The following is a 56,061-nucleotide window of genomic DNA, read 5'->3' as shown; positions in this document are numbered from 1 at the left end:
CGGGCCGCGCTGGCGGCCGTCCTGGAGGGCGCGCACGGCCCGTTCACCGTGGTGGCCGCGCACCTGTCGTTCGTGCCGGGCTGGAACATGGCGCAGCTGGCGGCGATCCGTCGGTGGATCGCCGACCTGCCGCAGCCGTACCTGGTGCTGGGGGACTTCAATCTGGTGGGCGCGGTGCCGCGCACGGTGCTGGGCGGGGCGAGCGCGCTGGAGCGTTCGGCGCCGCGGGTGCGGGTGCGGGAGCTGCGGGCGGCCCGCCGGGCCCGGCCGGCGCTGGTGGAGCCGCGCCGGCGGCGGGTGCGGGAGCCGCGGGCGCGGCTGCAGGGCTGGTCGGACCTGGTGCGCACGCCGACCTACCCCTCGCACCGGCCGGCGGTGCAGTTCGACCACGTTCTGGCGGTGGGGGTGCCGCGCTCCGCGGTGGGGGCGACGTCCGCGCCGCGCACGGGGGTCTCGGACCACCGGCCGCTGCTGGTGCGGGTGTCCCTCTAGGCCTCCGCCCCGGTCACTGCCGGGACAGGTGCCCGTTCTGCTGGGGGACCATCGGCAGGGGCGGGGCGGGCGGGGTGAGCGGGCGGTCGGGGTCGGCGGGGGCGTGCGCGGCGGTGACGGCGGCGACCGGGGCTCCGGCGGCCGGCGGGGGCTCGTACTGGAGGAGCAGCATGGCGGCGTCGTCGCCGAGCTGGCGCCCGACGTGGCGCACCACGTCCTCGTGCAGGCGGCGCAGCACGTCGACGGGGCCGCCGCCATGGGCGCAGCGCGGGAGGCGTTCGGCGAGCGGGTAGAAGGCGCCGGCCCGGTCGCGGGCCTCGATGACGCCGTCGGTGAAGAGCAGGACCCGGTCGCCGTGGTGCAGCGGGACGCGGTGGACCGGGGGGCGGACGTCGGCGGGGTCGAGGACGCCGAGCGGGGGCACCGTCTCGGCGAGTTCGAGCGGGCGGGCGGCCTCGGTGCCGCGCAGCAGCAGCGGGGCGGGGTGGCCGCAGTTGACGATCTCGGCGGTGCCGTCGGGGCGCACGCCGATGAGGACCAGGGTGACGAACTCCTCCTCGACACCGGGGTGGTCGTTCTCGTGCAGGGCGCGGTCGAGGCTGTCGGCGAGCCAGCCGGCGACCCGGTCGAGGGCGGCCTCCTGGTGGGCGGCCTCGCGGAAGGCGCCGAGCACGGCGGCGGCGGTCTCGACGGCGCCCAGGCCCTTGCCGCGCACGTCGCCGACGACGGCGCGCACGCCGTGCCGGGTGTTGACGACCTCGTAGAGGTCGCCGCCGATGCGGGCGTGGGCGGCGGCGGCCGCGTAGTGGACGGCGGCGCGCACGGTGCCGATCCGGTCGGGGACGGGGCGCAGCAGGACGCGGCGGGCGATCGAGGCGACGAGCTGGGCGTCGGCGAGCAACTGCTCCTGGCGCAGCCTCAAGGTGGCGCTGACCCAGCCGATCGCGGCGACGAGGACGATGGCGAAGACGGTGGCGCTGTGCACGGACTCGCCGAGCACGCCGTTGCGGAAGGCCATCAGGAACGCGGCGGCCTCGGTGAGGGCGCCGATGGCGAGGGGGTACCAGGTGCGGCGGCTGACCACGGCGGCCAGCGCGGGGACGGCGGTGAGCGCCGGTTCGACGGTCACCGCGGCGTCGGTGAAGTAGTCGAGGACGACGACCAGCACCATGCCGATGAACGGCAGCGACAGTGCCGTCCTCGGCCAGGTGCCGGTCGCGCCGGGTGCGGCCCCCGGGGCCGGCCCGGCGAACCGTTCTCTGATCCATCCGGTCGCGCTCAACTTCGGTTTCTCCAGCAGAAGACGCCGATGCCCTGGGGCACCTGCGGTGATGACTGAGGGTTAGGGAATGCGGGCGTCGCTGGCGGCCGGAGTTCGGGGGTTGACCGGTTACCGACCCCACAATATGCGCGAAACGTGCACTACGCACAGGTTTCGCCCGATGCCGTGATGACTTGAATGCTCTCCGTGACTCATTCTTCACTGTTCCCGATCAGGAGCCGTTCCAACTCTTTTCGGCCGGGAAGTCCTGCGGGTTGTTCGATTCGGCCGCTGCGGACGTACAGGAACGAGGCCGTGACCTGCTCCAGGGGAACGCCCGCCTGTTCGGCCCAGGCCAGCCGGTAGACGGCGAGTTGGAGCGGGTCGGCGGTCTCCTCCCGGTGCGTCTTCCAGTCCACCACTTCGTAGCGTGACGCGCCGCCGATTTCTGACCCGTCGTCACCGTCACGATAGACCGCGTCGATCCGGCCGCGCACCACCCGGCCCGCCAGTACCAGGTGGAAGGGCGCCTCGACCCGCAGCGGCTCGCGGTGCGCGTACGGGGTGCGCAGGAACGCCTCCTTGAGGCGCTCCAGGTCCTGCTCGTCCTCGATGCCGTCGTCGTCGGCACCGGGCAGCGCACCCGGGCCGATCAGCATCAGCGGTTCGATCCGGGACTGCACCCAGGCGTGGAAGCGGGTGCCGCGCCGGGCGGCGGGCTGCGGCGGGCGGGGCATCGGGCGGGCGAGGTCGTGCGCGAAGCCGTCCGGGTCGGCGGCCAGCCGCATCAGCTGGGTGGCGGAGAGCGAGGCGGGCAGCGGCACCTGCCGCACCCGGGTGCGGGAGCGCTCCAACTCGCCGAGCAGCGCGGTCAGGTCGCGGTCCCAGGACTCCACCAGCCGGCGGTCCTCGGGGGCCATCGGCTCGGGCTCGGGGGCGGGCTCCCCGGCCAGCCGGCGGTGCACCACCCCGGCGACCCGGCGGCGGGCGTGCTGGGCGGCCGGGTCCAGCGGCAGCGGCCAGGGGCGTTCGACGGGCGCGGCGAGCGCCGGGTTCTCCTCGCCGTCGGCGGGCGGCTCGGCCCAGGCCGTGATCTCGCCGTTGCCGGGCCGCTCGGCGTGCTCGCGCACCTGCTCCAGGAAGGCGGACGGGCCGCGCGGGGACTTCTGGCTGGGCCCCCACCAGTGGCCGGAGGCGAGCAGCAGGGCGCGCGGGCGGGTGAAGGCCACATAGCCCAGGCGCAGTTCCTCGACGGCGGAGTGCTCGGCGAGAGCGGCCCTGAACTCCTTCACGGACTTGGCGTTCCAGCCGCCGCGCACGTCGGGCAGGGTGGCGGCGTCGCCGCGCAGGCCGTGCGGCAGGACGCGCTTGGTACTGGTCCAGCGCTCGCGCGCGGACGAGGACGGGAAGGCGCCCTTGACCAGGCCGGGGACGGCGACGACGTCCCACTCCAGGCCCTTGGACCTGTGCGCGGTGAGCACCTTGACGGTGTCCTCGCCGCCGGGCAGGCCGGCGTCCAGGCCGCGGTCGTGCTCCTGGGCGGCGCGCAGGAAGCCCAGGAAGGCGGCCAGGCCGGGGTCGCCGTCGAGGTCGGCGAAGGAGGCGGCGACGTCCAGGAAGGCGTGCAGGGTCTCCCGGCGGCGGGCGGCCAGCGCCTGCGGGGAGGCGGCGAGTTCGACCTCCAGGCCGGTGACGGCGAGGACCCGGTGCAGCACGTCCATCAGCGGCTCGGCGAGCGAGCGGCGCAGCTCGCGCAGTTCGCGGGCGAGCCGGGCGAAACGGACCCGGGCCTCGGCGGAGAAGGGCAGCTCGTCGGCCTCCCGCGCGTCCAGGAAGGTCTCCAGGGCGTCGGCGAGCGAGACGACCTCGGTGGGGTCGGTCTCGGCGACGGCGGCGGCGAGCGCCTCGACGCCCTCGGGGCGCTCGGTGCGCACGAGTTCGGCGGCGCGCCGGCCGAGCAGGGCGAGGTCGCGCGGGCCGATCCGCCAGCGCGGGCCGATCAGCAGCCGCACCAGCGCGGCGTTGGCGGTCGGGTCCTGGAGCACCTCGCAGACCGCGACCAGGTCGGCGACCTCGGGCAGGTGGAGCAGCCCGCCGAGGCCGACCACCTCGACCGGCACCTCCCGGGCGACCAGTGCGGCGTGCACGTCGGGGAAGGCGGCGCCGCCCCGGCACAGCACGGCGATCCGGCCGGGGGCGGTACCGGTGCGCACCAGGTGGGCGATCTCGTCGGCCAGCCAGTCGATCTCCTCGGCGTGGGTGGGCAGCAGCGCGGCCCGCACCCGGCCGTCGGTCTCGGCGCCGGGGGCGGGGCGCAGCGCCTCGACGCCCTCGTGCATGGCGCGCAGCGGCGCCGCGAGTTCGTTGGCGAAGGCGAGCAGCCGTCCGCCGCTGCGGCGGTTCTCGCTGAGCGCGTACCGGTCGGCGAGGGTCCCGTCGGCGTTCGGGAAGTGGCGGGGGAAGTCGTCGAGGTTGGCGACGGAGGCGCCGCGCCAGCCGTAGATGGCCTGGCAGGGGTCGCCGACGGCGGTGACGGGGTGGCCGGGGGCGGTGCCGTCGGGGCCGGCGCCGAACAGTCCGGCGAGCATCAGGCGCTGGGCGACGGAGGTGTCCTGGTACTCGTCGAGCAGCACGACCCGGTACTGGTCGCGCAGCAGGGCGCCGACCTCGGGGCGCTGCTGGGCGAGGCGGGCGGCGGCGGCGATCTGGTCGCCGAAGTCCATCAGGCCGGCGGCGGTCTTGCGGCGCCGGTAGTCCTCGACCAGGCGCAGCAGTTCCAGCCGGGCGCGGGCGGTGGCGGGCACGGCCCGCAGGTCCTCGTTGCCGAGCCTGACGCCGGCGAGGGTGTCGAGCAGGTCCTCGTCGAAGGCGCGCAGGGCGGCGGGCTCGACGAGGTGCTCGGCGAGTTCGCCGTCGAGGGCGGTGAGGTCGGCGACCAGGTTGGTGAAGGTGCCGGTGAGCGCGGGGAAGGGGCCGCGGGCGGTGCGCAGCACCTTGGCGGCGAGCTGGAAGCGGGTGGCGTCGGCGAGCAGCCGGACGTCGGGTTCGATGCCGATGCGCAGGCCGTGTTCCTTGAGCAGGCGGCCGGCGAAGGCGTGGTAGGTGGAGATCTCGGGTTCGCCGAGCGCCTCGCCGTCCTCGGGATCGGTGACCTCGGCACGGTGCAGGGCGGCGCGGACGCGTTCGGCGAGTTCGCCGGCGGCCTTGTTGGTGAAGGTGAGACCGAGGACCTGTTCGGGGCGCACCGCGCCGGAGCCGACCAGCCAGACGACCCGGGCGGCCATCACGGTGGTCTTGCCGGAGCCGGCGCCGGCGACGATGACGGCCGGCCGCAGCGGGGCGCCGATGGCCGCCATCTGCTCCCGGTTGAAGGGGATGCCCAGCAGCTCCTTGAGCTGGTCGGGATGGCTGAGCACGGCGGTCACCACGCAACGGTAGCCGGGGTCGCCGACAGCCGGGGGTCCGCTGTGGCGACGGCCACGTGCCGCGTCCGCCACATCCGGTGTCCACCGGCCGTTGCGCTACTCGACGAGCTGGGCGCCGTCGCGCTGGGCGGAGCAGCTGCGGCGGAAGGCGCAGCGGTCGCAGCCGCCGCCGGTCTGCGGGACGAACCGCTCGGCGAGGATCCGCCCGGCGGCGTCGGCGAGCAGGTTCTCGATCCACGGCTCGCCCTCGGGCGGGTCCTGGCGCTGCACCTTGGGCGCGTCGGCGGCGGCCTTGTCGGGCTTGCGCAGCTGGACGAGTTCGGCGCCGCCGGACTCGGGGGAGGCGGCGTCGAAGCCGGGCAGCCCGTTGAGGGCGCCGGAGCGCACGGCGAGCTGGTAGACGGCGAGCTGCTTGTGCTCGGGCAGGGACTTGTCGGTGGGCGTCTGCTTGCCGGTCTTGAAGTCGACGACGTAGGCGCGGCCGGCCTCGTCCTTCTCGACGCGGTCCATCGAGCCGCGGATGCGCACCTGGACGCCGCCGGCGTCGAGGGTGACGTCGAAGCCGTGCTCGGTGGCGACGACATCGCGGCCGCGGGCCATCACGTGCCAGGCGAGGAAGCGCTCCAGGGCGGCGCGGGCCTCGGTCTTCTCCTGCTGGGACTTCCAGGGGGCGTCGAAGGCCAGCGCGTCCCAGACGGTGTCCAGGCGTTCCATCAGCACGGCGAGGTCGGCGGGGGTGCGGCCGGAGCCGACCTCGTCGGCGAGGGCGTGCACGACGTTGCCGAAGCCCTGCGCGGCGGACGAGGTGCCGCGGGCCTTGACCTCCTTGTCGAGGAACCACTGCAGCGAGCAGTTCTCCAGCTGTTCCAGGCCGCTGCCGGACAGCCGCACCGGCAGGTCGGCGGAGCGCAGCGGGTCGGGGGCCGCGGTCGGGTCCTCCAGGCCCCACCAGCTCTCGGGGCGGGCGGCGGGCACCAGCGGGCGGTCCTCGTCGTCGGTGGCGAGGGCGAGGACGGCGAGCCGTTCGGCGGCGGCGCGGCGCAGTTCGGGCGAGCGGGCGGGGTCGACGGTGACCGCGCGCAGCTCGGCGACCAGCGCGGGCACGGCGAGCGGGCGGCGCGGGCGGTGGGTGACGTCCTCGACGGTGACCGGCGGGGTGCGCCGCAGGACGCGGCCGGTGCGCGGGTCGACGTCCTCGCGGTAGAGCTCGCGCAGGAAGCGGGACGGCTGGTCGCCGTCGTCGGCGGGGGCCTTGACGGCGGTGACGACGAGCCGGTCCTTGGCGCGGGTGGCGGCGACGTAGAAGAGGCGGCGCTCCTCGGCGAGCAGCGCGGCGGGGGTGAGCGGTTCGGCGAGGCCGTCGCGGCCGATCCGGTCGGCCTCCAGCAGGGAGCCGCGGCGGCGCAGGTCGGGCCAGAGGCCGTCCTGGACGCCGGCGACGACGACCAGGCGCCATTCCAGGCCCTTGGCGCGGTGAGCGGTCATCAGCCGGACGGCCTCGGGGCGCACGGTGCGCACGGTGAGGGTGTCGGCGGCGATGTCCTGGGCCTCCAGTTCGGCGAGCAGGTCGAGGGCGCCGCGGTGGCCGGTGACCTGCTCCTCGGCGCGGGCGGCGGTCTCGAACAGGGCGCAGACCGCGTCGAGGTCGCGGTCGGCGTTGCGGCCGGCGGCGCCGCCGCGCAGGGCGGCCCGCTCCAGGCGCTCGCGCCAGCGGCGGGAGCCGTCCCACAGCTGCCAGAGGGCGTCCTCGGCGGTGCAGCCGCCGGCCAGGGACTCGCGGACCTTGCGCAGCAGGGTGCCGAGGTCGTGGGCGCGGCGGGCGTACGGGGCATCGATGACGGCGAGGCGCTCGGGTTCGGCGAGGGCCTCGCGCAGGAGTTCGCCGGCCGGGCGGGGCACGGCGGCGGGCGCGCTTCCGGCGCCGTCGGCGGACCCGTCCGCGGACCCGGCGCGCAGGGCGGCGCGCTCCTCCTCGCGCAGGGTGCGGCCGAGGCGGCGCAGGTCGGCGCCGTCGAGGCCGCCGAGCGGGCCGGTGAGCAGGGCGTGGGCGAGGTCGGTGGTGAGCGGGTCGGGCGTGCCCGGGCCGCCGCCGTCCGCGGCCTCGCCGTCCTCGCCGTCCTCGCCGTCCTCGCCCTCCTCGCCGTCCCCGCGGTCCTCTCCGCCGTCCTGCCGGTTCCGGACGGCCTGCTCGGCGCAGACCCGCAGCGCGAGCAGCAGCTGGGCGACGGCCGGCTCCTCGCGCAGCGGCAGGTCGTCGCCGTCGATCTCCAGCGGGACGCCGGCCGCGCCGAGCGCCCGCCGCACCCCGGGGATGGACCGGGCGCCGGCCCGGACCAGGACGGCCATCTCGCCCCACGGCACGCCGTCCTCCAGGTGGGCGCGGCGCAGCAGGTCGGCGACGGAGTCCAGTTCGGCGCCGGGGGTCGGGTAGGTGGAGACCTCGACCCGGCCGCCCTCGCGGGCGGGCAGCGGGGCGCGGTGCTGGGCGAGCTTGTCGGCGGGCAGCCGGCCCATCGGCATCCGGCGGGTGAGTTCGCGGGCGGCGGCGAGCAGCACGGCGCCCGAGCGGCGCGAGACCCGCAGCACCTTGACGTCGGCGGGGCGGCCGTCGGCGTGCCGGAAGGTCTGCGGGAACTCCAGGATGCCGTTGATGTCGGCACCGCGGAACGCGTAGATCGACTGGTCGGGGTCGCCGACGGCGACCAGTTCGCGCCCGCCGCCGGCGAGCCGGCTCAGCAGCCGGACCTGGGCGGGGTCGGTGTCCTGGTACTCGTCGACGAAGACCGCGTCGTAGCGCTCGCGCAGGTCCCGTTCGACCTCGGGGCGTTCGGCGAGCAGCACGGCCCGGTGCACCAGCTCCGCGTAGTCGAGGACGCCGCGCAGGTCCAGCACGTCGAGGTAGTCGGCGAGGAAGTGCGCGGCGGCGGCCCAGTCGGGGCGCCGCACGCCCTCGGCGAAGCGGGCCAGCTCGGCCTCGCCGAGGCCGAGCTCGCGGCTGCGGGCGAGCACGGCGCGGACCTCGTCGGCGAAGCCGCGGGTGGTGAGGCAGGCGCGCAGGTCGAGCGGCCAGGCGATCCGGGACCGGCCGCGCCGGGCGTCCTCGGCGCCGCCGGCGAGCAGCTCGCGGACCATGACGTCCTGCTCGGGGCCGGAGAGCAGGCGCAGCGGCTCGGCGTAGTCGGCCGGGTCCTGGTGGGCGCGGAGCAGGGCGTAGCAGAAGGAGTGGAAGGTGGTGGCCTGCGGGGCGGCGGCGCGGGCGCCGGCGGCGGTGGCGGAGAGCCGCCCGGCCATCCGGTCGCGCAGCTCCATGGCGGCCTTGCGGCTGAAGGTGAGGACGAGGATCCGCTCGGGGTCCGCGCCGTTCTCGATCCGCCGGGCGACGGCCTCGACGAGGGTGGTGGTCTTGCCGGTCCCCGGCCCGGCGAGCACCAGCAGCGGGCCGCCCGCGTGCTCGACCACGGCGCGCTGGTAGGCGTCGAGCTCGGGCGGGGCGGGCGGCACGAGGGGGCTGCGCACCAGACGGTAGGGGGAGGTCACGGACGTCCTGGGGGTCGTGCTCGGGCAACTGCGGGCGGGCCCGCCGAGGGGCCCGCCGTATCGAGCCTACGGTCCTGCTCCGTCATTCCCGTCCGCGCACGGGATTCCGCCGGTCCCGGCGCCGGTCACCCCTCGACGGGCCCGCCGTCCCAGCGGGCGCGCCGCAGGTCGACCCGGGGCGGGTCGGCGAGCTCGCGCAGCGGGGTGCCCTCGTCGCCGTAGTGGGCGAGGGCGCGGTGCTCGTGGCCGGGCAGCAGCCGGCCGTCGGCACGGATCACCCGCCACCAGGGCACGGCGCCGCCGTACAGGGCCATCACCCGGCCGACCTGCCGGGGGCCGCCCTGGCCGAGGTACTCGGCGACGTCTCCGTAGGTCATCACCCGGCCGGGTGGAATCCGCTCGGTCAGGTCGAGCACCAGTTCGGCGAAGGGCGGCAGCTCGCCGGGGCCGGCGTCGTGGGTGTCGTCCGTCACCTGCGGCATTCTTCCGCATCCGGCCGCTCCGCGGGCCCGGTGGGCAGGATCCGCCGCGCCCGATCCGGCCCCTGTCCAGCGCGGGGAGCCGAGGCATGCCACCATCTTCGGGGCGGTGAGTGGTGATACGAGGACAAGACCAGATGACCGGGACGGCTGACGTGGGTGTGGACGAGGGCTCCGACGAGTCCTCCGACGGCATGCCCGCAGGTGGCGGCGGTGACGCCGCCGAGGCGCCACCGGAAGTCTCCCTGATCAAGGACCGGACGATCAAGAGCCCGCAGCCAGCCCGCCCCGCGACCGGGGCCCCCGCCGTCGTACCGAACCAGCCGACCGCGCCCGAGGCGGCGGGGCCCGCGCCGTCCGCGCCCGTGCCGTCCGCGACCGCCCCGTCCGCGTCGGTCCCGCCGGACGACCCCGGCCCGCGTCCCGGCCACGACCCGCTGGACGACGCCCCGCACCTGGACGTCGACGAACCGCTGCTCGCCGCCCGCGCGCACCGGCCCTCCGACCTCATCCGCTTCCTGGCCGGCGTCTTCGGCATCGTCGCGGTCTTCGTGCTGGCCGGGGTGGCGACCTCCACCACCACCGGCATCGAGATCGACATCGCCGAGAACGCGCCCCGCTTCTCCCCGGTGCTCTCCACCATCACCGGCCTGATCTCCAACGTCGCGGTGCTGGCCGTCCCGCTCGCCTTCGCGGTCGAACGGCTGATCAAGCGCGACGGCCTGCGGGTCGCCGACGGCGTGCTCGCCTCGGTGCTGGCCTACGGCGTCTCGCTGGGCATCGACTGGTGGGTCGCCGAGGGCGCCTCCGAGCACATCCGGGACGCCCTGACCCGCTTCCCGCTGGACTCCGTCGGCACCCTCACCGACCCGGTGCACGGCTACCTCGCCCCGGTGATCGCCTACATGACGGCGGTCGGCATGTCGAGCAGACCCCGGTGGCGGGTCGCCCTGTGGGTGGTGGTCGTGTTCAGCGGCATCACCGAGCTGCTCGGCGGCTACACCACCCCGCTGTCCCTGCTGCTCACCGTCCTGATCGGCTGGTCCGTCGCCTACGGCACCCTCTACGCGATCGGCTCGCCGAACATCCGGCCCACCGGCCAGCACCTGATGATCGGCCTGCGCAAGGTCGGCTTCACCCCGGCGAGCGCCCACCGCGCCCCCGACGCCCCCGGCGGCACCCGCCGCTACCTGGTCGCCCAGCAGAGCGGCCCGCCGCTGGACGTCCACATCGTCGACCGCGAGCAGCAGGCCTCCGGCTTCTTCTACCGGGCCTGGCGGCGGCTGCGGCTGCGTTCGGTGGCCGTGCGGCGCAGCCCGCAGTCGCTGCGCCAGGCGCTGGAGCAGGAGGCGCTGATCGCCTACGCGGCCGCCGCCTCCGGGGCCCGCGCCCCGCAGCTGGTCGCCACCTCCGAGCTGGGCCCGGACGCCGCGATCCTGGTCTACGAGAACGTCGAGGGCCGCACCCTGGACGACCTCGCCGACGAGGAGGTCACCGACCAGGTGATGGCCTCGCTGTGGGAGTCGGTCGCCGCCCTGCACGAGCGCCGGATCGCCCACCGCCGGCTGACCGGCGAGTCGCTGCTGGTCGTCGACGAGAAGGCGGCGTGCCTGGTCAACCTCTCCGGCGGTGACATCGCCGCCACCGACCTGACCCTGCGCATCGACGTCGCCCAGCTGCTCACCACCTTCGCGCTGCGGATCGGCCCCGAGCGGACGGTCGCCACCGCCAACGCGGTGCTCGGCGCCGAGCGGGTCGCCCAGGCGCTGCCACTGCTGCAGCCGGTCGGCATGAGCCGCTCGACCCGCGTCGACCTGAAGAAGGTCACCAAGGAGCGCAAGGCCGCCGCCCGGGCCCGGGCGCTGGAACAGGTCGCCGCGGGCGAGCGCACCCAGCAGCAGGCCGAGGAGGACATCGCGGCCGCCGGCGAGGACCTGCTCAGCCGGATCCGCGCCCAGATCCTGCAGATCGCCCCCGAGGCGCCGATGGAGCCGGCCAGGCTGGAGCGGCTCAAGCCGAAGAGCCTGATCATGGTGGTCGCGCTCACCTTCGCCGCCTACCTGACGCTGACCACCGTCAAGCCGGCCCAGCTCAAGCTCTCCCAGATGGACTGGGCGTGGGCGGCGGCGGCGCTGGCCGCGGCCGCGTTCTCCTACGTCGCCGCGTCGATGAGCCTGACCGGCTTCGTCCCGGAGAAGCTGCCGTTCCGCCGCACCGTGGCTGCCCAGCTCGCCGGGTCCTTCGTGAAGCTGGTCGCCCCGGCGGCGATCGGCGGCATCGCGCTGAACACCCGCTACCTGCAGAAGGCGGGCATCCGCTCCGGCCAGGCGGTCGCCTCGGTCGGCGCCTCCCAGCTGGCCGGCCTGGCCGGGCACCTGCTGCTGCTGTTCAGCTTCGGCCTGATCACCGGCAGCCAGACCAACGGCGACCTCTCCGCCTCCCGCGCGGTGATCATCGGTGTGCTGAGCGCCGCCGTGCTGGCCCTGGTGGTCGCGGCGGTCGCCCCGCTGCGGCGGTTCGTGCTGAACCGGCTGCGCTCGCTGTTCTTCGGCGTGGTGCCCCGGATGCTCGACCTGATGCAGACGCCCAGCAAGCTGATCACCGGCTTCGGCGGCATCCTGCTGCTGACCCTGTCCTTCACCGCCTGCCTGGACGCCTCGGTGCGGGCCTTCGGCGGCTCGATCTCCTTCTCGGCGGTCGCCGTGGTCTTCCTGACCGCCAACGCGGCCGGCTCCGCGATCCCCACCCCCGGCGGCATCGGCCCGATCGAGGTCGCGCTGATCAGTGCGCTGACCTTCGCCGACGTGCCGACGTCCGTCGCCACCCCGGCGGTCTTCCTCTACCGGGCGCTCACCTTCTGGCTGCCGGTGCTGCCCGGCTGGATCTCCTACAACGTGCTCCAGCGCAAGGGCGCGCTGTAGGTCGCCGGACATGCGGAAGGGCCCGCCGGAGCGGGCCCTTCCGGACGTTCGGGATCAGTACACCGGCTTGTGCGGCTCGATCTGGTTGACCCAGCCGAGCACGCCGCCGCCCAGGTGGACGGCGTTGGCGAAGCCGGCCGACTTCACCACGGCCAGCACCTCCGCCGAGCGGACGCCCGACTTGCAGTGCAGCACGATCTTCTTGTCCTGCGGCAGCTGCTCCAGCGCGTTGCCCATCAGGAACTCGTTCTTCGGGATCAGCACCGCGCCGGGGATGCTGACGATCTCGTACTCACCGGGCTCGCGGACGTCGATGAGGTAGATGTCCTCCTCGTCGTCCTGCCACTGCTTGAGCTGCTTCGAGGTGATCGTCGAACCGGCGGCCGCGGCCTGCGCCTCCTCCGACACGACGCCGCAGAAGGCCTCGTAGTCGATCAGCTCGGTGACGGTCGGGTTCTCGCCGCAGACCGCGCAGTTCGGGTCCTTGCGGACCTTCACCTGGCGGTAGTTCATCTCCAGGGCGTCGTAGATCATCAGCCGGCCGACCAGCGGGTCGCCGACCCCGGCCAGCAGCTTGATCGCCTCGGTGACCTGGATCGAACCGATCGACGCGCAGAGCACGCCCAGCACGCCGCCCTCGGCGCAGGACGGGACCATGCCCGGCGGCGGCGCCTCCGGGTAGAGGCAGCGGTAGCAGGGGCCGTGCTCGGCCCAGAACACGCTCGCCTGGCCGTCGAAGCGGTAGATCGAGCCCCACACGTACGGCTTGCCGAGCAGCACCGCGGCGTCGTTCACCAGGTAGCGGGTGGCGAAGTTGTCCGTGCCGTCCACGATCAGGTCGTAGCCGGAGAAGATCTCCATGACGTTGGAGTTGTCGAGGCGCTCCTCGTGGAGGATCACGTCGACGTAGGGGTTGATCTCCTTGACGGAGTCCCGCGCCGACTCGCCCTTCGAACGGCCGATGTCCGACTGGCCGTGGATGATCTGGCGCTGCAGGTTCGACTCGTCGACCACATCGAACTCGACGATGCCGAGCGTGCCCACACCCGCCGCCGCCAGGTACATCAGCGCGGGCGAGCCCAGGCCGCCGGCGCCGACGCACAGCACCTTGGCGTTCTTCAGCCGCTTCTGCCCGGCCATGCCCACATCGGGGATGATCAGGTGGCGGGAGTACCTGCGGACCTCGTCAACGGTGAGCTCGTCGGCCGGCTCGACCAGGGGTGGCAGCGACACGGGGACTCCGATGGTCGTCAAGTTCAGGTGGCCAGGGCCAACCTCTAGGGGCTTGTTGCTCCGCCACCGAGGTGGCTCTGCTACGCCAACAGTGTCATGCCGCTCCGGTATTCCGAGACAGCTCGTCCGATGGGCGAGACGGGCCGAGCCGGATGGTGGGACCACGGAGCAGGCCCCGAATCGGCCCCCGCGGGGGCGTCCGGGGCCTGTCGGGGCCCTGCGCGCGGGCTCGCGGGTCCGGCCGGGACCCGCGGTGCCGGAGGATCAGACCCGGCAGGCCGTTTCCAGCCAGACGTCCCCCAGCGACTCCTCCAGCGGCACCTGCGTCCGCCAGCCGAGACGGTCCCGGGCGGTGCGCACGTCCGCCTGCCGCCACGGCACCGGCTCGCCCGGGGCCGCCCGTCCCTCGCCCGGCCGCGACTCCGGACGGTGGCCCGGCAGGTGGTGCGCGAGCACGTGCCCCGGCACGTGCTCGACCGGCCCGCCGGCCTGCGCGGGCAGCACGACCTGCCGGTTCTCCTCCACGATCGCCCCCTCGAAACCCGACGCCCGGACCAGCAGCTGGGCCGCCTCGCGCGCCCGGACGGCGTGCCCGCTCCCGATGTTGATCACCCCCGTCGCCGCCGACACCGCCGCCGCCTGGATCGCCCGCGCGACGTCCCGCACGTCCACGAAATCCCGGTATCCGGACAGGTCCGGCATCCGCACCTGCGACTCTTCGCGCTCCAGCGCCCGCCGCAGGCCCTCCGCGAGGCGCCCGAACAGCGAGGCGGTCGGCGCCCCCGGCCCCACCACGTCGAACACCCGCAGCACCGCCGCGTCCAGCCCCGAGGCCAGCACCAGCTCCGTCCCGGCCAGCTTCGACACCCCGTACGGGCCCACCGGGCGCGGCTCGGCGCTCTCCGGCACCGGGACCCCGCCCGGCACCGGCCCGTACTCGGCCGCCGAGCCGACGTGCACCAGCCGGGCGGGCTCCCGGCTGCGCCGGATGCCCTCGCAGACCGTCGCCACGGCGAGCGTGTTGGCCCGGATCAGCGTGCGCGAGCTGCCGTAGGTGGCGCCCGCGCAGTTGATCACCACCTGCGGCGCGACCGCGTCCAGGAACCGGGCCAGGGCCCCCGGACTGCCGGTGGTCAGGTCGAAACGGATGTCGGCGGAATCACGCCGGCCGAGCACCGTCACCTGCAACTCCGGATCCACGAGCAGGCGGTCGGTGACCCGGCGGCCGATGAAGCCGTCGGCGCCCAGCAGCAGCACCCTCATCGGGGGGTGTCCTTCCACGAAGCCAGACCTGGTGCGGCCTGGCGGGTCCGAGTGAACAACGGGAGATCGAGCGGAACGAACGGACGGAACGGGACGAGCGGAACGGGCGGAACAGGCGGGTCGACCGGTCGGCGCGCACGGGCGTGCGCGGGGCGGGTCACCGGTGCGCCTCGGGACGGCCCAGCACCGGCCACGCGTACACCAGCAGGGCCAGCGCCACCGCGCCGCCCGCGAACGGTGCGGACACCGCCGCGCCCGCCGCCCCCGCCAGCGCGCCCAGCCCGGCCGCCCCCCGTCCGGCCGCAGCCTGCCAGCAGCACGGTCAGCACCAGCAGCAGGCCGAGCACCCCCTGCCCCGCCCACTGCGCGGGCCCGGCACGCTCGACCGCCAGGTGCAGCAGCCCGCCGCCGTGCCCCGGCCCCGGGCGCGGCGCGAGGGCGGTCAGCACGGCGAGCGCCGCGAAGGTCAGCGCGGCCAGCACCGCCAGGTGCAGCGCCAGCGCCACCGGGAGCACCGGCCGCATCCGGGAGCGGAACTCGGCCAGCGTCGCCGCCGCCCCCAGATGACCCCGGCCGACCTGCCGGAACCACCGGGCCGCCCACTGCGCCGACCCGGCCGACAGCGCCGCCGCCAGCACCAGCGCCACCGCCACCCGCCGCTCCCCCGGCCCGCCCGCCGTCACCGCCGACGGCACCAGCAGCAGCGCCGCCACCCCCGCCCCGCGCAGGCGCCCGGCCGGGCCGGACGGCCCGGCGGCCACCGGCACGAACGCGAGCGGAACGGCCGCCGCCGCCAGCACGGGCCGGCCCCCGCCGAGGGAGACCGCCGCCGCACACGGCAGCACGGCCGCCACCGCCGTCCGCACCGCGGCACCGCACCGCCGCTGCCAGCTCTCCTCCGGCCCTGCCGCCGCCTCGGCGGGCGGGCGGCGCGGCACCCGGGCGTACAGCTCCTCGGCGAGCGAGAACAGATCGGCGTGCCGGCACCGGGCCGCGACCGCCGGGCCCAGCCCGGCCTCCTCCAGCCCGGCGGCGATCTCCAGCGGGTCGACGGCCCGCTCGCAGAGCAGCCGGTACTCGGCCATCACCTCCCGGACCGGGTCCCCCGACACCTCCCCGGACCGCACCGCCTCCCCCACCCCGGCACCCCCGCCCCCCGCCATCAGAGCGCCTCCGCAAACGCCCCGGCCCACCCGGCCGCCCCAGCCGCACCGGCCCGCCCACCGGAAGGAACACCCTCCACCCCACGGCCCCCGCTCGACGCACCCGCCGAGGCCGTGGCGGCGCCTGCCCGCGGCACGATCGCGGGACCGGCGGCCGGGGCCGGAGTCACCGCGGCGGGGCGAGCGGTCACCGGGGCAGGGCCGCGGTCGGTGAGCCAGTACTCGGCGGGGCGGGTGAAGGGGCGGGGGGCGGGGGCCGGGGTCGGGAAGGCCGGCCAGTGGGAGACGAGTTCCAGGTAGATCTCCCGGAAGGCCCCGGTCACCGGCTCGACGGCGAAGCGTTCCTGCGCCCGCAGGCGGCCGGCCAGCCCCAGGCGGGCCCGGCGCTCCTCGTCGCGCAGCAGGGCGAGGCAGGCCCCGGCCAGGGCCCGCGGCTCGCGGGGCGGGACGAGCAGCCCGGTGGGGCCGAGCACCTCGCGGGCCACCCCGACGTCGGTGGCGACCACCGCGCGGCCGCTCAGCATCGCGTCGGCGAGCGGCCCGGGCCGGCGCTGGGAGAGCGCGGAGAAGACGACGACGGTGCCGTCGGCCCAGACGCCGTCCGCCGAGCGCGGCCGGCCGGCGAACTCGACCGCCCCGGCCACCCCGAGCCGTTCGGCGACGGCCGCGCAGTGCGCCCGGTAGCCGGGGACGGTCTCCTCGCCGTGGACGACCAGGCGCGCGGCGGGCAGCTCGGCGCGGACCCCGGCGAAGGCGTGCAGCGCGAGTCCGGGGTCGCGGCCCGGTTCCAGGGCGCCCGCCCAGACCAGGGTGGGTGCCGCCGGTTCGGGGCCGGCGGCGGGGCGGTCGACCGCCGGGGTGCCCTCGTACACCACCCGGGTGCGCGCCGGATCGGCCCCGCAGCGCACCTGCCACCGCTGGTCGTGGGCGCTCCCGGGGGTGAGTATCGCGGCCTGCCGGTAGGTCTCCTCGGTGAGTGCCCGGAAGAAGGCGAGCAGCAGCGCCCGCACCGGCCACCGGTGGCGGGCCCCGTGATAGTCGAGGTACTGCTCGCGCAGGTGCGGCCCGTGCTCGGTGACCACGAACGGGACGCCGTGCAGCTGCTTGGCGACCAGCGCGGGCAGCGCGGCCGGGCCGCCGCCGACGACGTGGCAGAGGTCGGCGGCGCCCAGGCCGCCGGGGGCGGTGCCGTACCAGGGGGCGGACAGCGGCCGCAGGCACCGTTCGAGGAGGTCGGCGGCGACCAGGACGTCGCAGACCAGGGGCCGTCCGGCGGAGGTGTCGGCGCCGGGCGCGCGCCAGACCCGCTCCAGCACGCGGCGGGCGTGGGCGGAGACCAGGAAGGCGGGCAGGGCGCGGTCGGCGCGGGCGAGGTCGGCGAGCCGGTACAGGCGTGGGCCGAAGGCGGCGCGGTCGACGGGGTGGAGCAGGGCGCGGACGAACTGCTCGTAGGCGGCGGCGTGGCGACGGCCGCGCAGCGCGCCGGGGGTCCGGCCGGCCGGGCGCGGCACCCCGGTGCGGACGTCGTACCGCTCGAAGTCGTGCTCGCGCAGGCCGTCCACCAGCCGGTCGCACCAGCCGCCGGTGCCACGCGGGGCGTGCGGGCGCACACCCTCGGTGAGCAGTGCAACGCGCACGGGGGACCTCCAGAGCAGAGCGGATCGACGGGTGGCTGGGCGGACCTGGCGGATGTGGAGGGCTGAGCGGGCCGAGCGGGCGACGCGTCGGGCGCGTGCTCCGCGGGGGCGGTCCGGGGGAAGGCGGTCCGTCGCAGGGCACCCCGGCCGGGCCGGCGACCGCCACCGGCTGCCGGAGTCCCCCGCGCGGCCGCCCTCCGGGTTCTCCGGCGGCCGCGGCTCCCCCACACCTGTTCGGTCCGACAGCAGAAAGGTAGGTCCGGCCCGGGGCAATCCATCGGTCACATGCCTGGCTGCCACCTGAACGAGTGAACCGGAGTGACCTCGTCCCGATCATGGCGTTAACGCCGGCCGATCACGGGGTGTCCGTCGGGCCCCGCCGTCGGGCCCCACGGTCGGGCGGGGCGGTTCCGCCGGGAGCGGGCGTCAGGCCCGGAGCAGTTCGCGCACGGCGCGGGCGACCGCGTCGGGGTGCTCGATCATGGCGACGTGCCCGGACTCCGGGAGCACCAGCAGCCGGGAGTCCGCGAAGGCCGCGCAGGCCCGGCGGGCGGAGCGGTAGGAGACGAGCTTGTCGCGCAGCCCGTAGACCAGCAGGACCGGGGCCTCGACCCGGGTCGCCTGCCGCCACAGCGCCTGGTCGCCGCGCTCGGTGTAGGCGGAGACGATGCCGCGCACCGAGCCGACCAGTGCCGGCAGCGCGTGGGGCAGCTCGACGCGCCGCCGGTACTGGGCGACGGCCTCGGCGCGGGCGGCCGCGGAGACCCCGTCGGGGTCGCCGTGGACGAGCCGGAGCAGGTCGTCGGTGGCCTGCTCGGGGCCGCGCCGACCGGCGGGCAGCCGGCGCAGCAGCGCGGGCAGGCCGGGGACGGCGAGCAGCCCGGTGGACCAGGCGGTGCGCTGCGGGGGCAGCTCGGGCAGGGCCGGCGAGACGAGGGTGAGGCTGCGGACGAGGTCGGGGCGCAGGGCGGCGAGCCGGACGGCGACCGCGCCGCCGAGCGAGTTGCCGAAGAGGTGGACGGGGCCGCGGCCGGTGGCCTCCAGGTAGCCGATGACGGCGCGCACGTGCCCGGAGAGGCCGAGGTTGCCGTCGGCGGGCGGGGCGGAGTCGCCGAAGCCGGGGAGGTCGACGGCCTCGGCGTCGAGCTGTCCGGCGAGCCGGGCCATCAGCTCCGTCCAGTTGGCGGCCGAGCCGCCGAGCCCGTGCACGAACAGCGCCGGCGCCCGCCCGCCGTCCGGGGCGGGGTCCCCGGCGGGCCGGTGCACGGCCAGGGTGGCGCCGGGCACCTCGACGGTGCGCAGCGGCGCCAGGGCGGCCGGTGCCGGGAGTATCTGCTGCTCAGCGCTGTCCATGGGGGACGATGGTAGTGAGCCGGTGCCGCCGCGGCCCCCCGGGCCGCCCGGGGCCCCGGAGTTCCCCGTTCAGGGCCCCTCGGCACTGCCGACGGCCGTGGTGGGCGCCGTATTGTGGGCTCCTGACAAGGGGGATCGCCGCTTTTCTCGTGCCTGGCAAGCGCGAACGCGGTTACCCGAAAGTAGAATCGGTCATCTTGCCGACCCCGTACGACCCGTGAAGTGAGGAGCGCCGTGACGGCCATCCAGGAGGCGCAGGAGCGCCCGCGCGGTGCCCGCCTGCCGCGAAGCGCCCGCCGTGAACAACTGCTCGGTGCCGCCCAGGAGGTGTTCGTCGCGCAGGGTTACCACGCGGCCGCCATGGACGACATCGCCGACCGTGCCGGGGTGAGCAAGCCGGTCCTGTACCAGCACTTCCCCGGGAAGCTGGAGCTCTACCTGGCGCTGCTGGACAAGCACTGCGACGCCCTGGTCGACTCGACGCGGGAGGCCCTGGAGACGACCACCGACAACAAGCTGCGGGTCGCCGCGACGATGGAGGCGTACTTCAACTACGTCTCCAGCGAGTCGGGCGCGTTCCGGCTGGTCTTCGAGTCGGACCTGACCAACGAGCCGGCCGTGCGCGAGCGGGTCGAGCGGGCCGCCGAGGCCAGCGCGACGCTGGTCAGCAAGGTGATCCAGGAGGACACCGACCTGCCGGAGGCGGAGTCCAAGCTGCTGGCCGCGGGCGTCTGCGGACTGGCCCAGATCACCGCCCGCTACTGGCTGTCGCAGGGCCTGGAGATCCCGCGCGACGAGGCCGTGCGGCTGGTCGCCAGCCTGGCCTGGCGCGGGCTGAAGGGCTTCCCGATGCACCCGAACGGCGACGCCCCGGAGGGCCCCGCGGCGGACCGGTGATCCACCGACCGTCGTCGGGGCGCCGATCCGGTGCTCTATGGTGAAGCCGTACGGCGCGGTCGCCGCGACCGCTTGTCCCAGGCGGTGCGGTACCGCGCGTGGATGGCTGCAACCCCGGAGGGACGGAAGCCGTGGAGGTCAAGATCGGCGTGCAGAACGCGCCGCGCGAGATCGTGATCGAGAGCTCGCAGACTGCCGATGAGGTCCAGAGCGCGGTCGCGAAGGCGCTGGAGGGCACCGAGAAGGTGTTCTCCCTGAGTGACGAGCACGGCCGTCGCATCATCGTCCCGGCCGACCGCCTGGCGTACGTGGAGATCGGCGAGCCGGCCGCGCGCAAGGTCGGCTTCGGCACGCTCTGAGCCACGGGCCTCGGCCGGTGCCCCGCTCCCTCCGCCGTGAGGGAGCGGGGCACCGTCGTTTCCGCACCGGCCGCACCGGCCGGGCCGGGTGTACGGGTGGTGCGACCGGGGTACGGCGACAGTACGGCCGGCCGCGCGCCGGACGCCCGTCCCCCGGGGAGGCATCCTTGTTGGTCGAGACGTTCGCCTTCGCCCTCGTCGGCGTGGTCGTCGGCGCCGCCGCGCTGCTGTCGTGGCCCGCGTACTTCCGCGCCGGGCGGCCACTGACGCTGGGCACGGCCCTGGGTTCGGCGCTGCTCACCGGGGTGATCGCGCACTTCACCCTGGACGGCCGCTACCCGGCGGCGAGCATCGCGGTCTCGGCCCTCGCCTCGGCGCTGCTCACCTCGGTGCTGGCCCGGCCCGACCTGGCCGCCGGACGGGCACCGGCCCACCGGCACCGTCCGCAGCACCGCCCGCACCGGGCGGGCGCGCACCGGCGCCACCGGCCCGCCTGAGCCGCCCCGCACGCGCTGCTCACGCCGCTACGCGCCGTCCGTCCGCCCCGGCCGCCGGGTCAGGACGCCAGGCCGAGCGCCGCCATCCGGCGCGTGTGCGCCTCGGTGATCCGGTTGAACATCTTTCCGACCTCGACCAGGTCGAAGCCCTGCACCCGGACGCCGCCGACCAGCAGGTTGGAGAGGGCGTCGCGCTCGGCGACCACCCGCTGCGCCTGGCTGAGCGCCTCGCCCATCAGCCGCCGGCCCCACAGGGCGAGCCGGCCGCCGGCCCGCGGGTCGGCCTCGATGGCCTGGCGGACCTTGTCGACGGCGAACTGCGCGTGCCCGGTGTCGGACATGACGCCGAGGACGAGATCCCGCGTGTCGTCGTCGAGCCGGACGGCCACCTCGCGGTAGAAGTCGGTCGCGATGGCGTCGCCGACGTAGGCCTTGACCAGGCCCTCCAGCCAGTCCGAGGGCGCGGTCATCCGGTGGAAGAGCTCCAGCGGCTCGACGAACGGCCGCATCGCCTCCTGCGGGTCGGCACCGATCTCGGCGAGCCGGTCGTGCAGCCGCTGGTAGTGCTGGAACTCGGCGGAGGCCATCCGGGCCAGCGCCGCCTTGTCCGCCAGGTCGGGCGCGAGCTTGGCGTCCTCGGCGAGCCGCTCGAAGGCGCTCAGCTCGCCGTACGCGAGGGCGCCGAGCAGGTCCAGTACGGCGGCCCGGTACCCGGGGTCGGCCGAGCAGGCCGCCCAGTCGCCGATCGAGCCGGCCGCCACGTCGTCCTGCGTCTCACCACGGTTCTCCATGACCCGCCACCTTAGTGCCGCTCCGTCCCCGGGCACCCCTTCCACCGCTCCGACCTGCGATGTCGCCCGCGTCACGTGTTCGAGTCGTCGGGTGACTGTATGGTGGTACGGAGGCCCGTCGTGCTCGCACGGTGTCACCGCCGTCTCGGTGTCCCGGGCAAGCCCGCCCCGCAGCGGCTCCGTCCCCTCGGACGCGCCGCGCGGAAGCCGGGTTCTCAACGTACGCGGATGCCCGGTCGGAGAGCCGATCGGCTCCGACCAGGGTTTGGACCTCAAGCCTTGGCACCGCATGTGGCCGAGCGAGGGCCGCCGAGACCGCGCCAGTCGGCGCAGGTCCCGCGCAGGTCCCTCACGGGAATCCTCCCCGACGCCGCCGGCGACGCGCCCCCTTGACCGGGCCGCGCGCACCGGCCGGCCGCAGGGACCGGCGCGGTTGTGCGTCCGCGCAGCTGTATTCGGGGCCGTCCAGGCCCGTACGCAGCCGCGCGGCTGCCCGCCCGCCGCTCGCTCTCGGCCCCTCCACACGGAAGAGGCAGCACCCTGTCCACCACCGCTGAACCCACGAAGACCACTTTCCGGGACCTGGGAATCCTCCCGGAGACCGCCGAGGCCCTCGAGTCCGTCGGCATCGTCCACCCCTTCCCGATCCAGGAGATGACCCTGCCGGTCGCGCTGACCGGCCACGACGTCATCGGCCAGGCCAAGACCGGCACCGGCAAGACCCTCGGCTTCGGCCTCCCGCTGATCGAGCGGGTCGTCGTGCGGGCCGACGTCGACGCCGGCCGCGCGCAGGAGGAGCAGCTCTCCGACTGCCCGCAGGCGCTGATCGTCGTACCGACCCGCGAGCTGTGCACCCAGGTCACCAACGACCTGCAGACCGCCGGCAAGGTCCGTGACGTCCGCGTGCTCGCCGTCTACGGCGGCCGTGCCTACGAGCCGCAGGTCGAGGCGCTGAAGAAGGGCGTCGACATCGTCGTCGGCACCCCCGGCCGCCTGCTCGACCTGGCCGGCCAGAAGAAGCTGAACCTCTCCAAGGTCCGCGCGCTGGTCCTGGACGAGGCCGACGAGATGCTCGACCTCGGCTTCCTGCCGGACGTCGAGAAGATCATCACCATGCTGCCCGCCAAGCGGCAGACCCTGCTGTTCTCTGCGACCATGCCGGGCCAGGTCATCAACCTCGCCCGCCGGTACATGAGCCAGCCGACGCACATCCGCGCCGCCGCGCCGGACGACACCGGCACCACCGTCGCCAACATCGAGCAGCACATCTTCCGCGCGCACTCGCTGGACAAGGTGGAGATGGTCTCGCGCATCCTGCAGGCCGACGGCCGCGGGCTGGCGATGATCTTCTGCCGCACCAAGCGGACCGCCGCCGACGTCGCCGACCAGCTGACCCAGCGCGGCTTCGCGGCCGGCGCCGTGCACGGCGACCTCGGGCAGGGCGCCCGCGAGCAGGCGCTGCGGGCGTTCCGCAACGGCAAGGTCGACGTGCTGGTCTGCACCGACGTCGCGGCCCGCGGCATCGACGTCGAGGGCGTCACGCACGTGATCAACTACCAGTGCACGGACGACGAGAAGACCTACCTGCACCGGATCGGCCGCACCGGCCGGGCCGGCGCCTCGGGCACCGCCGTCACCCTGGTCGACTGGGACGACATCCCGCGCTGGCAGCTGATCAACAAGGCGCTGGACCTGCCGTTCAACGAGCCGGAGGAGACCTACTCCACCTCGCCGCACCTGTACGAGCTGCTGAAGATCGCGCCGGGGACGAAGGGCATCCTGCCGCGCTCGGAGCGGACCCGGGCCGGGCTCGGCGCGGAGGAGGTCGAGGACCTCGGCGAGACCGGCGGGCGCGGTTCGCGTTCCGGTGGGCGCGGACGGGGCGGGCGGAGCGGCTCCGGCCGGGCCGCGGCCGCCACCGAGCCGGCCGCCGCCGAGGAGAAGCCGGCCCGCCAGCCCCGCGAGCGCCGGCGCACCCGCCGGGGCAGCGCGGTGGACGAGGTCGCGGCCGTCGTCGACGGGGCGCCCGACGCACCTGTCGCGCCCCGCGCGCCGCAGGCTCCGGCCGCCGTCGAGGGCGCCGAGGGCGAGGAAGCGGCGCCGCGCCGCCGCCGTCGCCGCTCGCGCGGTTCGGCGTCGGGCGAGGGCACCGCGGCCGAGGCCGCCACCACCGTCGCGGAGGCCGCCGTCGTGGAGGCCGCCCCCGCCGAGGCCGCGACCGGGACCCCGGCCGCCGAGAAGCCGAAGCGCACCCGCACCCGCTCGCGGGCGAAGGCCGAGGCTCCGGCCGAGACCGTGGCCGCCGCCCCTGCCGAGGCCGTCGTCGAGGCCCCGGCCGCCGACGCCCCGGCCGCCGAGAAGCCGAAGCGCACCCGCACCCGGACCCGCCGCCCGGCGGCCGCCCCCGAGGCGACCCCGGAGAGCTGACCCCGCATCCCCGCAAGGGGCGGCCCGGACCCCCGGGCCGCCCCTTCGGCGTTCCCGGGGAAGATCTAGGCTCGGGGTTACCCGCCAGTTCGCCCCGGTCGCCGGAGGTCCGTTCATGAGCACGCCGCCGTTCCTCGCCCTCCCGTCCTGTGCGCGTGCCCTGAGGGTGGTGACGGCGCGCGGGGAGTTCGCGGCGCTGCGGGCCGAGCCCGCCGGGGCCGTGCGCGGCTCGGCGCTGCTGGTGCCCGGGTTCACCGGCAGCAAGGAGGACTTCATCGCGCTGCTGGAGCCGCTCGCCGCGGCCGGCTACCGGGTGACCGCCGTCGACCAGCGCGGGCAGTACGAGACGGGCGGGCCGGACGACCCGGCCGCCTACGAGCCGGCCGCGCTGGGCGCGGACGTGCGGGCGCTCACCGCCGCGCTGCTGGCCGAGGACGGCGCCGGGCCGCTGCACCTGCTGGGCCACTCCTTCGGCGGCCAGGTGGTCCGCGAGGCCGTTCTGGCGCAGGCCGTTCTGGCGCAGGCCGCGGCAGGCGGCGCGGCACTGCCGTGGGCCTCGCTGACGCTGATGTCCACCGGCCCCGGGGCGATCGACCCGGCCGAGGCGGAGCGGACCCGGCTGCTGATCGGCGTCCTGCCCACGATGGGCCTGGAGGAGATCTGGCGGCTGATGCAGGACATGGAGGAGGGCAGCGGGGACCGCGCCCGCCGCCCGTCCCCCGAGGTGGCCGCCTTCCTGCACCGCCGCTGGCTGGCGAACGTGCCGCAGGCGCTGATCACCACCGGCGGCCACCTGGTCGCCGCGCCGGACCGGGTGGAGGAGCTGGCCGCCGTGGTCGCCGCCGGCCTGCCCGCCCTGGTGCTCTCCGGCGTGCGGGACTACGCCTGGCCGGTGCCGGAGCAGACCGCGATGGCACGGCGGCTGGGCGCCCGCCGGGTCGTGGTCGCGGACGCCGGGCACTCCCCGAATGCCGAGCGGCCGGCCGCCACCGCCGAGGCCCTGCTGGCCCTCTGGGGCTGACCCCCGGGCCCCTTCGGGCCGACCCCGGGGCCCCACCTCGACGGTTCCCGGAGGTCCCTGGTACAAGAGGGGCGACAAAATTCGTTAGTTGCGGTAATATTTGATTCGGTCCTGGAAACATCGTCGACAGTGCCGTCGGCGTTCCGTCGACGCGATCCATCCGAAACCAGGACTTCACGGACGGGCAACGACCCGGCAGCAGCGCCACCGCAGCGTGGTTCACGAGGGACCACACGCCTTTGGCGAGCAGGGGGGAGCCCTCTTTGTCGCGACAGCGGTCGGCCGACGAACCGACCCGACGGACCCCGAACAGGCTGATACCGACTCAGCCACGACCGCCCCGCCCGACGGGGTCAGAAAAGGACAGGCCCATGCGCTTCGAGATCCTCCGACTGGACGACGCCCACGGCACCGCCACCGACCGCCTCATCGCCGACGCCGAGACCGTCCGCGAGCTCGTCCAGGCCGCCGCCCGCACCGGCGAACGCCTGCTCATCCGTCCGTGCCCGACCGTCTGACCGGGCGCGGCCCCCGGGAGCCCGAACACTCCCCGGCCGCCGACGAGCCCGGCCCGTCCGACCCGGACGTTCCGATACCCGACTGACGCCCCGTCATCGCAGCAGCGACAACGGGGCGTCAGTGTTTTCCGGGCCACGGCGGCGCCGCCGCGCACCCCCGCGCACGTCAACCCGGTACGACGCGCCGGGCGCCGTCCGGAGGGCGCACCCCGGCGCACGTGGCCGACGTTTGCCGCCGCTCCGCACTGGACATTTCCCAACAGGAGCCGCCCGCACGCGCCCACCCCGCGCCGCGCGGGCACCCGCCGCCGACAGGTGCCGCCGAGCCGCCCTCCGTACGGGTGACCGTCCTTGACGCGGCGGTCCGGAGGGAGGAGCGTTGACGGCTATGAGGGGCGAGCCAAGCTGCCCGAGGTGCGCCGGTCGGGTCCGCGCCCCCGGTCTGTTCTCAGACACGTGGCAGTGCGACCGGCACGGCGCGGTGCACCCGATGCAGCCGGTGCTGCCCCCGAGCGTGGAGGCGCTCGGCGTCGCCGTCGCCCGTTCCCAGGTCCCCGTCTGGCTGCCCTGGCCGCTGCCGGTCGGCTGGCTGTACACCGGGATCGCGCACGTCGGCGACGACGTCTCGGGGGCCCGGGCCACCGCCGTCGCCTGTTCCGGACCGGCCCCGCTGGGCGGTTTCGGCGAACTGGTGCTGGTCGCCGAGGAGTTGGGGGTGGGGCTCGGCGCCCGGTACGCGGGGCTGTCCGGCCCGGACCCGGGTGACTCGGTCGGCCTCTACAAGCCCGCCGACGCCAAGCTGATGGCGGCCGGCCGGCCGACGCCGATGTTCCACGTGCCGGACGCCCCGGCGGACCGGGCGGTGTTCGTCGGCGAGGCCCGCGGCCTCTGGCTCTGGGCGGTGGCCTGGCCGGAGCAGTCGGCCCTGGTGATGTACGACGAGCTGGTGCTGACCGATCTGCGGGATGCCGGCGCGGAGCTGGACCTGCTGCCCTGCGGGGCCCTGTCGCCCCAGCTGCTCGGCTGAGCGACCCCCCGCCGCGGTCGCACTATCCTGGGCGTCACCCCGCCGGCAGGCCGTGCCGGCGACAGCGCCGCCCGCGCCGACCGAGGGAGCCACCACCCGTGCGCATCGACCTCCACGCCCACAGCAACGCCTCCGACGGCACGGACAGCCCGGCCGAACTGGTCGCGGCGGCCGTCGGGGCCGGGCTGGACGTGGTGGCGCTGACCGACCACGACACGGTGGCGGGCCATGCCGAGGCGGCCGACGCGGTGCACGCGCTGCCCACCGGCACCCGGCTGACGCTGGTGCCCGGCGCGGAGCTGTCCTGCGTGGTGGACGGCATCTCGATGCACCTGCTCGCCTACCTCTTCGACCCGGCCGAGCCCGACTTCGCGGCGGAGCGCGAGCTGGTGCGCACCGACCGGTTCCGGCGCGGGCGGGCGATCGTCGAGCGCTGCCGGGAGCTGGGCGCGGACATCAGCTGGGAGCAGGTGCAACGGATCGCCGGGGAAGGTTCGGTGGGCCGTCCGCACATCGCCAGCGCGCTGGTGGAGGCGGGTGTGGTGGCCACGGTGTCGGACGCGTTCACCGCGGACTGGCTCGCCAACGGCGGCCGGGCGGACGTCCGCAAGCACGAGACCGACCCGGTGACGGCGGTCCGGCTGGTCCGGGCGGCCGGCGGGGTGCCGGTCTTCGCCCACCCGGGAGCGGTCAAGCGCGGGCGGACCGTCTCCGACGAGGTCATCGCCGGCCTCGCGGCGGCCGGACTGGCCGGGCTGGAGGTCGACCACATCGACCACGACGAGCCGACCCGGGATCATCTGCGGGGCCTGGCAGTCGAGTTGGGACTGCTGACCACCGGATCCAGCGACTACCACGGCAGCCGCAAGACCGTCCGCCTCGGCGAGTTCACCACCGACCCGGCCGTCTACGAGGCGATCGTGGAGCAGGCGACCGGCGCCAAGCCGATCGGCGGCTGAGCGCCCCCGCCCTCCCGGCGTCGTGACGCCGGGTCAGTCCAGCCGCACGCCCCGGCGCTCCGGGTCGCGCAGGTCGGTGCCGTGCTGGAGCCAGCGCTCCTGCAGCGCCGCCGCGCCGTGCACCCGCTTCCAGCCCGCCTCGTTGGGCGTCATCGGCAGCAGCGGCAGGAAGCGCACCGGGTCGGCCGGCCCGTCCAGCTCCAGGTCCTCCACCAGGCCGCCGGGTTCGGCCGCCAGGACGGAGGTGAACGGCGCGCCGTCCCAGAGCGGGGCGCCGAGGTCCAGCGAGCCGCCGGGGGCCACCACCAGGCCCTCCACCTGGGGCGTCGCGGCGAAGGTGGCGAGCGCGCGGAGCACGCCGTCGCGCCCGCCGCGGATCGTCAGGACCAGCTCGGCGCGCGGCCCGCGGACCTGGTCGACGACCGCCGCGGTCGGGTCGGCCATCGGCGCGGCGGACATCCCGAGCGTCGCGTAGCGCACCAGGCCCTCGGCGTCCGGGCCGAAGCGCAGCACCTCGATGCGGTCGGCGCCGAGGAAGGTGACGGCGGCACGGCCGTTCGGCTCGCCGAAGACGGTGAGCAGCCGGGCCTCGACGGCGGCCAGCACCGCGGTGCGGGAGGGGCCGTGCGGGCTGCCGCCGGAGGGGTCGCCGAAGAGCGGGAAGTCGTGGGCCATGCCGGTGAGCGTAACCCGCGGACCGCGGGGTGTTGGCACGGCCTTTACGTGAACGCGGGCGCGGTAAAGGCGGATCGGATGTTAGTGTGAGCGACTGGCTACCGGGGATTCCGTCCTCGGGGCAGCGGCGCGAAGGAGGTGGTTGCGGTGGATACCAGCCGACCATGCAGTACCGGCAGCTCTACCCGGCCCGATCGCCTTCCCCGTACCCCTCGGAACGCGGGCTGAAACAGCGGGCCTGAGAGCCCCGGCAGCCGCCGGGCCTCCCCCCAGCACCGCGGACCCCAGCCTCCCGTGCCGACGCGCGGCGGAACTCCGGTCCGGCCGGGAGAGCACCCCACCGACGTCCGGTCGTTCCGTTCCCCGTGCCCCGGCAAGGCACTCAGGGGCGGCCGCAGGCGCCGGAGTCCATCGGTGTTCCTCCGCCGTCGCACCGCGGCCGCCCGTTGCCGCGTCACCGTGCGTCGGTTCCTGCCCAAGGGAGCCTGCCATGTCGATGATCAGCAGCCTGCGCGCAGCCGTCCGCACCAACCGCCGCCGTTCCGCCGCGGCCCTGTTCGACTCCATCCACCCGGGCCAGACGCCGTCGGCGGTCGTCGACTGCGCGGTCTACCAGCACGGGAAGCGCCAGGGCGAGACCTGCAGCCCGCGCGAGGCGGCCCGGCTGGTCAAGGCCTCGAAGCAACTTCCGGACGGCGAGGGCTCGTTCAGCTGGATCGGGCTGCACGAGCCGACCGAGGCGGAGTTCGAGGGCATCGCGCAGCGGTTCGGGCTGCACCCGCTGGCGGTCGAGGACGCGGTGCACGCGCACCAGCGGCCCAAGGTCGAGCGCTACGACGACGTGCTGTTCGCCGTCTTCCGGACGATCCGGTACGTCGACCACGACCAGCTCACCCCGACCAGCGAGGTGGTCGAGACCGGCGAGCTGATGGTGTTCGCCGGGCGGGACTTCGTGATCACCGTGCGGCACGGCGGGCACAGCTCGCTGCAGGAGCTGCGGCACCGGCTGGAGACCGACGCGGACGGCACCGGGCTGCTCGGCAAGGGCCCGTCGGCGGTGCTGCACGCGATCGCCGACCACGTGGTGGACAACTACCTGCTGGTCGCGGACCAGTTGCAGACCGACGTGGACGAGATCGAGTTCGAGGTGTTCTCCAACCGCGGCGGCCGGGGCGCCGACGTCGGGCGGGTGTACCAGCTCAAGCGCGAGGTCCTGGAGTTCAAGCGGGCGGTGGCGCCGCTGCTGCGGCCGATGCAGCAGCTGTCGGAGCCGCTGCAGCGACTGGTCGACCCGGAGATCCAGAAGTACTTCCGGGACGTCGCCGACCACCTGGCCCGGGTCACCGAGCAGGTGCACGGCTTCGACGAGCTGCTGAACTCGCTGCTCCAGGCCAATCTGGCGCAGGTGTCGGTGGCGCAGAACGAGGACATGCGCAAGATCACCGCGTGGGCGGCGATCTTCGCCGTGCCGACCATGATCACCGGCGTGTACGGGATGAACTTCGAGTACATGCCCGAGCTCCAGTACAAGTACGGCTATCCGGTGGTGCTCGGCAGCGTGGTCCTGATCTGCGTCGGGATGTACCGGGGCTTCCGCCGCAACGGCTGGCTCTAGGTGTTCCGGCCACCGGCCGTCCGGCGCCGGTCGGCGCGGGCCACCAGGACCAGGCCGGCCAGGATCAGCAGCACCGCCGGGTAGGCGGCGGCCGGGGGCCACTGGCCGAGCCAGAGCGCGGCGATCAGCGCGGCGCCCGGGGTCTCCAGCAGGATCGCGGTCGAGGTGACCGAGGGGCCGAGGGTGCGCACCACCCGGTTGCTGAGCGAGTGGCCGAGCAGCTGGGCGGTGACCATCAGCAGCACGATCTGCCACCAGGCCCCGGCGGGCCAGCCGGACAGCGGCGTCCCGGCCACCAGGCAGACCGCCAGCAGCACGACCGCCGTGGCGGCGTAGCAGACGAGCGTGTACGCGGTGGTGCTGACGGTGCGCCGGACCTCGGCGCCGAGCAGCAGGTAGCCGGCCGCGGCGAGGCCCGCGGCGAGCGCGAGGGCGTCGCCGGCCAGGGCGCGCGGTGAGAGCGAGAGGTCCACGCCGGTGAGCACCAGGACGCCGGCGAAGGCCACCGCCGTGCCGAGCCAGACCATCCGGGGCGCCCGCACCCCGAGCAGCCGCATCAGCACGATGGTCCACAGCGGGGTGGTGGTGACCAGGGCCGTCGCGGAGGCCACCGAGGTCATCCGCAGGCTGGGCATCCAGAGCGCGAAGTGGGCGGCGAGCAGCACGCCGGCCGCCATGGCCAGCAGCAGCGCCCGGCGGGGGACGGCGCGCAGTTCGGCGCGGTGGCGCAGCAGGGCGTAGGGGCCGAGCACGCCGACCGACATGAGGTTGCGCCAGAAGGCGATGGCCAGGGCGGGCGCGGCGGTGGCGCTGATCAGCGGGGCGGAGAGCGAGATGCCCGCGACGGAGACGGCGAGCAGCAGCAGGTCCGTCCTGGGGAGCGGGCGTATCGGGCCGGCGGCTGCGGCGGGTGCGGGGGCGGGGACCGCGACGGGGGCGGCGGTCTCGGGCCGGGCGGCGGGCACGGCGCTCCTCGGTTCGGCGGGGGCTGGGCTGGGCGGGCGAGCTGGGCTGGGCGGCTCCTACGGTAAGGCCCGTGCGCCGTCCACGGAACTGTCGCTCGAACCGTGGACGATCGCCGCACCGCACAGGCCGTACGCTGTGCGCCATGGACCGTACGCCTGCCGCAGCCGCGACCGCCGACGACTTCCTCGACCGGGCCCTGCTGGAGGAGGCCGCGAAGAAGTCCGGCCTGCTCTGGGTCCGGGCGGACGGCCAGGAGCACGCGCGGGCGCTCTGGCACGCCTGGCACGACGGCGCGGTGGTGGTGGTCGGCGACGGCGCCGAGCAGCCGCTGCACGGACTGGCCGGCGGCGCGGGCGCGACGGTGACCGTGCGCAGCAAGGACAAGGGCGGTCGGCTGACCGGCTGGCCGGCCCGGGTGGTCGAGCTGACCCCGGGCGGCGAGGCCTGGCTGGGCGCGGTCGAGGAGCTGAAGGGCAAGCGGCTGAACGCGCCGGACACCGACGCCATCACCGACCGCTGGGCCCGCGAGTGCCGGGTGCTGCGGCTGGAGCCGGCCGGTACGGCGGGTGCCGAGCTCGCCGAGCGGCCCGGCGCGATGCCGGAGGACTCGCACGTCGCGGCCCCGCTGCCCACCCCGGCCACCACCCGCCGTCCGATCCCGGCCGGCCTGCCGAAGCTGCTGCTGGGGCGCCGCAAGGGCTGACGCCCCGGCACGCGTCCCGCCCTCCCCCTCGCCCCTCCCCCTCACCTCTCCCCCGCCGACCGATTCGCCCGCTTTCGCCGAGCCCGGGCGGAGATGCCCGAGTACGCTTGGCCGCGGGGCGTGGCCGCGCGCCCGACCAGGCGTCGAGCGAGGCGAGGGGAGTCCAGGAGTCCATGGCAGGGCCAGGCAACCGGGTCTTCATCTCGCACCTCTCCGGCATCGCGGTCTTCGACCCCAACGGCGACCAGGTCGGCCGGGTCCGGGACGTCGTGGTCGCCCTGCGGATCGGCGGGCGCCCGCCCCGGGTGCTCGGCCTGGTGGTGGAGGTGGTCGGCCGGCGCCGGATCTTCCTGCCGATGACCAGGGTGACCAGCCTGGAGTCCGGCCAGGTGATCACCACCGGTGTGATCAACATGCGCCGGTTCGAGCAGCGCCCCGCCGAGACGCTCGTCCTCGCCGAACTGCTGGACCGCACCGTCACCTGGACCAAGACCGGCCAGGACGTCACCGTCCTGGACGTCGCGATGACCCAGACCCGGCTGCGCGAGTGGGAGATCGGCAAGGTCTTCGTCCAGGTCGGCCGGGTCGGCCGGCTGCGCAAGGCGCGCGGCGAGACGCTCACCCTGGACTGGCAGGACGTCACCGGCTTCACGCTGCCCGAGGAGAACCAGGGCGCCGCCAACCTGCTCGCCACCTTCGACCAGCTGCGCCCCGCCGACCTCGCCAACGTCATGCACCACCTGTCCGCCAAGCGCCGCGCCGAGGTCGCCGCCGCCCTCGACGACGAACGGCTCGCCGACGTCCTGGAGGAGCTGCCCGAGGACGACCAGGTCGAGATCATCGGCAAGCTGAAGGACGAACGGGCCGCCGACGTCCTGGAGGCGATGGACCCGGACGACGCCGCCGACCTGCTCTCCGAGCTGCCCGGCGACGAGGCCGAGCGGCTGCTCCAGCTGATGGAGCCGGACGAGGCCGAGCCGGTGCGCCGGCTGCTGACCTACGAGGAGAACACCGCCGGCGGTCTGATGACCACCGAACCGATCGTGCTGGAGCCGGACGCCACCGTGGCCGAGGCGCTGGCCCGGGTGCGGGTCTCCGACCACAAGCCGGCGCTGGCCGCGCAGGTCTTCGTCTGCCGCCCGCCGAACGAGACCCCGACCGGCAAGTACCTGGGCACCGTGCACTTCCAGCGGCTGCTGCGCGAGCCCCCGTACATCCTGGTCGGCTCGCTGGTCGACGACGATCTCGACCCGCTGCCGCCGGACACCCCGCTCTCGCTGATCACCAGCTACCTGGCGACGTACAACATGGTCGCCGCACCGGTCGTCGACGACGCGGACCACCTGGTCGGGGCGGTCACCGTGGACGACGTGCTGGACCACCTGCTGCCGGAGGACTGGCGGGAGGCCTCGCTGCACGGCGTACCCGCCGCGGGCCCCGCCGGCGGGCCGGCCGACGGCCGCGACGAGAAAGAGGTGACCGGTGGACGCTGACCGCAAGGGCCGGCGGGACGAGTCCCCGCGCCAGCGGCTCCAGGGCGAACTGCGTCAGCTGCGCCAGCTGCGCGAACTGCGCGCCCGCGAGGGCGCCCGGGACCGCCGCACCGAGCCCGCCACCGGCAGCAGCCCGGTCGCCCGCAGCCGGCTCGACCAGCCGCGCACCGCCCGCCCAGGGCTGATCACCCTGCCGTCCTACGACCCGGAGGCCTTCGGCAAGCTCTCCGAGCGGATCGCCCGCTTCCTGGGCACCGGACGGTTCATCGTCTGGATGACCGTGGTGATCATCATCTGGGTCGCCTGGAACACCCTGCTGCCCGACGCCGCCCGCTTCGACGACTACCCCTTCATCTTCCTGACCCTGGTGCTCTCCCTGCAGGCCTCCTACGCGGCGCCGCTGATCCTGCTGGCGCAGAACCGGCAGGACAACCGGGACCGGGTCAACATGGAGCAGGACCGGGCCCGCAGCGACCGCAACATCGCCGACACCGAGTACCTGACCCGCGAGGTCGCGGCGCTGCGCCAGGGCCTCGGCGAGGTCGCCACCCGGGACTTCGTCCGCTCCGAACTCCAGTCGCTGCTCAGGGAGATCGACGAGCGCCGGGAGGCCTCCGAGGTGCTGTGACCCGCAGCACGCTACCGACCGGTTATGCACCCCGCGCGGCGCCGTACCATCAAGGCATGGCCAACGAGACAGAGGTCGCGGCCGGCGCCACGGAGGAGTCCGTGCGCCAGGCGCTGGCGACCGTCAACGACCCGGAGATCAACCGTCCGATCACCGAGATCGGCATGGTGAAATCGGTCGAGATCGGCGAGGACGGCGCCGTGCGGGTCGCGGTCTACCTGACCGTCTCGGGCTGCCCGATGCGCGACACCATCGTCACCCGGGTCCGCGAGGCCGTCGGCCGCGTCCCCGGCGTGACCGGCGTCGAGGTCGAGCTCGACGTGATGAGCGACGAGCAGCGCAAGGAGCTCTCCCAGCTGCTGCGCGGCGGCGCCCCCGAGCGGGAGATCCCGTTCGCCAAGCCCGGCACGCTGACCCGCGTCTACGCGGTCGCCTCCGGCAAGGGCGGCGTCGGCAAGTCCTCGGTGACCGTCAACCTGGCCGCCGCGATGGCCGCCGACGGCCTGAAGGTCGCCGTGGTGGACGCCGACATCTACGGCCACAGCGTGCCGCGCATGCTGGGCGTCGAGGGCCGGCCCACCCAGGTCCAGGACATGATCATGCCGCCGCAGGCGAACGGCGTGAAGGTCATCTCGATCGGCATGTTCACCCCGGGCAACGCCCCGGTGGTCTGGCGCGGCCCGATGCTGCACCGCGCCCTGCAGCAGTTCCTCGCCGACGTGTACTGGGGCGACCTGGACGTCCTGCTGCTGGACCTGCCGCCCGGCACCGGCGACATCGCCATCTCGGTGGCCCAGCTGGTCCCCAACGCGGAGATCCTGATCGTCACCACCCCGCAGATGGCCGCCGCCGAGGTCGCCGAGCGGGCCGGCACCATCGCGGTGCAGACCCACCAGAAGATCGTCGGCGTGATCGAGAACATGTCCGGCATGCCGTGCCCGCACTGCGACGAGATGATCGACGTCTTCGGCACCGGCGGCGGCCAGACCGTCGCGGAGGCGCTCACCCGGACCGTCGGCGCCACCGTCCCGGTGCTCGGCTCCATCCCGATCGACGTCCGGCTGCGCGAGGGCGGCGACGACGGCCGCCCGGTCGTCCTGGCCGCCCCCGACTCCCCGGCCGGCGCCGCCCTGCGCGCCGTCGCCGGCAAGCTCGGCGGCCGGCAGCGCGGCCTGTCGGGCCTGTCCCTCGGGCTCACCCCCAAGAACAAGTTCTGACGCGCCGCCAACAGACGCGCGCAGGGGCCCGCCGGATCGTCCGGCGGGCCCCTGCGCGCGTCCGGCGCGGTGCTACGGGCGGGTGTAGGCGGTCAGGTCGGGGACGGCGGTGAAGCCGGCGCCGTAGGCGCTGACGCCGCGGCCGTAGGCGCCGAGCAGGACGCCGCGGGCCTCGCCCGCGAGCACCCAGCCGTACTCGGACTCGCGGTAGCGGAACGGCTGCGGCAGACCGTTGACCGGGAGGCTGAGGGTGGACCAGCAGGGGCCCTCCAGGTCGTCGGCGAGGTCCCAGGCGAGCGTGGACTGCTGGTCCAGCCAGTCCTGGCGCCGCGCGCGGTCCAGCTGGCCCGGCCAGGTGGCGGCCAGCAGGCCGGAGCTCGCCAGCCAGGCCGCGGAGGAGGCGGAGGTCGCCTCCAGGGTGCCGGTGTTGTCGGCGCTGCGGCGGCTCTCCCGGCGGGCGACGGTGACGACGACGGCGAACTTCCGCACGTCCCGCGGCTCGTACTGGCGGGCCGGCTCCTCGCCGTGGCCGAGGCTGCCGTAGTCGACGGTGCCGTGGGCGCCCGACCGCGGGCCGCCGAAGCCGCTCGGCAGCAGGAAGCGGCGGCCGGTCCAGCCCTCGTCCAGGCCGTACCAGGGGAAGTCCGCGGACAGGTACGGCACCAGCGGGTCCGCCGGGCCGGCCTGTCCGCCGACCACGGGTCCGCCGGCCGTGGCCGTCCCCGCCGCCTGACTCGTCGCGTCCATCCCCGGGCCTCCTCAACGACGTGTGCCTGCCGTGGCGCGCTCCCATCGTGGCGTACCGCGGCCTCCCCACCGGCCGTCTTCGGCCCGGAAGGGACCGAAAAGTGACAGACGGCACAGCGGGAACAATCAGCACAATAGCGGCGCACACGCCGCCGCCCCGCTCAACCCTGTGGTCGGCGCCCCGATTCCTCCCGCCTCAGGACGGGCCGAAGGCCACCGCCCCGAGCCGAAGCGCCCTGGAGGCGAGCGGGCGAGTCACGTCGCGTCGGGGTCGAACGGGGGGCGCTCGCCGGGGGCGAGCGGGGCACCGGCCGGGGCGGCGGAGGCGGGGGCCGGGGCGGCGGACTTGTCGAACGAGACGCTGCCCGCGCGGCCGGTGCCGTTGACCACGGCGGCCGGCTTGTCGTCCAGCACCGAGCGGATGTCCAGGGTGTCCCGCATCTCCTTGAGGCCCAGCGGGTCCTCCTCGCCGCCCATCAGCTGCTTGCGCACGAAGGTCTTCGGGTTGAGGTCCTCGAACTCGAAGTCCTTGAACTCCGGCCCCAGCTCGCTGCGGATGTCCTCCTTCGCGGTGTCCGCGAAGGACCGGATCTTCCGGATGAAGCCCATCGTGTCCTGGATCAGCTTCGGCAGCTTGTCCGGACCGAAGATCACGATGGCCATGATGGCCAGGGTCAGGATCTCCAGTGTGCCCACGTCGCTGAACACCAAAGCTCCCTAAGCTCGCGATCGGATCGGACGGACGCCCCTCACAGGGTAATGGCCATCGACGGGTCCATGACCCCTGATGTGATGAAGCCGTGGTGAAGACCCGCCGATGATCCCTGCCGCGAGGGGCCGGTGCTGCGGCTATCTGTTCTCGTGGTGCAGACCGGCGACGCCGGAACTCGGCGACCGTTCCGGCAAGTCGTACGGCGGGAGCGCGCCCCGGGTGACCGCCACCGGGCGCAGCGGCAGGTCCACCGCCGGCACCTGGGCGTTCATCGGGACCATCCCGCCCCGGCCGCCCGCCGGGCTGACCGTGGTGCCGTGCTGCTCGTCGCCCGGGCCGGCGACGCTGCCGACGCCGCCGAGCGTCACCGCGGCGACCGAGAAGGCGCCGGCCGCGGCGAAGACGAAGCGCCGCCCGCGCGCCGGGACCTGCCGGGCCACCGGGGCGGCGGCGGCCGCGGCCGCCGCCAGCGGCTGGACCGGGTCGACCGGACGGGCCGAGCGCCGCCCGATCAGCGGGCGCAGCACCGAACCGCGGCCGAACGCCCGGGGGTCGACGCCGGGCACCGGCGTGTCCGCGCCGAGCGCGCCCGCGCCGAAGGAGGCGCCGGCGCCGCGGCCGAACGAGCCGCCGTCCAGCCGGCTGCCGCCGAGCGTGCCGGCGGACGGGACACCGCCGCCGGGCAGGTCGTCGTCGTCCCGGCGCGGCGACTCGGCGCGCGGCGGGGAGTCGTCCTCCGGGAGCGCTCCGACGGCCAGCAGCCGGGCCATCAGCCCGGCGGACGGGCCGGGCGTGCCGGTGCGGGTGAGCAGGTGCTTGACGTTGCGGCCCTCGTCGGCCTCGGCGAGGCACTGCGGACAGGTCGCCAGGTGGGCCTGGACGCGCTCGCGCGAGTCGTGGCCGAGTTCGCCGTCGACGAAGGCGGACAGCCGGTCGCCTAGGTGGTGCTCCTCGGCTGCGGGCTCGACGCCCCGTACGGCCACGGCGCGCAGCGCCGGCTCGCCCGGGGGTGCCGGCTGCGGCGCGGGGTCGGCCGCGGTGCCGTCCTGGCCCCGGCGGCCCAGGGCGGGCCAGCCCGCGCGGCGGGTGGTGGTGCGGCCGGGCGTCTCCGGGTGGCCCGGCCCCGATCGGCCGGTTCCGCTCACGATCGCCTCCGTCCGCGCCCGCCCGGTGCGACCGCGGCCCCGCCGGCGGCGGCGCCGACCGGCACCGGCAGCTCCTCGGCACTGCCGCCGCGGCGCTCGCGGCCGGGGGCCGAGCCGGGGGCGCGGTGCTTGAGCGCGGCGCGCAGGTGCGAGCGGCCGCGGTGGATGCGGCTGCGGACGGTGCCGAGCTTGACGCCGAGCGTGGCCGCGATCTCCTCGTAGGAGAGGCCCTCGATGTCGCAGAGCACGACGGCGGCGCGGAATTCGGGCGCCAGGGTGTCCAGCGCGTGCTGGACGTCGGCGTCGAAGTGGGTGTCGCTGAAGTGCTGGGCCGGGCTCGGCTCGCGGGAGGCGAGGCGCTCGGCCGCGTCCTCGCCGAGCGCGTCGAAGCGGATGCGCTGGCGGCGGCGGACCATGTCCAGGAACAGGTTGGTGGTGATCCGGTGCAGCCAGCCCTCGAACGTGCCGGGGGTGTAGGTGGACAGCGAGCGGAACACCCGGACGAAGACCTCCTGGGTGAGGTCCTCGGCGTCGTGCTGGTTGCCCGTCAGGCGGTAGGCGAGGCGGTAGACGCGGGCGCTGTGGGCCTCGACGATCTCCTCCCACGTGGGGGGAGTCCAGGTCTGCGCGTCGGGTCCCTCGGCGAAGGTCGCGAGGGCGGGAGCCTCGGCGGTACCGGCGGCCGGCGCCTGGTGCGCGGGGGCCGGCTGGTCCAGGGTGGAGTGCGCAGGCTGGTTCATCACGGGCTTCGGCGTACGGGTCGACGCGGTGCCGCGGGAGTGCCGCCGCACAGGGACGTCGCCCTCGGCCACACCTCCTCGGTCGGCTCTTCTGCCCAGCAGGGCCACCACCATATCCACCTCGCCCGTCAAGCCCGGATAAGAAGCGTCCGGGACCGGCCGGCCCGGATGACCCGGTCCGGAGGGTGTCCGGGAGGTCACGTTCCCCCGGTCCCTGCTCGACCAACGGCCCGCCGCCGTACGCGGTTCCCGTCCGGCCAGTAATCTGTGGCAGGAAATATCGACATCCGCTCCGCGCCGGGCCGTCACCCGGGGCTCCGAAAGAGGCAGCCATCAGCGAGTTCGGGCCCGCGCGCGCGGCCCTCGCCGACACCTACGTCGGCGAGGACGCGGTGCTGACCTACGCCCGGGCACAGTCCGCGCGGACCGGGATACGGGCGATCGGGCCGAGCGGCGGGGCCTGCCTGCGCCTGCTGGCCGCGGCGTTGGACGCCAAGGCGGTGGCCGAGATCGGCACCGGGACGGGCGTCTCCGGGGTGTACCTGTTGCGCGGGATGCGGCCGGACGGGGTGCTCACCACCGTCGACTCCGAGCCGGTGCGCCAGCAGCTGGCGAAGGAGGCGTACCAGGCGGCCGGGTTCGCGGCCAACCGCTCGCGGTTCATACCGGGCCGGGCGCTGGAGGTGCTGCCCCGGCTCGCGGACGGCCAGTACGACCTGGTGTTCTGCGACGGGGACCCGGCGGAGTCCCGGGAGTACCTGTCCGAGTCGCTGCGGCTGCTGCGGCCGGGCGGGATGGTCTGCTTCGAGGGCGTGTTCCAGGAGGGCCGGCTGGCCGAGCCGGAGCTGCAGGACCCGCAGACCCAGTCGGTGCGGGACATGGTCCAGGCCGTCCGGGAGAGCGAGGCGCTGCTGCCCGCGCTGCTGCCGGTCTCGGACGGGCTGCTCTGCGCCGTGAAGCGCTAGGAGCGCCGGAAGGACCGGAAGCGCAGGGAGGGCCGGAAGGGCCGGGAGGGCTTTCCGGCGGCGTCCGGAAAAGTACGGGGCCCGGGCCCGACGCGATGGTCGTACCCGGGCCCGGCAGCACATCTCCAGGAGATGGCGAGCACCTGCTGCGGTCAGCCGCAGGCCTTCTTCAGGGCCTCGCCGAGGGCGTCGGCCTCGTCAGGCGTGAGCTCCACCACGAGGCGTCCGCCGCCTTCGAGCGGAACGCGCATGATGATGCCCCGCCCCTCTTTGGTGACTTCGAGCGGGCCGTCACCCGTCCGCGGCTTCATGGCCGCCATGCTCGTTCCCCTTCCTGCAACCGCTCAGCTACGCACCGGCAGTCCGTCCACCGCCGGTATCGAACGCATTGATCGGAAGCCATTATCCCGCATGCGACGGCCTGATGACCAACATCACTCTCGGCGCAACCTCGTCCGGATCACCGCAATCCCGCACATTTTCCGGCATAAGCCCCGGCGCGGCGCCGGTCCGCAGGGCGCCGAAAGGTGCGATACCTCACACTCCCCAGGCGGCCGGGGACTCCGGCATCCTGGCAGCGACGATCAGAGCCGATCACGAGCAGGGAGCCCTCACCCATGTCCGATTCCGTGCTGTACGAGCTGGACGGCGGCCTGGCCGTCATCACCCTCAACCGCCCCGAGGCGATGAACGCGCTGGACGTGGCGACCAAGGTGGCGCTGCGCGACACCGTGACCGCCGCCGCCGAGGACCCGGCGGTGCGGGCGGTGCTGCTGACCGGCGCGGGTGCCCGGGCGTTCTGCGTCGGGCAGGACCTCAAGGAGCACCTGGGCCTGCTGAAGCGGGCCGAGGAGACCGGCGAGGGCGCGCTGAGGACCGTCGCCGAGCACTACAACCCGCTGCTGCGGGCGCTGGCCGGGATGCGCAAGCCGACGGTGGCGGCGGTCGGCGGGGTGGCGGCAGGCGCGGGCGCCTCGCTGGCCTTCGCCTGCGACTTCCGGATCCTCGCGGACTCCGCCGGCTTCAACACGGCGTTCGCCGGGATCGCGCTGACCGCCGACTCCGGTGCGTCCTGGACGCTGCCGCGGTTGGTCGGGCACGCCAGGGCGACCGAGCTGCTGATGCTGCCGCGCACTGTGAAGGCGGCCGAGGCGATGGAGCTGGGCCTGGCCACCAAGGTCGTGCCGGCCGCCGAACTGGCCGCCACCGCCCGGGTGTTCGCCAAGGAGCTGGCCGAGGGCCCGACGGTGGCGTACGGCGCGATCAAGGAGTCGCTGGCGTACGGCGCCGCGCACTCGCTGAGCGAGCTGCTCGACAAGGAGGACGAGCTGCAGACGCTGGCCGGCGAGAGCGAGGACCACCGGATCGCGGTGCGCGCCTTCATCGCCAAGGAGAAGCCGAAGTACCTCGGACGGTAAGCGCTACCCCCGCAGGGCGGTGCGGACGTGGCAGTCGGCGAGGTGGTCGTCGACCAGTCCGCAGGCCTGCATCAGCGCGTACGCGGTGGTCGGGCCGACGAACCGGAAACCGGCCTTCTTCAGGGCCTTGGCCAGCGCCGTCGACTCCGGCGTGACGGCCGGCACCTCGCCGAGCGTGCGGGGCGCCGGCCGGTCCGGGTCACCGGCGAACTGCCAGATCAGCGCGTCCAGTCCGCCGTCGAGGTCGCGGGCGACCCCGGCGTTGGCGATCGACGCCTCGATCTTGGCCCGGTTGCGGATGATGCCGGTGTCGGCGAGCAGCCGCTCGACGTCGGCCGCGCCGAACTCCGCCACCTCGGCGATCCGGAAGCCGGCGAAGGCGGCCCGGAAGCCCTCCCGGCGGCGCAGGATGGTGATCCAGGACAGGCCGGACTGGAAGGCCTCCAGGCAGACCCGCTCGAACAGCGCGTCGTCGCCGTGCACCGGGCGGCCCCACTCGGTGTCGTGGTAGACCCGGTAGTCGTCCGTCGAGTCGCCCCAGGCGCAGCGGCGCAGCCCGTCCGCGCCGAGCACGGCGCCGCCGGGCTCGGCGCTCACTCCCGGCCCTCGGGCTCGGCGTCCACGGGCCTCGCGTCCTCGGGGCCCGGTGCCGCAGCGGCCTTGGTGAGGGCGACGGCGGGCTCGACGACCCGGGCGAACTCCTCCAGACCGGGCAGCGGCTCGGCCCCGGGCTCCGGGCGGTCGTCGGCCACGACGGCGCCGCGCACCGCGGCCAGCGCCTCCAGCTCGGCGATCCGGGCGTCGCGGTGGGCGAGTTCGGCACCCAGCCGGTCGAGGACGTCGTCCACCTCGTCCATCCGGTAGCCGCGCACGGCCATTGGCAGGCGCAGTGCCTCGACGTCGCCCTGGCCCAGCGGACGGTCCTGCGGCAGGCGGGCGGAGATACGGTCCTGCACGGCCTCCGGCAGCGAACCGCCGCCGCCCAGCGCCACCAGCGCGGCACCGCCGACCACCACGGCCATCGCCGCCACGATCACCCAGAACACGAGCGGTCCTCCCGATTTTCCGGCCGGCCCCGACAGGAGTGGGATCATGGTCCCGATGGGCCGGGGGACATCATCGCACCCGCAGCAGCTGTGGAGGAGACATCGGTGGCACTGCGCCTGGGACCACGGGAATTCGGCGACGACGAGCTGGTGATCATGGCGATCGTCAACCGGACGCCCGACTCCTTCTTCGACAGGGGCGCGACCTTCGCCGACGAGGCCGCGTTCGCCGCGGCCGACCGCGCGATGGCCGAGGGCGCCGCGATCCTGGACATCGGCGGGGTGAAGGCCGGCCCCGGCGACGAGGTGACCGTCGAGGAGGAGCTGCGGCGCACCGTGCCGTTCGTCGCGGAGCTGCGCAAGCGCCACCCGGAGGCCGTGATCAGCGTCGACACCTGGCGGCACGAGGTCGGCGAGGCGGTCTGCGAGGTGGGCGCGGACCTGCTGAACGACGCCTGGGGCGGGGTGGACCCGCGGCTGGCCGAGGTGGCCGCCCGCCACGACGCCGGGCTGGTCTGCACCCACGCGGGCGGCGCCGAGCCGCGCACCCGGCCGCACCGGGTCGGTTACCAGGACGTGATGGCGGACATCCTGCGGGTGACCGTCGGTCTGGCCGAGCGGGCGGTGGAGCTGGGCGTGCGGCGGGACGCGGTGATCATCGACCCGGGGCACGACTTCGGGAAGAACACCCGGCACTCGCTGGAGGCGACCCGGCGGCTGCCGGAGATGACCGCGACCGGCTTCCCGGTGCTGGTGTCGCTCTCCAACAAGGACTTCGTCGGCGAGACCCTCGACAAGCCGGTGGACGAGCGGCTGCTCGGCACGCTGGCCACCACGGCGGTCTCCGCCTGGCTGGGCGCCCGGGTGTACCGGGTGCACCAGGTGGCGGAGACGCGGCAGGTGCTGGACATGGTCGCCTCGATCCGCGGCACCCGCCCCCCGGCGGTCGCCCGCCGGGGACTGGCCTGAGGCCGGAAGGATCCGGATCTAGATCTCGTCCGCCGGGCGGCGGGCGTCGGCGAGGATCTTCATGACCTCGTCGATCTCGTCGGTGACGTGGAACAGCTCCAGGTCGTGCGGGGCCGCCTTGCCCTGCGCGACCAGGGTGTCGCGCAGCCAGTCGACCAGCCCGCCCCAGTAGGCGCTGCCGAAGAGGATCACCGGGAAGCGGGTGACCTTCTTCGTCTGCACCAGGGTGAGCGCCTCGAACAGCTCGTCCAGCGTGCCGAGTCCGCCCGGCAGGACGACGAAGCCCTGGGCGTACTTCACGAACATCGTCTTGCGGACGAAGAAGTAGCGGAAGTTCAGCCCGAGGTCGACGAACTCGTTGAGCCCCTGCTCGAAGGGCAGCTCGATGCCGAGCCCGACGCTGAGCCCGCCGGCGTCCGAGGCGCCGCGGTTGGCCGCCTCCATCGCGCCCGGACCGCCGCCGGTGATCACCGCGTAGCCGGCCTCGACCAGCGCCCGGCCGATCGCCACCCCCGCCGCGTACTCGGGTGAGTCGACCGCGGTCCGGGCCGAGCCGAAGACGCTGACCGCGGGCGGGAGTTCGGCCAGCGCGCCGAAGCCCTCGACGAACTCGGAAGTGATCCGCAGCACCCGCCACGGGTCCGTGTGCAGCCAGTCGGTGGGACCGGTGGTGTCCAGCAGGCGCTGGTCCGTGGTGCTCTCGCCGACCTGGTCCCGGCGCACCAGCACCGGGCCCTTCTGCTTCTCGGGCCACGCCTTCTTCGCGCGTGGCTCGCCCACCTGCTCGGGGCCGTGCCCGTAGCGCTTCTCGTCTCCAGTGCCTGTCATGACGAAACCCTACGCCCGCCCCTCCCCTTTTTCAGGCAACGGTGGAAGGTCGGTTGGACGACCGGAAGGTGGCCTGCCGCCGATGGCCGGACGGCCGGCTCAGGCCGTCAGCCAGGCGCGCAGCCGCTCCTCGGTCCGCGCGATGGCGCTCAGCGAGCAGTGCTCGTCCCGCTTGTGCGCCATGTTCGGGTCGCCCGGGCCGTAGTTGACCGCCGGGACGCCGAGCGCGCTGAACCGGGCCACGTCCGTCCAGCCGAACTTGGCGCGGGCGGTGCCGCCGGTCGCGGCGAGGAAGGCCTGCGCGGCCGGCTGGTTGAGGCCGGGCAGCGCCCCCGGGGCGAAGTCGGTGACGGTGACCTCGAAGCCGTCGAAGACCTCGCGCACGTGCTTCTCGGCGTCGGCCTCGTCGCGGTCCGGCGCGAAGCGGAAGTTGACCGTCACCACGCACTCGTCGGGGATGACGTTGCCGGCCACGCCGCCGTCGATGCGCACCGCGTTGAGGCCCTCGTGGTACTCGAGACCGTCGATCTCGACCAGGCGCGCCCGGTACTCGGAGAGCCGGCGCAGCACCTCGCCGGCCTTGTGGATGGCGTTGTCGCCGAGCCAGCTGCGGGCCGAGTGCGCGCGGACGCCGCCGAGCCGGACCTGCGCGCGCAGGGTGCCCTGGCAGCCGCCCTCGACGACCGCCCCGCTGGGCTCCATGAGCACCGCGAAGTCGGCGGCGAGCCAGTCGGGGTGGACCCGGGCGAGGTGGCCGAGGCCGTTGCGGTCGGCCTCCACCTCCTCGCAGTCGTAGAAGACGAAGGTGAGGTCCCGGTTGGGCTCGGGCAGGGTGGCGGCGAGCCGGAGCTGGACGGCGACGCCGGACTTCATGTCCGAGGTGCCGCAGCCGTGGAGCAGGTCGCCCTCGACCCAGGAGGGCACGTTGTCGGCGATCGGCACGGTGTCGATGTGGCCGGCCAGCACGACGCGCTCGGCGCGGCCGAGGCCGGTGCGGGCGACCACGTTGTTGCCGTACCGGTCGACGGTCAGGTGCGGGTAGGCCCGCAGGGCGGCCTCGATCGCGTCGGCGAGCGCCTGCTCGTCGCCGCTGACGGAGGGGAAGTCGACCAGCTGGGCGGTCAGCGCGCCGCCGTCGAGGGTGAGGTCAAGGGGCGTCTTCGGGCTGCTCATGGTCGCCCAGCCTAGTCGGGTGGCCGGCACCCCCTGTGGCAGTGCTGTGACAGGGCCGGAGGCAACCACCCGTCACCGCACACCCGTCCGACTGGGTACGGTGTCGGTTCGGAGTGCTCGGCGGAGAGGGGCGGCGGTGGCGAGGCGAGAGGGCGGCGGCGGGGGCGAGGACGCGGCACCCCGGCGGCGCCGCAGGCCGCTGCGGGTGGTGCTGATCGGTCTGCTGGTGCTGGCCGTGGTCGCGGGGGCGCTGTTCTGGCTGCGCGACAACAAGCTGCTGACCCCCGAGGGCTGCTCGGTGAAGACACCGGCCGGCGAGGGCACGCTGGAGGTCCCGCAGGCGGCCAACGCGGCGACCATCGCCGCCGTGGCGCACGCCCGCGGCCTGCCGGACCGGGCGGTGACCATCTCGCTGGCCACCGCGATGCAGGAGTCCAAGATCCGCAACCTGGCCGGCGGCGACCGGGACTCGGTGGGCCTGTTCCAGCAGCGGCCCTCGCAGGGCTGGGGCACCGTGCAGCAGATCATGGACCCGGTCTACGCGACCAACAAGTTCCTGGACGGCCTGGTCAAGGTGCCCGGCTACACCCGGCTGCCGCTGACCGACGCGGCCCAGCAGGTGCAGAAGAGCGGCTACCCGCAGGCCTACGCCAAGCACGAGACCAAGGCGACCCTGCTGGCCTCCGCGCTGACCGGCCGCGAGGCGGCCTCGCTGAACTGCGTGGTGCACGACTTCGCCGAGCCGGACACCGACGCGGAGAGCGCCCCGCCGGCCGCCCCGGCCGGGGCCGCGCCCGCCACCGGTGCCGCGACGCCGGCCGGCCCGGACCGGGCCCAGGTGCTGAGCGACCGGGTGCGCCGCGAGTTCGGCCGGACGGTGACCCCGGCCACCGGCTACTCCTCCACCGTCAAGGGCGCGGAGAACGCCGTCTCGCTGACCCCGGACCCGACCGCGTCCACCGACTCCGGCCCGGACGCCGAGCGGCAGAACGGCTGGGCGGTGGCGCACTGGGCGGTGACGCAGGCGCAGAAGCTGGGCATCGAGACCGTCGCGTACGACGGGAAGATCTGGCGGAAGGCGAAGTCCGAGGACGGCTGGAAGCCGCAGCCGACCGGCACCTCGACCAAGCTGGTGCTGGTCTCGCTGGCCGCCCCCGCGAAGGGCTGACGGCCGCCGGAGGCGGCGGGCCCGGGGCATTGACGCACTGGTGTCCGGGTTGCCGCCGACCGGGTGATTCGCGTCCATCGCGGTGGACGGCGGGCCGGCCGGGGAGGGCGGCGCGCAGAACCGTCACTCCCCTTGGCCCGTCACGGGCGCGCACCTCGGTCCGGGGCCCGGAACATCCCTCCGCGCGGTCCTACCATCCGATCGTCGACCCGAGAGTTTCCTTGCCCGGGCCGAAACCTTCTGGCTTCTCAAGCGGTAACAACGTCGTCCGCCCGGCGGACGGGACGGACCCAGACCCCTCCGAGGAGCCCCATGTCTCACCCCCTCACGCGCCGGATCGCCCAGGCCGCGCTGCTCGTCGCGGCCGGCGCGACCCCGCTGGTCGCGGCCGGCTCCGCGTCCGCCGTCGACGCCCTGCTGCCGAAGGGCGACCTGGCCGCGCCGCTGGGCCAGCTCACCAACACCGACGCCGGGTCCACTCTGCAGCACACCACCCACCAGCTGGGCCAGGCGGCCGGGAACACCGGCGCCGCCACGGTCGCCGCGGGCCTGCCCGCCGCCGCCGACGCGACCGGCAACATCGTCGCCCAGCAGCTGCCCGAGGCGAACGAGAAGGCCGGCTCGCTGACCGCCCCGGTCGACCAGACCGCCGCCACCACCGGCGAGCTCTCCCGCGTCGCCCCGCAGGTCGCCCAGGCGCTGGCCGGCAAGCTCGGCGAGGCCGTCACCGGCAAGAGCGCCACCCCGCAGCGCAGCTCGCACGCCGGTCTCGGCCCGGTCGGCGAGCTCGCCCCGGCCGCCGGCACCGTCACCAGCGCCGTGCCGGGCGGCAGCGGGGTCGCCCAGGCGATCCCCAGCACCACCACCGTCACCGACGCGCTGCCGCTCGGCACGGTCACCCGGGCGCTGCCCGCCGACCTGCCCGGCGCCGACGTGCTGGGCCTCGCCGAGCACGGGTCGGCCAACCGCCTCGGCGGTGCCGACCTCGGCGCGAACAGCCCGCTGAACGGTCTGGGCGGCCTCACCAGCGCGCTCGGCCCGCTCAGCGGCCTGCTGGGCGGCCTCAACGGCGGTTCGCTGAGCGGCCTGCCGATCGGCTGAGCCCGCACCGGCACCGGCTGGGCGCACACCGGCCGGACCCGCCCGCACAGCGGCGAGGGGCCGGCGTCCGGAAACCCGGACGCCGGCCCCTCGCACGTGCGCCTGCGGCTACCGCGCCCCGGCCGCCGCGCGCAGCCGCTCGACGGCCGCCGCGACCCGCTCGTCGGTCGCGGTGAACGCGACCCGCACGAACCGCCCGCCGGCCGGACCGTAGAAGTCGCCGGGCGCCACCAGGATGCCCAGCCCGGCCAGCTCGGCCACCGTCTCCCAGCACGGCCGGTCCTGGGTCGCCCACAGGTAGAGGCTGGCCTCCGAGTGCTCGATCCGGAAGCCGTACGCCTCCAGCGCCGCCCGCAGCGCCGCGCGCCGGGCCGCGTAGCGCTCCCGCTGCTCGGCCACGTGCGCGTCGTCCCCGAGCGCGGCGGCCGTGGCCGCCTGCACCGGGGCCGGCACGATCATGCCGCCGTGCTTGCGCACCTCCAGCAGTTCCCTGACCACCACCGGGTCGCCCGCCACGAAGGACGCGCGGTAACCGGCCAGGTTGGAGCGCTTGGACAGCGAGTGCACCGCGAGCAGGCCCTCGTGGCCGCCCTCGCCGCACACCTCGGGGTGCAGCACGGACACCGGCTCGGCCTCCCAGCCGAGCTCCAGGTAGCACTCGTCGCTGACCAGCAGCGCCCGGTGCTCGCGCGCCCACTCCACCGCGCGGCGCAGCTCCGGCGCGCCGAGCACCCGCCCGGTCGGGTTGGACGGCGAGTTGACCCACAGCAGGCGCACCCGGGAACCGTCCAGCTCGTCCACCGAGTCGTACTCGACCGGCTCGGCGCCGCACAGCCGCGCGCCCACCTCGTAGGTCGGGTAGGCCAGCCGCGGGTAGGCGACCTGGTCGCCGGGGCCGAGGCCCAGCTGGGTCGGCAGCCAGGCGACCAGCTCCTTGGAGCCGACGGTCGGCAGGACGGCCTGCGGGCCGATCTCGGCGCCGAGCCGGCGGCGCAGCCAGCCGGCGATCGCCTCGCGCAGCTCCGTCGGCCCCCAGACGGTCGGGTAGCCGGGTGTGTCGGTGGCGGCCGCGAGGGCCTTCTGGATCACCTCGGGCACCGGGTCGACCGGGGTGCCGACGGAGAAGTCGCAGAGCCCGCCGGGGTGGGCCAGCGCGGTCGCCTTGTACGGCTCCAGCTTGTCCCAGGGGAACACCGGCAGCAGGTCGGAAACGCGGCGCGCCGCTCCCGGGTGGCCCGGGAACGGCGCGTGCGTGCTGTTCTTGGTAGTCACAGCTCAGTTGCCACCAGTCGTCAGTGGTCGGCGTTCTGCGGCGGCAGAGCGGCGATGAACGGGTGGTCGCGCTCGATCAGGCCGAGCTTCGAGGCACCACCGGGCGAACCGAGGTCGTCGAAGAACTCGACGTTCGCCTTGTAGTAGTCCTTCCACTCCTCCGGCGTGTCGTCCTCGTAGAAGATCGCCTCGACCGGGCAGACCGGCTCACAAGCGCCACAGTCGACACACTCATCCGGGTGGATGTAGAGCGATCGCTCGCCCTCGTAGATGCAGTCAACCGGGCACTCTTCGATGCACGCCTTGTCCTTGACGTCGACACAAGGCTGCGCGATGACGTAGGTCACGCTGTCGTTCCTCCTCGGAAGGGCTCGGCGGCCCATTCTGTTTTCTCGCGTGCGCGGGTGAGCGCGGCGTCGTCGATGCCCGCCCCTAGTATCGCGGGTCGGAGACCGCAAATGCACAGGAGGTGCCCAGATGGCCGCCGAAGGGCCGGTTCAGGACCGTCCGGAGGTCCGGATAGATCGCTCTGACGTGGGCCGCCGGGTCAGTGTTCGACGGCTCGCCGGGTTCGCCGACGACAACCGGCCAGTGTTCCGCGATGTGATCGGTGTGCTCGCATCCTGGGACGCCGACGGGCTCACGGTGGTGCCGCGGTCCGGCGATCCGGTCTCCTTCGACGAGAAGCTGCTGGTCGCGGGCAAGGCCGTGCCGCTCTTCCCGGCCCGGCGCGCACCGCTGCCGCCGACCGGTCCGGCCGAGCTCCAGCGGATCGCCGCCCGCGGCTGGCCCGCCGTCGAGCAGGAGCCGCTGGGCGCCTGGACGCTGCGCGCCTCGGCCGGGTTCACCCGGCGCGCCAACTCCGTGCAGGCGCTCGGCGACCCCGGCATGCCCCTGGACGAGGCGCTCACCACCGCGCGCCGGTGGTACGCGGCGCGCGGTCTGCCGGCCTGGGTGGAGGTCAGCACCCCCGGCTCGCCGGACGCGCTGCGCGCCGAGCTGGACCGGCTGGGCGCCGGGTACGCGCCGACCCTGGTCCGGACGGCCGGGCTGGCGCCGCTGACCCGGCTCGGCGACCCGGCCGGCCGGGACCGGGTGCGGCTGGCCCGGACCGCCTCGCCCGACTGGATGTCGCTGTACCGGCGGGTGACCGACGACCCGGCGGTGGAGCGGGCCGCCCGCACGGTGATCCACGGCGGCCCCTCGGTCTGGTTCGCGACCGTGCACGACACCCGCGGCGCCGGGAGCGGGGAGGGCGGCACCCCGCCGGTCCTCGCCGTCGGACGCTGCGTCATCGACGGACCGTGGGCCTGCTTCGGCGCCATCGAGGTGGCACCGGGGGCCCGCCGCCGGGGACTGGCCACGGCGGTGATGGCGGTGCTCGCCGCCCGGGCCGCCGAGGAGGGCGCGAGCGGCGCGTACCTGCAGGTGGAGGCGGAGAACGCCGGGGCGATCGCGCTCTACGACCGATTGGGCTTCACGACCAGTCACACTTACCACTACGCGCTCCTGCCCCAGGGGTAGGGCGCCGCCGCCGGAACCCGGGCCCCGGGAGCTGGAACCCGGAACCCGCGACCGCCTGTCCGCCCGCCCTACGAAAGCCGCCGCCACCGCCGTGACCGAGCAGAGCAGAGCACGCTTCCGGACCGAGGCCCGGGCCGAGCAGCCCGATCCGGTGCTGCTCTGCCTGCTCGCCGCCGCCGAGCACACCCCCGGCCCCGACCCCGCGGACCCCGACGACCTCCAGGGCCCGCCCTCCGTCGACGCCCTGCTCGCCGCCTGCGCGGCGGCCCTGGAACGGCACGCGGCCGCCGTCCGGCGCGCCGTCGCCGAACGGGCCCCGGCCGGTCCGGAGGAGACCGCCGCCCTGCTGGCCGCCGTCCTCGGCGGGCGGGAGCGCTTCCACGGGCGCAAGTCCGACTACCGGCGGCTGGAGTCCTCGCTGCTGCCCGACGTGCTGCGGCGCCGGCGCGGGCTGCCGATCATGCTCGCGCTGGTCTGGTCCGCCGTCGCCCGCCGGGCCGGACTCACCGTGCACGGCATCGCCCTGCCCGGCCACTTCATCGTCGCGGTCGGCGGGCCCGCCGGCGGTGAGGAGTACGTCCTGGCCGACCCCTTCCACGGCGGCCGGCTGCTCGACCTCGAGGACGTGGCCCGGCTGGTGGGCGCCGCCGGGCAGGAGTTCACGCCCGAGCTGCTCACGCCCGCGCAGCCGCTGGACGTCGTCCTGCGGGTGCTCGGCAACATCCGCACCTGGGCCGCCGACCGCCCCGAGCACGCCCGCACCCAGCTGTGGGCCACCGAACTCGCCCTGCTGCTCCCCCGCCACCCGGCCCAGCTCCGCCTCGAACGCGCCGAGCTGCTGGTGCGCACCGGCGACTTCCTGGGCGGGGCGAAGGAGATGGACGAGTACGCCGGGATCCTGGACGCCTTCGACCCGGACGCCGCCGCCAAGGTCCGCCAGGAGGCCCGGGCCGCCCGCCACCGGCTGAACTGAGCCTCCCCGCCGCCCTGGGACGTGTCCTAGAGCCAGCCCTTCTCCCGGGCGATCCGGACCGCCTCGGTGCGGTTGCGGGCCTCGGTCTTCTGGATCGCCATCGAGAGGTAGTTGCGCACCGTGCCCTCCGACAGGTGCAGCCGCACGGCGATGTCCGCGTTCACCGCGCCGTCCGCCGCGGCGGCCAGCACATCCCGCTCGCGGGCGGTCAGCGGGTTCGCCCCCTCGGCCAGCGCGGCCGCGGCCAGCACCGGGTCGATCACCCGCTCGCCGCGCAGCACCCGGCGGATCGCCTCGGCCAGCTCGGCGGCCGGGGCGTCCTTCACCAGGAACGCGTCCGCGCCCGACTCCATCGCCCGCCGCAGATAGCCGGGACGGCCGAAGGTGGTCGCGATCACCACCCTGGTCTGCGGCCGGTGCTCGCGCAGCAGCGCCGCCGCCTCGATCCCGGTCATCCCCGGCATCTCGATGTCCAGCACCGCCACCTGCACGTCGTGCGCGACCGCCGCGTCCAGCACCTCGTCGCCGCGCCCCACCTGGGCGACGACGTCGATGTCCCCCTCCAGCCCGAGCAGCGCGGCCAGCGCCTCCCGGACCATCCCCTGGTCCTCCGCCAGCAGCACCCGCACCGAGGGCCGGTCCTTCCGAATCTCACTCATGGCGCCCGACCCTACGGCGTCCCGGCCGGGAGCGGCCTGACCAGGAGCACCCCCGGCTCCGGGCCGACGACGGTCAGCCGGATCTCGGTCCCGTCCACCACGGCCGGCCGGGCCGCGGGCTGCTTCGGCTCCTCCGTGAACCGCGCCACCAGCCACGCCCGCTGCGGCGCCGGCAGTTTCCCGTCCAGAGCGAGGTCCGCGGCCTCCGCGAGGTCGTTCGCCGCCGCCGCCGACATCCCGCCCCGCACGGTGAACAGCACGTGCCGCGACCGGCCGGCCGGGTCGGCCTGGATCAGGAACAGCAGCTGGTAGCCGCCGGGGCGCGCCGTCAGCCCCTCGTACTCGGTGTGCGGCGGCACACCGGTCGCCGGCGGGGGCGACGGCAACACGCTCGAACGGACCTCGAAGCCCCACCGCCTGCGCAGCAGCCCCGCCAGCTCCCCGGCGATCGGGCCCGGCAGCGCCTCCCCGTCCCAGTGCGGGGTCGGCGTGGGCGTGGGCGTGGTCCTGACGCCCGCCGCGGCCGGGGTCGTCGGCGGTGGCGCGGCCTTCGGCCCCGTCCAGCCGCAGCCCGCCGCCCCCGTCAGCACCGCCACCAGCAGAACCCCCGACAGCCCGGCGCGCCGGGTCCGTTCGTCCACCCCCATGCCGACGCAGCGTACTCACCGCGGCCCCTTGAGTCTCCCCCGGGGGGAGACGCCAAGCTGGGAGCCATGCGGGACGACGAGCTCGACAACACCCTGTACTCCATCGGCGAGTTGGCCCGGCGCACCGGACTGACGGTGAAGGCCGTCCGGTTCTACGCCGACTCCGGGCTCGTCCCGCCCACCGCCCGCACGGCGGCCGGCTACCGCCGCTTCGACGTGCGGGCACTCGCCCGGCTCGACCTGGTCCGCACCCTGCGGGAGCTGGGTCTCGACCTGGCCACGATCCGGCGGGTGCTGGACCGTTCCGCCCCGCTGCGCGAGGTGGCCGCCGCGCACGCCGACGCGCTGGACGTGCAGATCCGCACGCTCCGGCTGCGCCGGACGGTGCTGCGGGCGATCGCCGAACGCGGTTCCACCACCGAGGAGATGAGACGCATGCACCAGCTCGCGAAGCTGTCCGACGCCGAACGCCGGCGCCTGGTCCACGACTTCATCGACGCCGTCTTCGGCGGCCTGGACGCCAATCCGGAGTTCGTCGCGATGATGCGCTCCGCGATGCCCGGGCTGCCGGACGAGCCGTCGGCCGAACAGATCGACGCCTGGGTCGAGTTGGGCGAACTCGTGCAGGACGAGGACTTCCGCGCCGCGGTCCGCCGGATGGCCGCCCACCAGGCGGCCGAGCGGGCGGCCGGCGACGACACCGGTCTGCACGGCGCCCTGTCCGAGACCGTCCGCACCACCGTGGCCGCCGCGCTCGCCGCCGGCGTCGCCCCCGACTCCCCCGCCGCCGCCCCCGCCCTCGACTCCCTGACCGCGGCCTACGCCGCCACCTTCGGCCGCCCCGACGACGCCGCCCTGCGCGCCTGGATCCTCGACCGCGTCGAGACCGCCGACGACCCCCGCGCCGAGCGCTACTGGCAGCTCCTCGCCGTCATCAACGGCTGGCCGGTCCAGGAGAGCCTCCACGACGTCTCCGCCTGGTTCACCACCGCCCTGCGGGCCTCGCTGGAGTAGGAAGTCGGACCGGCCGACCTCCTGTTCCACGGGCCGGGTGTCACCCGGTCACCCGACGGGCCCGGTTCGAACGCCGGTGGGCGCCGCGCCTGCGGCGGCGTGGGCCTCGGTGAAGGCGGCGCAGAGGATCAGCGAGAGGAGCAGAACGACGAGCACCAGTGCGGCGGGCTTCGGCATGCCCGTCATGCTGCCCGCGACCGGGACCGGGACCGGCGGCACCACGCCGGTGCGGGGAGGGCGGAGAGTTCCTCCGCGCGGACCGCTAGGGCGTCGGGACGGAGGCCGTGCGCAGCGGTACCGCGGCCCGCAGCCGGAAGCCCCTGCCCCGCTCCCCCGGACCGGTCTCCAGCCGGCCGCCGACCAGTGCGAGCCGCTCCGCCAGGCCGGAGAGCCCGTTGCCCGGGTGGGACTTGCCGGGACCGGGGCCGTCGTCGGTGATCTCCAGGACGGCGTACCGCTCGCCGTCGCCCTCCCAGGCCTCGTCGGCCCGGACGGTGCAGACGGTGGCGCCCTCGCCGTGCCGGACGACGTTGGTGACCGCCTCGCGCAGCGCCCAGGCGAGCGCGCCCGCCTCCTCGGCGGCCAGGCCCGGCCAGGCGTCCGGCAGGTCCGGCGCGGCCTCCAGCCGGACCTGGGCGGCCGCCAGCGCGGTGCGGGCGGCGGCGAGCTCGACCGGCAGGGTGGGCCGGCGGAAGCCGGTGACGGCCTCCCGGACGTCGATCAGCGACTGCCGGGCGACCGTCTCGATGTCAGCGACCTGAGCCCGCGCCGCCTCGTCCTTGCCCGCGTCCATGAGGCGCCCGGCCAGCTCGCTCTTCAGGGTGATCAGCGACAGCGAGTGCCCGAGCAGGTCGTGCAGGTCGCGGGCGAGCCGCAGCCGCTCCTCGGAGGCGGCCAGGTGGGCGACGGCGGCGCGGGCCTCGCGCAGCTCCTTCATGGTGGCGACCAGGCGCTGCAGCCCGCTCATCGCGGCGCCCGCGAGGAAGGCGCTGAGCGTGAAGGTCCACACGCTGTCCATGTCGGCGTGGGTCAGCAGGCCGACCCCGGCGGTGAGCGCCGCCATGGCGAGCAGCGCGCGCAGGACGTACCGCGACGGTGTGATGATCGCGACGCAGACCGAGGCGTAGATGAACAGGGACAGGAAGGCGGTGCCGAGGACGAAGGTGGACGTCAGGGCGAGCCCCACCATCCCCGCGACGACCGCCCGGCAGGTCCGCGGCCGCATCCCGGGCATCGAGCGGAGGACCACCAGCAGGACGTAGCCGACGACGAAGGCCACCAGGCAGACCCAGCCGAGCACGGTGGCGCCCGTGCTGTGGCCGCCGTTCAGCAGGTCGCCCACCGGGTAGGCCAGGTAGATCATCCACAGCAGCATCCAGGAGACCTTGACCAGCAGCTGCCGCCCGGTCTCCACCGGGGCACCGGGGACGTTCATGAACGACACCCGCGCCACCTCCGCCTGCGGCTGTTCGTCGGCGGGGCGGGTCGGACGCGGGTCGCTCATGTCGATCATCATGCCTGCCGGGTGTCGCGACGGTACAGCGCCGCCGCGGCGGCGGCGAACACGGCGAGGAAGGCGGCCAGCCCGGCGACGGCGGCGGTGTCCAGGGTGTGCCCGGGCCGGGTGAAGCTCGCCAGTTCGTTGTAGAGGTACACCGGGTTGAACCGGGCGAAGCGCTCCAGCGAGCCGCTCACCGGGAACCAGGTGCCGCCGAACAGCGCCATCACCATGTAGGTGATCATCACGATCGTCTGCACCGAGTCCGGCGCGGCCGCGTAGCCGAGCGCCACCCCGAGCGCGGCGAAGACGAAGCTGCCCAGCCAGAGCGCGAGCGCCAGGCCGATCCACTGCCCGGCGCCCAGCGAGACGCCCTGGCTCGCGCCGACCGCGAAGACCACCAGGATCGCGGGCAGCGTGGTCACCGCGCTGGCCGCGATCTTGCCGAGGGTGTACGCGCGGCCGGGCAGCGCGGTCAGCCGCAGCTGGCGCACCCAGCCGCTCTTGCGCTCCAGCGAGATCCGCTGGGCGCTGCCGGTCAGCACCGCGCCGACCGCGCCGAAGGTGGCCATCGAGACCATGAAGTAGGTCTTCACCGGCAGGCCGCCGGCGAGGTCCGTGGCGCCGTAGGCGTGGATGAAGAAGAAGTACATCAGCGCCGGGTAGGCGATGGTGAAGAGCAGGTAGCGGCGGTTGCGGAAGGTCCGCAGGATCTCCAGGCGGATCAGGGTGGTCATCGCGCACTCTCCAGGGCGGGCTCGGCGGACGAGGCCGACGAGGCGGACGGGACGGACCCGGCGGCGTCCTGCTCGCCGGTGATGGTCAGGAAGGCCTGCTCCAGGCCCAGTCCGGTGACCTCCAGGCCGCGCGGGTACAGGCCCGCCCGGTAGAGGGCGGCGACGGCGGCGTCCGCGTCGGCGGCCCGGATCCGCACCGTCCGTACACCGGGCACCCGGGCCGTGGTCTCCAGTCCCTGGACGCCGGGCAGCAGGCGCAGCGCGGCCTCGTCGAACGGGCCGTCCGCCTCGTGCAGCTCGAAGGCGATCCGGCGGGCGCCGGCCCGGGCCTTGATCTCGGCGGAGCTGCCGTCGGCGATCAGCCGGCCGCGGTGCAGGACGAGGACCCGGTCGGCGATCGAGTCCGCCTCCTCCAGGTAGTGGGTGGCGAACAGGACGGTGCGCCCGGCGTCGGCCTGCGCCCGCATGCTCGCCCAGAAGGCCTGCCGGACCGAGACGTCCATGCCGGTGGTGGGCTCGTCCAGGACGATGAGGTCGTTGGCCCCGGCGACGGCGAGGGCGAAGCGGACCCGCTGCTCCTGGCCGCCGGAGAGCCGGTCGACGCGGCGCTCGGCGAGGTCGGTGATGCCCGCGTCGGCGAGCACCTCGGCGACGGCCCGGCCGCGCGGGTGGACCTCGCAGGCGAGCCGCACCAGTTCGCGGACCTTGACGTCGGCCATCAGGCCGCCGCTCTGCAGCATCGCGCCGACCCGGCCGGCCGTGATCGCGGCCCGCGGGGTGCCGCCGAACAGCGTGACGCTGCCGCGGTCGGGCTCGCGCAGGCCGAGCAGCAGGTCGAGACTGCTGGACTTGCCGGCCCCGTTCGGGCCCAGCAGGGCCACGGTCTCGCCCGGCCGCAGGACGAGGTCGAGGCCGTCCACGGCCCGCACCCGCCCGTAACTCTTGCTGACGCCCCGGAAGGCGGCGACTTCTCCCGCACCCATGGCCCTGGTCCTCCCTGCTGGTGCCGTGCTTGCCCCATCAGGGTCCCGCCGGGCCGGGGTGCGGCGGCAGTGGCCGCCGTCGTGGGGGGGGGGGGGGGGGGGTGGTATGGGAAACCACCGCCCCCGGGCGTAAACCCCCCCCCAAAGAAAAAAATAAGAAAAGAGTAGGCCGCAGGGAAGAGGCG

General features: G+C 75.1%; 52 protein-coding genes (1 of these 52 cut by a window edge). 23 read left to right on the top strand and 29 right to left on the bottom strand.

Annotation, left to right across the window (positions count from 1 at the left end; translation table 11 throughout):
* Positions 1-492, top strand: the 3' portion of a protein-coding gene (locus ACFVUH_RS10985; protein ID WP_355363737.1) for an endonuclease/exonuclease/phosphatase family protein. 480 nt of this gene lie to the left of the window's left edge; 492 of the gene's 972 nt are visible here — the last part of the coding sequence; its start codon lies off the left edge, out of view; its stop codon occupies positions 490-492.
* Positions 493-505: 13 nt separating this feature from the next.
* Here ACFVUH_RS10985 and ACFVUH_RS10980 read toward each other — a convergent pair whose 3' ends face one another.
* The 4 genes from ACFVUH_RS10980 to ACFVUH_RS10965 form a co-directional block, all read right to left on the bottom strand.
* Positions 506-1,774, bottom strand: a complete 1,269-nt coding sequence (locus ACFVUH_RS10980) for a PP2C family protein-serine/threonine phosphatase (RefSeq protein ID WP_387912513.1) — start codon at positions 1,772-1,774, stop codon at positions 506-508.
* Positions 1,775-1,965: 191 nt separating this feature from the next.
* Positions 1,966-5,178, bottom strand: a complete 3,213-nt coding sequence (locus tag ACFVUH_RS10975; protein ID WP_387912511.1) for a UvrD-helicase domain-containing protein — start codon at positions 5,176-5,178, stop codon at positions 1,966-1,968.
* A gap of 96 nt (positions 5,179-5,274) precedes the next feature.
* On the bottom strand, positions 5,275-8,715 hold the full coding sequence (locus ACFVUH_RS10970) for an ATP-dependent helicase (protein ID WP_387912509.1): 3,441 nt from the start codon (positions 8,713-8,715) through the stop codon (positions 5,275-5,277).
* A gap of 125 nt (positions 8,716-8,840) precedes the next feature.
* A complete protein-coding gene (locus tag ACFVUH_RS10965) occupies positions 8,841-9,197 on the bottom strand; it encodes an MGMT family protein (RefSeq protein ID WP_355363728.1) in 357 nt (118 codons plus the stop codon).
* Positions 9,198-9,331: 134 nt separating this feature from the next.
* Between ACFVUH_RS10965 and ACFVUH_RS10960 the strand changes: the two genes are divergently transcribed.
* The gene (locus tag ACFVUH_RS10960) at positions 9,332-12,115 is read left to right on the top strand and encodes a flippase-like domain-containing protein (RefSeq protein WP_387912507.1); all 2,784 of its coding nucleotides are present in this window, start codon (positions 9,332-9,334) and stop codon (positions 12,113-12,115) included.
* 54 nt (positions 12,116-12,169) lie between these two features.
* Here the strand turns inward: ACFVUH_RS10960 and moeZ are convergent, their stop codons facing one another.
* From moeZ to ACFVUH_RS10935, 5 genes are all read right to left on the bottom strand, one after another.
* Complete coding sequence (gene moeZ / locus ACFVUH_RS10955) at positions 12,170-13,348, bottom strand: adenylyltransferase/sulfurtransferase MoeZ (RefSeq protein ID WP_355363725.1); 1,179 nt, start codon at positions 13,346-13,348, stop codon at positions 12,170-12,172.
* Between the two features lie 264 nt (positions 13,349-13,612).
* The gene (locus ACFVUH_RS10950) at positions 13,613-14,611 is read right to left on the bottom strand and encodes an NAD-dependent epimerase/dehydratase family protein (RefSeq protein ID WP_355363724.1); all 999 of its coding nucleotides are present in this window, start codon (positions 14,609-14,611) and stop codon (positions 13,613-13,615) included.
* Positions 14,608-15,723 carry a hypothetical protein gene (locus tag ACFVUH_RS10945; RefSeq protein WP_387912504.1) on the bottom strand — a complete coding sequence of 372 codons (1,116 nt, stop codon included), beginning with the start codon at positions 15,721-15,723 and terminating at the stop codon, positions 14,608-14,610. Before ACFVUH_RS10945 ends, ACFVUH_RS10950 begins: the two co-directional genes overlap by 4 nt.
* Before the next feature lie 50 nt (positions 15,724-15,773).
* Positions 15,774-17,411: a DUF3492 domain-containing protein gene (locus ACFVUH_RS10940; protein WP_387912502.1), complete on the bottom strand. Its 1,638-nt coding sequence runs from the start codon at positions 17,409-17,411 to the stop codon at positions 15,774-15,776.
* Positions 17,412-17,837: 426 nt separating this feature from the next.
* Positions 17,838-18,764 carry an alpha/beta fold hydrolase gene (locus tag ACFVUH_RS10935; protein WP_387912501.1) on the bottom strand — a complete coding sequence of 309 codons (927 nt, stop codon included), beginning with the start codon at positions 18,762-18,764 and terminating at the stop codon, positions 17,838-17,840.
* 234 nt (positions 18,765-18,998) lie between these two features.
* Here ACFVUH_RS10935 and ACFVUH_RS10930 point away from each other — a divergent pair, with 234 nt between their 5' ends.
* From ACFVUH_RS10930 to ACFVUH_RS10920, 3 genes are all read left to right on the top strand, one after another.
* Positions 18,999-19,661 (top strand): TetR/AcrR family transcriptional regulator, encoded by a 663-nt coding sequence (locus tag ACFVUH_RS10930; RefSeq protein ID WP_355363716.1) that lies wholly within the window; start codon positions 18,999-19,001, stop codon positions 19,659-19,661.
* Between the two features lie 131 nt (positions 19,662-19,792).
* Entirely contained in the window at positions 19,793-20,020 is a 228-nt protein-coding gene (locus ACFVUH_RS10925) for a DUF3107 domain-containing protein (protein ID WP_355363714.1), read from the top strand.
* Positions 20,021-20,187: 167 nt separating this feature from the next.
* Entirely contained in the window at positions 20,188-20,517 is a 330-nt protein-coding gene (locus tag ACFVUH_RS10920; RefSeq protein ID WP_387912500.1) for a hypothetical protein, read from the top strand.
* A 59-nt stretch (positions 20,518-20,576) separates the two neighbouring features.
* Here the strand turns inward: ACFVUH_RS10920 and ACFVUH_RS10915 are convergent, their stop codons facing one another.
* The gene (locus ACFVUH_RS10915; RefSeq protein ID WP_350546751.1) at positions 20,577-21,308 is read right to left on the bottom strand and encodes a ferritin-like fold-containing protein; all 732 of its coding nucleotides are present in this window, start codon (positions 21,306-21,308) and stop codon (positions 20,577-20,579) included.
* Between the two features lie 654 nt (positions 21,309-21,962).
* Between ACFVUH_RS10915 and ACFVUH_RS10910 the strand changes: the two genes are divergently transcribed.
* The 5 genes from ACFVUH_RS10910 to ACFVUH_RS10890 all read left to right on the top strand — a co-directional run bounded on the left by ACFVUH_RS10910 (position 21,963) and on the right by ACFVUH_RS10890 (position 27,260).
* Positions 21,963-23,735, top strand: a complete 1,773-nt coding sequence (locus ACFVUH_RS10910; protein WP_387912499.1) for a DEAD/DEAH box helicase — start codon at positions 21,963-21,965, stop codon at positions 23,733-23,735.
* Positions 23,736-23,850: 115 nt separating this feature from the next.
* Positions 23,851-24,756 (top strand): alpha/beta fold hydrolase, encoded by a 906-nt coding sequence (locus ACFVUH_RS10905; RefSeq protein WP_387912497.1) that lies wholly within the window; start codon positions 23,851-23,853, stop codon positions 24,754-24,756.
* 371 nt (positions 24,757-25,127) lie between these two features.
* A complete protein-coding gene (locus ACFVUH_RS10900; protein WP_350563393.1) occupies positions 25,128-25,274 on the top strand; it encodes a hypothetical protein in 147 nt (48 codons plus the stop codon).
* Positions 25,275-25,662: 388 nt separating this feature from the next.
* A complete protein-coding gene (locus ACFVUH_RS10895) occupies positions 25,663-26,301 on the top strand; it encodes a DUF6758 family protein (protein ID WP_355363707.1) in 639 nt (212 codons plus the stop codon).
* 98 nt (positions 26,302-26,399) lie between these two features.
* Positions 26,400-27,260: a PHP domain-containing protein gene (locus tag ACFVUH_RS10890; RefSeq protein ID WP_387912495.1), complete on the top strand. Its 861-nt coding sequence runs from the start codon at positions 26,400-26,402 to the stop codon at positions 27,258-27,260.
* Positions 27,261-27,293: 33 nt separating this feature from the next.
* Here ACFVUH_RS10890 and ACFVUH_RS10885 read toward each other — a convergent pair whose 3' ends face one another.
* Positions 27,294-27,935 (bottom strand): suppressor of fused domain protein, encoded by a 642-nt coding sequence (locus tag ACFVUH_RS10885; protein WP_387912493.1) that lies wholly within the window; start codon positions 27,933-27,935, stop codon positions 27,294-27,296.
* Positions 27,936-28,425: 490 nt separating this feature from the next.
* Here ACFVUH_RS10885 and corA point away from each other — a divergent pair, with 490 nt between their 5' ends.
* A complete protein-coding gene (gene corA, locus ACFVUH_RS10880) occupies positions 28,426-29,550 on the top strand; it encodes a magnesium/cobalt transporter CorA (RefSeq protein ID WP_355363701.1) in 1,125 nt (374 codons plus the stop codon).
* Here corA and ACFVUH_RS10875 read toward each other — a convergent pair.
* Complete coding sequence (locus tag ACFVUH_RS10875; RefSeq protein WP_387912492.1) at positions 29,547-30,515, bottom strand: DMT family transporter; 969 nt, start codon at positions 30,513-30,515, stop codon at positions 29,547-29,549. The two genes, corA and ACFVUH_RS10875, sit on opposite strands and share 4 nt — an antisense overlap.
* 143 nt (positions 30,516-30,658) lie before the next feature.
* On the opposite strand from ACFVUH_RS10875, the gene ACFVUH_RS10870 reads away from it, so the two are divergent.
* The 4 genes from ACFVUH_RS10870 to ACFVUH_RS10855 all read left to right on the top strand — a co-directional run bounded on the left by ACFVUH_RS10870 (position 30,659) and on the right by ACFVUH_RS10855 (position 34,557).
* A complete protein-coding gene (locus tag ACFVUH_RS10870; RefSeq protein WP_387912490.1) occupies positions 30,659-31,219 on the top strand; it encodes a hypothetical protein in 561 nt (186 codons plus the stop codon).
* Positions 31,220-31,392: 173 nt separating this feature from the next.
* Positions 31,393-32,712, top strand: a complete 1,320-nt coding sequence (locus ACFVUH_RS10865) for a magnesium transporter MgtE N-terminal domain-containing protein (RefSeq protein ID WP_387912488.1) — start codon at positions 31,393-31,395, stop codon at positions 32,710-32,712.
* Positions 32,713-32,788: 76 nt separating this feature from the next.
* Positions 32,789-33,340 (top strand): DUF1003 domain-containing protein, encoded by a 552-nt coding sequence (locus tag ACFVUH_RS10860; protein WP_387912776.1) that lies wholly within the window; start codon positions 32,789-32,791, stop codon positions 33,338-33,340.
* Between the two features lie 56 nt (positions 33,341-33,396).
* Positions 33,397-34,557, top strand: coding sequence for an Mrp/NBP35 family ATP-binding protein (locus ACFVUH_RS10855; protein ID WP_355363693.1), 1,161 nt, complete (start codon positions 33,397-33,399; stop codon positions 34,555-34,557).
* 72 nt (positions 34,558-34,629) lie between these two features.
* On the opposite strand, the gene ACFVUH_RS10850 is transcribed toward ACFVUH_RS10855, so the two are convergent.
* The 4 genes from ACFVUH_RS10850 to sigE form a co-directional block, all read right to left on the bottom strand.
* Positions 34,630-35,304, bottom strand: coding sequence for a hypothetical protein (locus ACFVUH_RS10850; protein WP_355363691.1), 675 nt, complete (start codon positions 35,302-35,304; stop codon positions 34,630-34,632).
* 255 nt (positions 35,305-35,559) lie between these two features.
* Positions 35,560-36,012, bottom strand: coding sequence for a sec-independent translocase (locus ACFVUH_RS10845; RefSeq protein WP_355363689.1), 453 nt, complete (start codon positions 36,010-36,012; stop codon positions 35,560-35,562).
* A 141-nt stretch (positions 36,013-36,153) separates the two neighbouring features.
* Positions 36,154-37,161, bottom strand: coding sequence for a zf-HC2 domain-containing protein (locus ACFVUH_RS10840; RefSeq protein ID WP_387912486.1), 1,008 nt, complete (start codon positions 37,159-37,161; stop codon positions 36,154-36,156).
* Positions 37,158-37,901 (bottom strand): RNA polymerase sigma factor SigE, encoded by a 744-nt coding sequence (sigE, locus tag ACFVUH_RS10835; protein ID WP_380686370.1) that lies wholly within the window; start codon positions 37,899-37,901, stop codon positions 37,158-37,160. The genes ACFVUH_RS10840 and sigE overlap by 4 nt, the downstream gene beginning before the upstream one ends.
* Before the next feature lie 332 nt (positions 37,902-38,233).
* On the opposite strand from sigE, the gene ACFVUH_RS10830 reads away from it, so the two are divergent.
* Positions 38,234-38,866 (top strand): O-methyltransferase, encoded by a 633-nt coding sequence (locus ACFVUH_RS10830; RefSeq protein WP_355364023.1) that lies wholly within the window; start codon positions 38,234-38,236, stop codon positions 38,864-38,866.
* A gap of 152 nt (positions 38,867-39,018) precedes the next feature.
* On the opposite strand, the gene ACFVUH_RS10825 is transcribed toward ACFVUH_RS10830, so the two are convergent.
* A complete protein-coding gene (locus ACFVUH_RS10825; protein WP_014137929.1) occupies positions 39,019-39,186 on the bottom strand; it encodes a DUF3117 domain-containing protein in 168 nt (55 codons plus the stop codon).
* A gap of 297 nt (positions 39,187-39,483) precedes the next feature.
* On the opposite strand from ACFVUH_RS10825, the gene ACFVUH_RS10820 reads away from it, so the two are divergent.
* Positions 39,484-40,284 (top strand): enoyl-CoA hydratase-related protein, encoded by an 801-nt coding sequence (locus tag ACFVUH_RS10820; RefSeq protein ID WP_387912484.1) that lies wholly within the window; start codon positions 39,484-39,486, stop codon positions 40,282-40,284.
* A 3-nt stretch (positions 40,285-40,287) separates the two neighbouring features.
* Here ACFVUH_RS10820 and ACFVUH_RS10815 read toward each other — a convergent pair whose 3' ends face one another.
* Both ACFVUH_RS10815 and ACFVUH_RS10810 read right to left on the bottom strand, forming a co-directional pair.
* Entirely contained in the window at positions 40,288-40,881 is a 594-nt protein-coding gene (locus ACFVUH_RS10815; protein ID WP_355363683.1) for a DNA-3-methyladenine glycosylase I, read from the bottom strand.
* On the bottom strand, positions 40,878-41,330 hold the full coding sequence (locus ACFVUH_RS10810; RefSeq protein WP_387912482.1) for a DivIVA domain-containing protein: 453 nt from the start codon (positions 41,328-41,330) through the stop codon (positions 40,878-40,880). Before ACFVUH_RS10810 ends, ACFVUH_RS10815 begins: the two co-directional genes overlap by 4 nt.
* Before the next feature lie 156 nt (positions 41,331-41,486).
* On the opposite strand from ACFVUH_RS10810, the gene folP reads away from it, so the two are divergent.
* Positions 41,487-42,299 (top strand): dihydropteroate synthase, encoded by an 813-nt coding sequence (gene folP / locus ACFVUH_RS10805; RefSeq protein ID WP_355364020.1) that lies wholly within the window; start codon positions 41,487-41,489, stop codon positions 42,297-42,299.
* A gap of 18 nt (positions 42,300-42,317) precedes the next feature.
* Here the strand turns inward: folP and ACFVUH_RS10800 are convergent, their stop codons facing one another.
* A complete protein-coding gene (locus ACFVUH_RS10800) occupies positions 42,318-43,127 on the bottom strand; it encodes a TIGR00730 family Rossman fold protein (protein WP_355363679.1) in 810 nt (269 codons plus the stop codon).
* Between the two features lie 99 nt (positions 43,128-43,226).
* A complete protein-coding gene (gene dapE, locus ACFVUH_RS10795; RefSeq protein WP_355363677.1) occupies positions 43,227-44,300 on the bottom strand; it encodes a succinyl-diaminopimelate desuccinylase in 1,074 nt (357 codons plus the stop codon).
* A gap of 136 nt (positions 44,301-44,436) precedes the next feature.
* Here dapE and ACFVUH_RS10790 point away from each other — a divergent pair, with 136 nt between their 5' ends.
* Together ACFVUH_RS10790 and ACFVUH_RS10785 are read left to right on the top strand one after the other, a co-directional pair.
* A complete protein-coding gene (locus ACFVUH_RS10790; protein ID WP_387912480.1) occupies positions 44,437-45,468 on the top strand; it encodes a hypothetical protein in 1,032 nt (343 codons plus the stop codon).
* Between the two features lie 312 nt (positions 45,469-45,780).
* Positions 45,781-46,569 (top strand): hypothetical protein, encoded by a 789-nt coding sequence (locus tag ACFVUH_RS10785; RefSeq protein ID WP_387912478.1) that lies wholly within the window; start codon positions 45,781-45,783, stop codon positions 46,567-46,569.
* Between the two features lie 108 nt (positions 46,570-46,677).
* Here ACFVUH_RS10785 and dapC read toward each other — a convergent pair whose 3' ends face one another.
* Both dapC and fdxA read right to left on the bottom strand, forming a co-directional pair.
* Positions 46,678-47,841 (bottom strand): succinyldiaminopimelate transaminase, encoded by a 1,164-nt coding sequence (dapC, locus tag ACFVUH_RS10780; protein ID WP_387912477.1) that lies wholly within the window; start codon positions 47,839-47,841, stop codon positions 46,678-46,680.
* Between the two features lie 20 nt (positions 47,842-47,861).
* Positions 47,862-48,188: a ferredoxin gene (gene fdxA, locus ACFVUH_RS10775; RefSeq protein WP_030061559.1), complete on the bottom strand. Its 327-nt coding sequence runs from the start codon at positions 48,186-48,188 to the stop codon at positions 47,862-47,864.
* A 265-nt stretch (positions 48,189-48,453) separates the two neighbouring features.
* Between fdxA and ACFVUH_RS10770 the strand changes: the two genes are divergently transcribed.
* Positions 48,454-49,365, top strand: coding sequence for a GNAT family N-acetyltransferase (locus ACFVUH_RS10770; protein ID WP_387912475.1), 912 nt, complete (start codon positions 48,454-48,456; stop codon positions 49,363-49,365).
* A gap of 91 nt (positions 49,366-49,456) precedes the next feature.
* Positions 49,457-50,338, top strand: coding sequence for a transglutaminase family protein (locus ACFVUH_RS10765; RefSeq protein ID WP_387912474.1), 882 nt, complete (start codon positions 49,457-49,459; stop codon positions 50,336-50,338).
* A gap of 26 nt (positions 50,339-50,364) precedes the next feature.
* Here the strand turns inward: ACFVUH_RS10765 and ACFVUH_RS10760 are convergent, their stop codons facing one another.
* Complete coding sequence (locus tag ACFVUH_RS10760; protein WP_387912472.1) at positions 50,365-50,997, bottom strand: response regulator transcription factor; 633 nt, start codon at positions 50,995-50,997, stop codon at positions 50,365-50,367.
* A gap of 11 nt (positions 50,998-51,008) precedes the next feature.
* On the bottom strand, positions 51,009-51,644 hold the full coding sequence (locus tag ACFVUH_RS10755; RefSeq protein ID WP_387912470.1) for a hypothetical protein: 636 nt from the start codon (positions 51,642-51,644) through the stop codon (positions 51,009-51,011).
* 66 nt (positions 51,645-51,710) lie between these two features.
* Here ACFVUH_RS10755 and ACFVUH_RS10750 point away from each other — a divergent pair, with 66 nt between their 5' ends.
* Positions 51,711-52,658: a MerR family transcriptional regulator gene (locus ACFVUH_RS10750; protein WP_355363663.1), complete on the top strand. Its 948-nt coding sequence runs from the start codon at positions 51,711-51,713 to the stop codon at positions 52,656-52,658.
* 48 nt (positions 52,659-52,706) lie between these two features.
* On the opposite strand, the gene ACFVUH_RS10745 is transcribed toward ACFVUH_RS10750, so the two are convergent.
* From ACFVUH_RS10745 to ACFVUH_RS10730, 4 genes are all read right to left on the bottom strand, one after another.
* Positions 52,707-52,835 carry a hypothetical protein gene (locus ACFVUH_RS10745; RefSeq protein ID WP_355363661.1) on the bottom strand — a complete coding sequence of 43 codons (129 nt, stop codon included), beginning with the start codon at positions 52,833-52,835 and terminating at the stop codon, positions 52,707-52,709.
* An 85-nt stretch (positions 52,836-52,920) separates the two neighbouring features.
* Positions 52,921-54,162, bottom strand: coding sequence for a sensor histidine kinase (locus tag ACFVUH_RS10740; RefSeq protein ID WP_387912468.1), 1,242 nt, complete (start codon positions 54,160-54,162; stop codon positions 52,921-52,923).
* Positions 54,163-54,170: 8 nt separating this feature from the next.
* Complete coding sequence (locus ACFVUH_RS10735) at positions 54,171-54,893, bottom strand: ABC transporter permease (protein WP_355363657.1); 723 nt, start codon at positions 54,891-54,893, stop codon at positions 54,171-54,173.
* A complete protein-coding gene (locus ACFVUH_RS10730) occupies positions 54,890-55,876 on the bottom strand; it encodes an ABC transporter ATP-binding protein (protein WP_387912466.1) in 987 nt (328 codons plus the stop codon). The genes ACFVUH_RS10735 and ACFVUH_RS10730 overlap by 4 nt, the downstream gene beginning before the upstream one ends.
* Between the last annotated feature and the right edge of the window lie 185 nt (positions 55,877-56,061).

This window comes from Kitasatospora sp. NPDC058032, assembly GCF_042885845.1.
Lineage (GTDB): Bacteria > Actinomycetota > Actinomycetes > Streptomycetales > Streptomycetaceae > Kitasatospora.
This window is presented reverse-complemented; position numbering and strand designations above follow the sequence as displayed.

Bases quoted from the DNA above. Each gene is read 5' to 3' on its own strand.
- ACFVUH_RS10965 (WP_355363728.1), bottom strand. From the start codon at position 9,197: ATGCCGCAGGTGACGGACGACACCCACGACGCCGGCCCCGGCGAGCTG.
- ACFVUH_RS10960 (WP_387912507.1), top strand. From the start codon at position 9,332: ATGACCGGGACGGCTGACGTGGGTGTGGACGAGGGCTCCGACGAGTCC.
- ACFVUH_RS10950 (WP_355363724.1), bottom strand. From the start codon at position 14,611: ATGAGGGTGCTGCTGCTGGGCGCCGACGGCTTCATCGGCCGCCGGGTC.
- ACFVUH_RS10935 (WP_387912501.1), bottom strand. From the start codon at position 18,764: ATGGACAGCGCTGAGCAGCAGATACTCCCGGCACCGGCCGCCCTGGCG.
- ACFVUH_RS10915 (WP_350546751.1), bottom strand. From the start codon at position 21,308: ATGGAGAACCGTGGTGAGACGCAGGACGACGTGGCGGCCGGCTCGATC.
- ACFVUH_RS10910 (WP_387912499.1), top strand. From the start codon at position 21,963: ATGACCCTGCCGGTCGCGCTGACCGGCCACGACGTCATCGGCCAGGCC.
- ACFVUH_RS10905 (WP_387912497.1), top strand. From the start codon at position 23,851: ATGAGCACGCCGCCGTTCCTCGCCCTCCCGTCCTGTGCGCGTGCCCTG.
- ACFVUH_RS10900 (WP_350563393.1), top strand. From the start codon at position 25,128: ATGCGCTTCGAGATCCTCCGACTGGACGACGCCCACGGCACCGCCACC.
- ACFVUH_RS10895 (WP_355363707.1), top strand. From the start codon at position 25,663: ATGAGGGGCGAGCCAAGCTGCCCGAGGTGCGCCGGTCGGGTCCGCGCC.
- ACFVUH_RS10885 (WP_387912493.1), bottom strand. From the start codon at position 27,935: ATGGCCCACGACTTCCCGCTCTTCGGCGACCCCTCCGGCGGCAGCCCG.
- corA (WP_355363701.1), top strand. From the start codon at position 28,426: ATGTCGATGATCAGCAGCCTGCGCGCAGCCGTCCGCACCAACCGCCGC.
- ACFVUH_RS10870 (WP_387912490.1), top strand. From the start codon at position 30,659: ATGGACCGTACGCCTGCCGCAGCCGCGACCGCCGACGACTTCCTCGAC.
- ACFVUH_RS10865 (WP_387912488.1), top strand. From the start codon at position 31,393: ATGGCAGGGCCAGGCAACCGGGTCTTCATCTCGCACCTCTCCGGCATC.
- ACFVUH_RS10855 (WP_355363693.1), top strand. From the start codon at position 33,397: ATGGCCAACGAGACAGAGGTCGCGGCCGGCGCCACGGAGGAGTCCGTG.
- ACFVUH_RS10850 (WP_355363691.1), bottom strand. From the start codon at position 35,304: ATGGACGCGACGAGTCAGGCGGCGGGGACGGCCACGGCCGGCGGACCC.
- sigE (WP_380686370.1), bottom strand. From the start codon at position 37,901: ATGAACCAGCCTGCGCACTCCACCCTGGACCAGCCGGCCCCCGCGCAC.
- ACFVUH_RS10825 (WP_014137929.1), bottom strand. From the start codon at position 39,186: ATGGCGGCCATGAAGCCGCGGACGGGTGACGGCCCGCTCGAAGTCACC.
- ACFVUH_RS10820 (WP_387912484.1), top strand. From the start codon at position 39,484: ATGTCCGATTCCGTGCTGTACGAGCTGGACGGCGGCCTGGCCGTCATC.
- folP (WP_355364020.1), top strand. From the start codon at position 41,487: ATGGCGATCGTCAACCGGACGCCCGACTCCTTCTTCGACAGGGGCGCG.
- ACFVUH_RS10800 (WP_355363679.1), bottom strand. From the start codon at position 43,127: ATGACAGGCACTGGAGACGAGAAGCGCTACGGGCACGGCCCCGAGCAG.
- dapE (WP_355363677.1), bottom strand. From the start codon at position 44,300: ATGAGCAGCCCGAAGACGCCCCTTGACCTCACCCTCGACGGCGGCGCG.
- ACFVUH_RS10785 (WP_387912478.1), top strand. From the start codon at position 45,781: ATGTCTCACCCCCTCACGCGCCGGATCGCCCAGGCCGCGCTGCTCGTC.
- ACFVUH_RS10760 (WP_387912472.1), bottom strand. From the start codon at position 50,997: ATGAGTGAGATTCGGAAGGACCGGCCCTCGGTGCGGGTGCTGCTGGCG.
- ACFVUH_RS10755 (WP_387912470.1), bottom strand. From the start codon at position 51,644: ATGGGGGTGGACGAACGGACCCGGCGCGCCGGGCTGTCGGGGGTTCTG.
- ACFVUH_RS10750 (WP_355363663.1), top strand. From the start codon at position 51,711: ATGCGGGACGACGAGCTCGACAACACCCTGTACTCCATCGGCGAGTTG.
- ACFVUH_RS10745 (WP_355363661.1), bottom strand. From the start codon at position 52,835: ATGCCGAAGCCCGCCGCACTGGTGCTCGTCGTTCTGCTCCTCTCGCTG.
- ACFVUH_RS10740 (WP_387912468.1), bottom strand. From the start codon at position 54,162: ATGAGCGACCCGCGTCCGACCCGCCCCGCCGACGAACAGCCGCAGGCG.
- ACFVUH_RS10735 (WP_355363657.1), bottom strand. From the start codon at position 54,893: ATGACCACCCTGATCCGCCTGGAGATCCTGCGGACCTTCCGCAACCGC.
- ACFVUH_RS10730 (WP_387912466.1), bottom strand. From the start codon at position 55,876: ATGGGTGCGGGAGAAGTCGCCGCCTTCCGGGGCGTCAGCAAGAGTTAC.